Raw genomic sequence first — 57,527 nt, 5'->3', positions numbered from 1 at the left:
CCCGCTGGGCTGCGTAGCGGCCCTAAAATCGTGGGAGCGCTTCGCACTCCAGCGGGAGCAAGCTCCCTCGCCACAGTGACTGTCAGCGATAGATGCCGTTCTTGCCATGCCCGGCCATCGCCCGATTACTGCGCACGCTGATCATCAACTTGATATCGATCCACTCCACGCCCTGCGCCTTGAGCTTGGGCAACTCGCGCTCCAGCACCGCCAGCGTCTGTGGGTAAGGATGCCCGATCATGACTGCCGAACCCTGCTTGTGCGCCAGTTTGATCGCGGTCTGCAGTTGCGTGGTAATCGCCGCCTCGGTGCGTTCGTCATCGAGAAATACATCCCGCGACACATGGGCCAAACCGATCTTCTGCGCCTCGGCGGCGGCGACGGTTTGCGCACTGGTGCGGCTGTCGACGAAGAACTTGTGACGCCGTTGCAACTCACCCATCAGCCAGGCCATCGCTGCCGGTTGTGCGGTCATGCGGCTGCCCATGTGGTTGTTGATGCCGGCGGTGCAGGGCACGGCTTCAAATGCCGCGTCCAGGCGCTTGCCCAGTTCTTCGATGGACAGCTCCGGGTGCCAGGCGAATGGGCCGGTGGCCGGGTCCATGGGCATGTGCAGGATCACGATCTTGCCAGCCTTGTGGGCCTCACGGGCAAATTCGGCGGCGTGGGGCGTGTCCGGCATGATGGCGGCGGTCACCGGGCCGGGTAGCGCAAGCACGCGACGATCCCGAGGCAGGTTTTGCCCCAGGTCGTCGATGATAAGCGTCAGGTAGGCTTTGTGTGGTTCGCTGGCAGTGGCCGCTTGAGCGACCCCTGCCAGGCTGCACAGCACAGCGAAGATCAGGGCAAGACGCATGATCAACGGCTGCGGGTGATGCTCAAGCCCTTGAGCAGGCTGAGCGCCTGGGCCAGTTGGTAGTCATCGTCCTGCGGCATCGGCTTGGCCTTGGCGCGGCTGCCGGTTGGCTGGTCGGCACCGCCGTTGCCATTGCCCAGGTGGCCTTGCAGGTCGGCCTCTTTGTAGTATTCGCCATCGATCTCGTTGGTGATCTTGGCGCGGCGTACTTCGATGTCCGGCACAATGCCCTGGGCCTGGATCGAGCGGCCGTTCGGCGTGTAATACAGCGCCGTGGTGATCTTCAGTGCACGGTCGTTGTTCAGCGGCAATACGGTCTGCACCGAGCCTTTGCCGAAGCTGGTGGTGCCCATCAGCACACCGCGCTTGAGGTCTTGCAGGGCGCCGGCGACGATTTCCGAGGCCGAGGCGCTGCCGCCGTTGATCAATACCGCCAGTGGCACGTTCTCGCTGAGGTCGTTGCCGGTGGCCGAGAAGCGCAACTCGGAGTTGGCGATACGGCCCTTGGTGTAGACGATCAGGCCCTTGGTGACGAAGTGGTCGACCACCTCGACCGCCGACTGCAACACGCCGCCTGGGTTGTTGCGCAGGTCAAGCACGATGCCGTTGAGCTTCTTGCCGTTGTCCTTGCGCAGCTTGGCCAGGGCCTTGGCCACTTCGTCGCCGGTCTTGACCTGGAACTGGGTGATACGGATATAGCCGTAGCCCGACTCCAGCAGCTGGCTTTTCACGCTCTTGACCGTGATGGTCGCACGGGCCAGGGTCACGTCAAACGGGTTGCCGCCGTCGCGTACCAGGGTCAGGGTGATCTTCTGGCCGAGCTTGCCGCGCATCTTGTCGACGGCTTCGGTCATGGTCTGGCCACGGGTCGGCTGGCCGTTGATCTTCACGATCAGGTCGCCGGCCTGGATGCCGGCCTTGGACGCCGGGGTGTCGTCGATAGGCGAGACCACTTTTATCTGGCCGTCTTCGGAGCCCACTTCGATGCCCAGGCCGCCGAACTCACCGCTGGTGCTTTCCTGCAGCTCGGCGAAATCTTCCGGGCCCAGGTAAGCGGAGTGCGGGTCGAGGTTGCTGAGCATGCCCTTGATGGCATTTTCCAGCAGGGCCTTGTCGTCTACGGGTTCGACATACGCTGCCTTGATCCGGTCCATGACCTCGGCAAAGGTGCGCAGCTCGTCCAGCGGCAATGGCGCCTTGGTCGTCGCAGCCATGGCAGGTGCAGCCGGTGCGGCCTGGTCGGCAAAAGCCAGAGGCGCGCCGATCACCAGGGCGATCGTCAGGGCCAGCGAAGTGAGGCGGGACAAATGCAGCATGTCGAACGAACTCCTAATGTAGATGCGACCCTATCCTTGGGACCGGCACCATTGTGCAGGGTCGCTCGGGCGGCCCTGCTGACGAATAGCGAAGTACAGCGCCGGGGTGTCCTGGCCGCCACTGTTACCGACAGTGGAGATGGATTCACCGGCTTTTACAACATCACCTGCCGACTTGAGTAGTGTCTGATTGTGGCCGTAAAGGCTCAAATAGCCATTACCGTGGTCAAGAATCACCAGCAAGCCGGCGCCCCGCAACCAATCGGCGAACACCACGCGCCCACCGTGCACCGCGTGGACCTGGCTGCCGGCAGAGGCGCTGATCATCACGCCATCCCACTTGGCGCGGGTGTCATCGCCACGGGTTTCCCCAAAGCGTGCCAGTAATCGACCATCAACCGGCCATGGAAGTTTGCCTCGTGCTGAAGCAAAAGGGCCGCCGAACGACTCGCCGCTGCTGGAAACCAACGGGCCAGGCGCTGCACGCGCCGGTTTGCGCGGGGCCGGAGCGTCGGTGGTGGCAGCCAGTTCGGCCTCACGCTGACGCTTTTTTTCGGCTTCCTGCTGGGCGATCAGCGCTTTTTGCCGCGCTTCTTCGGCCTCGCGTGCCTGGCGGGCCAGGGTTTCTTCAATGGTCTTGAGGACTTTGGCCAGGTCGGCCTGGTCTTGCTCGCGGGCCTGCAACTTGGCGTCGCGGGCTTTTACGTCGCTGTTGAGCTTGGCCAGGGCCTGCTGGCGTTCCTTGCGTACTTTATCGAGCTGGTCGCGCTGGGTGTCGAGGGCAGTTTTCTGGTCGAGAAGCTGCGATTGCTGGTCGGCGATTTCCTGTTCGACATTGGCCAATTGGCGCAGGGTTTCGTTAAACCCCTTCAATTGCGCCAGGCGCGCCTGGCTCAGGTAGTCGTAATAGGTGAGGGTACGGGCGAATTTTTCCGGGTTCTGCTGGTTGAGCAGCAGCTTGAGGTACTCCTGGCGGCCGCTCTGGTACGCGGCACGGGCCTGGATCGCGATCAGGCGTTGCTGTTCAACGCGTGCGCTCTGGAGTTTTTTTTTCTCAGCGTCGAGTCGCTCCAGTTCCGACTCGCTCTTCTTTAGTTCTTTTTGCAGCTCCTGGACCTGCTTCTCCAGCTTGCCCATTTCGGTTTCCGTGCCGCGCAGGTCTTTCTGCACTCCGGATTTTTCTTCCTGGAGCTTGCCGAGCAGCTTTTTCAGCTCGGTAATGTCCTGACGCGTAGCGTCCAACTGTTGTTGGGTTTGTGCGCGCTCATCGGCAAACGCCGGTTGGAGCAGGCAGACAAGAGCAAGGGTTATCAAGGCGCGAAGCATAGAGGCGGGCGACACCAGGGGAAAAGGACGGCCTAGTATGCCCGCCAAGCGCTGCAAAAAAAACGCCCAATTGGGGCTGGTGGGCAAGATAGGTGCCGAGTGGTGCTGGTATGGCAAAAAGATATCTCTCAAAGCGCCGCAAACCAATGTGGGAGCGGGCTTGCCCGCGATTGCGGTGGGTCAGCGACATAGATGTCGACTGATTAGCCGCAATCGCGGGCAAGCCCGCTCCCACACTGTTTTGTGGCGTACTTTGGATCAGACCAGGATCGAGGTCCCGGTCATCTCCTTCGGCTGCTCCAGCCCCATCAGCTTGAGCATGGTCGGCGCCACATCCGCCAGCACGCCACCTTCACGCACTTTCAGGTCACGTTTGCCGACATAGATGAACGGTACCGGTTCGGTGGTGTGCGCGGTGTGCGCCTGGCCGGTGGATTCGTCGGACATCTGTTCGCAGTTGCCGTGGTCGGCGGTGATCAGCGCTTCGCCGCCGACTTTTTCCAGCGCGTCGACGATGCGGCCAACACATTTATCCAGGCATTCCACGGCCTTGACCGCCGCTTCCAGGTTGCCGCTGTGGCCAACCATGTCGCCGTTGGCGTAGTTGACGACGATCACGTCATAACGCTGGTGATCAATGGCGTCGACGATCTTGTCGGTGACTTCCGGTGCGCTCATTTCCGGCTGCAAGTCGTAGGTAGCGACTTTTGGCGACGGGATCAGGATGCGCTCTTCGCCGGGGAACGGCTCCTCGCGGCCACCGGAGAAGAAGAACGTCACGTGGGCGTATTTCTCGGTTTCGGCGATGCGCAGTTGGGTCTTGCCGTTCTTGGCCAGGTAGTCGCCCAGCACGTTCTCCAGGCTGCCCGGGGCGAACGCCGACGGGGCCGGGATGTTGGCGGCGTATTGGGTGAGCATGACGAACTCGACCTTCGGCTGGCGCGCGCGTTCGAAGTCCTTGAAGCCTTCATCGACGAACACATGGCTCAGTTCACGGGCGCGGTCGGCGCGGAAGTTCATGAACACCACGGCGTCGCCGTCTTCGACTTTCACCGGCTCGCCGATGGTGGTGGCTTTGACGAATTCATCGCTTTCACCGCGGGCGTAGGCCGCGTCCAGACCTTCCTGGGCGGTGGCCGCGTTGAATTCGGCCTGGCCGTCGACGATCAGGTTGTAGGCCTGGGCGACACGGTCCCAGCGGTTGTCGCGGTCCATGGCGAAGTAACGGCCCACCAGGCTGGCGATACGGCCCTTGCCCAGGGCGGCGAAGGTGGTATCCAGCAGTTCGATGGAGGATTGCGCGCTTTTAGGTGGCGTGTCGCGGCCGTCGAGGAAGGCGTGCAGATAGATTTTGTCAGCGCCGCGCTTGAACGCCAGTTCGGCCATGGCGACCAAGTGATCCTGATGGCTGTGTACGCCGCCGTCCGACAACAGGCCCATGAAGTGCACGGCCTTGCCGGCGGCAACGGCTTTATCGACCGCCGCGCAGATGGTCGGGTTCTCGAAGAACTCGCCATCGCGGATCGCCTTGGTGACACGAGTGAAGTCCTGGTACACCACTCGTCCGGCACCTAGGTTCATGTGGCCGACTTCCGAGTTGCCCATCTGGCCGTCCGGCAGGCCCACGTCCATGCCGGAACCTGAGATCAGGCCGTTGGGCACGGTGGCGGTCAGGCGGTCCAGTACCGGCTTGTTGGCCGAGTACACCGCGTTGTCGTGGTGGCTTTCACTGTGTCCGAAGCCATCGAGAATTATCAGGACCAAAGGTTTAGGCGTGGTAGTCATAGATCCTCTCGCGGCGCTAATAAAGGAAGACAATTGAAAAGGGAGTGGCAGTTTAAAGCGAAGTTCCAACCACGTCACCGCTTTACGGGGGTTGGCCCCCCCTGGCGGCTGTGTATACTTACCGCCATTTTAACGCCCTGGAACCTCCTTGATGGTTGATCACCTGATTGCATTTGCCACTGCCCACTACCTGCTTGTGGGCGCCTTCGTCATCCTGCTGGCGCTGCTGATCGCTCACGAACTGAGCCGCGGTGGTCGCAGCCTGAGCACGTCGGAGCTGACCGCGCTGGTCAACAAGGATGAGGCCGTCGTCGTCGATATTCGCCCGGCCAAGGATTATGCCGCCGGCCATATCGTTGGCGCCCTGAACATTCCCCAGGACAAGCTGATTGCGCGTCTGGGCGAACTGGAAAAGCACAAGGCCAAGACCATCATCCTGGTCGATGCCCAGGGCCAGCACTCCGGCACCCACGCCCGTGAGATGCTCAAGTCCGGCTTCACCGCCGCCAAGCTGTCGGGTGGTATCAGCAGTTGGCGTGGCGATAACCTGCCGTTGGTGAAGTGATATGAGCCAGGTTGTCGTGTATTCCAGCGATTGGTGCCCTTACTGCATGCGGGCCAAGGCCTTGCTTGAGAAAAAGGGTGTTGCCTTTGAAGAGATCAAGGTCGATGGCAAGCCCCAGGTGCGCGCCGAAATGGCCCAGAAGGCTGGCCGCACGTCGGTCCCGCAGATCTGGATCGGCACCCGGCATATCGGTGGTTGCGACGACCTGTTCGCTCTGGAGCGCGCCGGTAAACTTGATGCGCTGCTGTCCGCCTGACGCCTAAACCCTCAAGAACCCAAAATAAAGAAGGATCTGCGATGACTGATCAACAGAACACCGAAGCAGCAGAAGCTCAAGGCCCACAGTTCTCGCTGCAGCGGATCTACGTGCGTGACCTGTCGTTCGAAGCGCCGAAAAGCCCGGCCATCTTCCGTCAGGAGTGGACCCCAAGCGTTGCGCTGGACCTGAACACCCGTCAGAAATCCCTGGAAGGTGACTTCCACGAAGTCGTGCTGACCCTGTCGGTCACCGTCAAGAATGGTGAAGAAGTCGCTTTCATCGCTGAAGTGCAACAGGCCGGTATCTTCCTGATCCAGGGCCTGGACGAAGCGTCCATGAGCCACACCCTGGGTGCGTTCTGCCCGAACATCCTGTTCCCGTATGCCCGTGAGACCCTGGACAGCCTGGTCACCCGTGGTTCGTTCCCGGCCCTGATGCTGGCCCCGGTGAACTTCGATGCCCTGTACGCCCAAGAGCTGCAGCGCATGCAACAGGAAGGCGCGCCAACCGTTCAGTAATTTGCTGAGCGATGCCGTTCTAAAATGTGGGAGCGGGCTTGTGTGGGAGCTGGCTTGCCTGCGATAGCATCACTGCGGTGTGACTGACACACCGAGGTGCCTGCATCGCGGGCAAGCCCGGCTCCCACACAAGCCCGCTCCCACATTTGTTATGCGGTGTTATTTAAAGCCCAGTTGGCGCCAGCCTTCATAGACGGCAACGGCTACGGTGTTCGACAGGTTCAGGCTGCGGCAGCCTTCACGCATCGGCAAGCGCAGGCGATGGCCATCGGGCAATGCGTCAAGCACCTCGGCCGGCAGGCCTCGGCTCTCCGGGCCGAACAGGAACGCGTCGCCCTCGGCAAAGTTGGCATCATGAAACGGCCGCGAGCCCTTGGTGGTGAACGCGAACAGCCGTGGGTGGCCCAGGCTCTCCAGGCAACTGGCGAGGTCGGCATGGCGCTTGAGGGTGGCGTACTCGTGGTAGTCCAGCCCGGCACGGCGCAGGCGCTTGTCGTCCATGTCAAAGCCCAACGGCTCGATCAAATGCAGGTGGCAGCCACTGTTGGCGCACAGCCTGATAACGTTGCCGGTATTCGGCGGAATTTCTGGTTGAAAAAGGATGACGTGAAACATGCACGGCTCCGAAGGCAAAGATGCGCTGCATTCTACCCCCGAAGACGACCCGAGACCGAAGCTATTGCCGAGGGTGTTGGGCTCATTGGCGATTGTCGGCTTGATGATTGGCTTGATGATCGGTCGCTTGACCACCCCAGAGCCGCTGGAGCTGCAACAGGTAGAACCTGCGGCGGATGGTTTGGTGGTGTGGTTCAACAACGAACCCAAGCTGCACGGCGAGCATATCGACGGCACCGTGGCGTTGCTGTTTGACGCCCAAGGCAAGGCAGCCAGCGGGCAGCTCAAGGTCAATGACAAGGACGTGAATTGGCGCATACGCAAGACCGATGCTGGCTTGCTGCTGAACCTGGTGGCGGCCCGGCCGTTGCGTGGGGAGTGGAGCGGTGCAGAGGTCGATGGCCGCTGGCGGCTGGAGATCCATCTCCAAGAGCAATAAAAGAGGGAGTTCCCGGCCTGCCTGTACCAGGGCTCCCAAAACGGGGTGAAGCCTGAGGCTTCGGTGTTAAAGAGGGGATTCTCGGCCTGCCTGTACCAAGGTCCCCGAAACTGGGTAGTACTGGGGTTATTGCAGGGGGCGTGCCAAAACTTGCAATTGCTGCTGGAAAAAAATGCCAAAAAGCGCAAAGCCCCGGAATACGGGGCTTTGTTTGTTTCTACTGCCAAGAAATTTGTAGCGAAAGCGATATGCGAGTTTTCTGGTCTGTGCTCAATGCCGGTTCATCGTGCATTGAAGCGGTGCACAGTCTGCAGGCATTGCACAAAACCAATGTGGGAGCTGGCTTGCCTGCGAGGGCGGTGTGTCAGCCCTCTATCGGGTGACTGACACACCGCCATCGCGGGCAAGCCCGGCTCCCACACTAGACCTTCAGCGGTCTTGGGGTTCAGGCCTCGTCACCCTCATCATCATCCCCACCGTCCACCTTCATCCCCAATTCCTTGATCTTGCGGGTCAGGGTATTGCGCCCCCAACCCAGCAGCACGGCCGCATCGCGACGACGGCCGGCAGTGTGCTTCAGGGCGGTCTCGATCATGATCCGCTCGAACGCCGGCACCGCGCTGTCCAGCAGGTTCGACTGGCCGCGTGCCAGGGCCTGGTCCGCCCATTGGCGCAGCGCCTGTTCCCAGTTGGTCACGGGGGCCGAGTCCTGCGGCAGGCTCAGCAGCTCCGGTGGCAGGTCGCTGATGTGCACTTCACGCCCGGAGGCCATCACGGTGATCCAGCGGCAGGTGTTCTCCAGCTGGCGCACGTTGCCGGGCCATGGCAGGTTCTTGAGGTATTCCTCGGTCTCGCTTTTGAGCAGCTTGGGCTCGACGGCCAGCTCCAGGGCGGCGCGGCTGAGGAAGTGGCGGGCGAGGGTGGGGATATCTTCGCGACGGTCCGACATGCGCGGGATGTGGATGCGGATCACGTTGAGGCGGTGGAACAAGTCCTCACGGAATTTACCCGCATGCACCAGTGTTTCCAGGTTCTGGTGGGTGGCCGCGATGATGCGCACATCCACCTTCACCGGCGTATGCCCGCCCACACGGTAGAACTCGCCGTCAGCCAGTACGCGCAGCAAGCGAGTCTGGGTATCGGCCGGCATGTCGCCGATCTCATCGAGGAACAGCGTGCCGCCGTCCGCCTGTTCAAAGCGCCCGCGACGCAGGTTGGCTGCGCCGGTGAACGCGCCTTTCTCATGGCCGAACAGCTCGGACTCCATCAAATCCTTGGGGATCGCCGCCATGTTCAGCGCGATAAACGGCGACGCCGCCCGTGGACTGTGGCGGTGCAGGGCGTGGGCCACCAGTTCTTTACCGGTCCCCGATTCGCCGTTGATCAGCACAGTGATGTTGGAGTGGCTCAAGCGCCCGATGGCGCGAAACACTTCCTGCATCGCCGGCGCTTCCCCGATGATTTCCGGGGTGCGGGTCAGGGTCGGCGGCGCTTCCTGGTTCTGTTGTTCCTGGGCGTGCTGGTTGGCGCGCTTGACCAGCGCCACCGCTTCATCCACATCGAATGGCTTGGGCAGGTATTCAAAGGCGCCGCCCTGGTAGGACGCGACAGCGCTGTCCAGGTCCGAGTGGGCGGTCATGATGATCACCGGCAGGCGCGGGTGCTGCTCGCGAATGCGCGCCAGCAAGTCCAGGCCACTGGCGCCAGGCATGCGGATATCGGAAATGATCACGTCCGGCTGCTGACGTGCCAGGCGGCTCATCACCCCATCGGCGCTGTCGAAGCTCTGGGTGGTCATGCCTTCTTGTTGCAAGGCTTTCTCGAGGACCCAGCGGATAGAACGGTCGTCATCGACGATCCAGACAGTTTCACTACGGCTCATGTCGTGGGGGCTCCTTGTTCCAATGGCAGGAAGATCGAGAACGTGGTGTGGCCAGGGTGGCTCTCACATTCGATCAGGCCCTGGTGCTGGCTGATGATGTTCTGGGTGATGGCCAGGCCCAGCCCGGTACCGTCCGGGCGGCCGCTGACCATGGGAAAGAAGATGGTTTCCTGCAGCTCCGCAGGAATGCCGGGGCCGTTGTCGATGATCTCCACCTTGGTCACCAGGCGGTGGCGCACATGGCCGATGGTGAACTGGCGCAGGGCGCGGGTGCGCAGGCTGATGCGGCCCAGGCGTAGCTCATTCTGGCTGCTGATGGCCTGCATGGCGTTGCGCACGATGTTGAGCACCGCCTGGATCATCTGTTCGCGGTCGATCAACACGTCGGGAATACTTGGGTCGTAGTCGCGCACCAAGGTGATGCAGCCTTGGCTTTCGGCCTCGACCAATTGGCAGACGCGCTCCAGCACCTCATGCACGTTGGTCATTGCCAGGGACGGCAGCTTGTTGGAGCCCAGCATGCGGTCCACCAGGTTACGCAGGCGGTCGGCTTCTTCGATGATGACGTTGGTGTAGTCCTTGAGGTGCTCGTCCGGCAGCTCGCGGGACAACAACTGTGCCGCGCCGCGAATACCGCCCAGCGGGTTTTTGATCTCATGGGCGAGGCCGCGCACCAGCATCTTGCTGGTTTCCTGCTTGGACAGCTGCGCTTCCTCCTTGGTGATGCGCAGCAGGCGGTCGCGGGGGTGGACTTCGAGCAGCAGCAGGGTCGCGCCATTGCTCAGGATCGGGGTCACGGCGTAGTCGACGGTCAACGTTTGCCCGGTGAGCGCGGTGAGCATCGCTTCGCGCTTGGTGAACGGGTGTGCCTGCTCCACGGCCTGGCGCAACGAACTCAAGGCTTCGGCCGACTCGGTGAACAATTCGCTGATGAACTGCCCATGGCTGCGCTGGCCGCTGATGGCCAGGAGCATCTCCGCCGCCGGGTTCATGTACTCAAGGCGCAGGTCGGCATTGAGCAGGATGGTCGCGGTGGTCAGGTTGTCGAGTAACAAACGGTGCAGTGCATCGCTGATGGTCATCGGGACCTCTTTTGGAGCAAGGCGTGGGCTTGAGGCACACGCTGATACAAGGAAAATGCAAAAACCAAACCAAGGCTCCGAAAAGAAGCGCTAATGCCCTGAAATAAGGGTTTCAGGCGCGAAACTGTGGCGTTCTGCCAGCCTCAACGGGAAGTTTCGAACCAAAATGGGCTGGGCAATTGAGAAGGGTGCAGGCTATCGCACCAATATAGTGCGGTTTTGTGAAGGTTGTTCAGCAACTGAAGATTTAAGGCGAATCGCAGTCAGTGTGGAGCTGGCTTGCCTGCGATAGCGGTGGTGCATTCAACACCGCTATCGCAGGCAAGCCAGCTCCCACATTTTTAATTGGATTTGCAGTCCTTTTAATCTTTATAGATGCAAAGCTCGGCGGTGGCGCGGATCATCGCCAGTTGGCGCAGCGGATCATTCAGCGGTTCGTGCACGGCCTCGGCCAGCCATTGCGGGCACTGCGGGTCGGTGCGCTGTGGAGTGAAGTCGGCCAGCTGCTGCAGCAGCCTTTTTTGCAGCTCGTCCAGTCGAGGGCGGATCTGCTGGACCAGGTCCGGGCGCGGGTCGTCGGGCGCTTTGCCCTGGAACTGCCAATCGGACAGATGGGTGTATTGCACCAGTTTGTTGGCTTCGATCTGGGCGGCGAAGAACTGCTCGGCAGCGGCCGGGTCCAGCTTGTAGCTCGGCGCCTGGGCAGTGACGCTGGCGATCACCTCTTGCTCGCGCTTCTTGTCCTCCACGGGCTTGTGGCTGTCCCACTTGCTCAGTGCTACCTGGTCGGCAATCTCCAGGCGTTCGGCGATGCTGTTGAGCAAGGGTTCGAGCGTAGGCGGCGCAGCGCTCGCACTGGCACTGATGAACAGCAGGGCAAATACAAGTCGATATCTCAAAGGTGATCTCCTGTGGGAGCGGGCTTGCCCGCGATGGCGGTGTGTCAGTGATACAGCAGGTGGCCGGCAGTGCGCTATCGCAGGCAAGCCAGCTCCCACACTTTGATTGGGTTTGCAGAGCTGGCGTAGCGTAACGCCCAGGCAAAAAAAAGACCTCCCGAAGGAGGTCTTTCTCATCACGCTACCTCAAGCAGCGCTACCGGATTAGCAGCTGTAGTACAGCTCGTATTCCAGTGGGTGTACGAAGGTGCGTACTTTGATTTCTTCTTCGCTTTTCAGGGCGATGTAAGCGTCGATGAAGTCGTCGCTGAAAACGCCGCCTTTGGTCAGGAACGCACGGCCCTTGTCCAGCTCTTCCAGGGCTTCTTTCAGGCTGCCGCACACTTGTGGGATCTCTTTGGCCTCTTCAGGCGGCAGGTCGTACAAGTTTTTGTCGGCGGCGTCGCCAGGGTGGATCTTGTTCTGGATACCGTCCAGGCCGGCCATCATCAAAGCGGCGAAGGCCAGGTAAGGGTTGGCAGCCGGGTCTGGGAAGCGCGCTTCGATACGACGGCCTTTAGGGCTGTTGACGTAAGGAATACGGATCGAAGCGGAGCGGTTGCGTGCCGAGTAGGCCAGCATCACCGGCGCTTCAAAACCTGGGACCAGACGCTTGTAGGAGTTGGTCGACGGGTTGGTGAAGCCGTTCAGGGCCTTGCCGTGCTTGATGATGCCGCCGATGAAGTACAGAGCGGTGTCGGACAGGCCGGCATAGCCTTCGCCGGCGAAGGTGTTCTTGCCGTCTTTGGAAATCGATACGTGAACGTGCATGCCCGAGCCGTTATCGCCGTACAGCGGCTTAGGCATGAAGGTAGCGGTGCGGCCATAGGCATCGGCAACGTTGTGCACGCAGTATTTCAGGGTTTGAACTTCGTCAGCCTTCTTCACCAGCGTGTTGAATTTCACGCCGATTTCGTTCTGGCCGGCAGTCGCCACTTCGTGGTGGTGAACTTCAACGGTCTGGCCCATTTCTTCCAGTGCGTTGCACATGGAAGTACGGATTTCATGGTCGAAGTCGAACGGTGGTACTGGGAAGTAGCCGCCTTTCACGCCTGGACGGTGGCCTTTGTTGCCGCCTTCCACGTCCTGGTCGGACATCCACGAGCCTTGCTCGGAGAAAATCTTGAACATGGAGCCGGAGATGTCGGATTTGAACTTCACCGAGTCGAAGATGAAGAACTCTGGCTCAGGGCCGAAGAATGCGGTGTCGCCGATACCGGTGGACTTCAGGTATTCCTCGGCACGGTGGGCGATGGCGCGTGGGTCGCGGTCATAGCCTTGCATGGTCGAAGGCTCGATGATGTCGCACACCAGGATCAGGGTCGGCTCTTCGGTGAATGGGTCGAGTACGGCGGTGCTGTCGTCTGGCAGCAGGATCATGTCGGAGGCTTCGATGCCTTTCCAGCCTGCGATGGAGGAACCGTCGAACATCTTGCCGACTTCGAAGAAGTCATCTTCCAGCGCATCGCGAGCCGGCATGGTCACGTGGTGCTGAGTGCCTTTTGTGTCCGTGAAGCGCAGATCAATCCATTTAACGTCATGATCTTTGATGAGTTGAACCGACTTCGACATGGTGTCCTCCGGGTGGCTTCGGGCTTGGGGTAGTGGAGTTAGCCCTTAGAATTTGGGTGATGCCGGCGCGGATACTCCGCCAAGGCAACCTGCCTCACAAGAGAGCAAATTGCATGCCAGTGCGCCAACATGGCCGTTTTGCCTCAAAATGGCCCCTATAACGGTGCAATCGGCAAAAACGGCATAAGTCGCGCACTGCAATGTAGCGTTTATTTGTGCAAATGACCCGTTTTGGTGCATTGCGTATGCAATGCATATTAACTGGTTAAACCTTGAGCGATTTCCGCTATAATCCGCGCCCCCCTTTTTCAGCAGGCCCGGCGCGCGCTGTTTCCATGAAATTAATCGTTAAAGTCTTCCCCGAGATCACCATCAAAAGCCGACCGGTACGGACGCGTTTCATCCGTCAGTTGGCCAAGAACATCCGTGCCGTGCTCCGTGACCTGGACCCGGCTGTGGTGGTGAACGGCGTGTGGGACAACCTCGAGCTGGAAACCCGCATTACCGACGCCAAAGCCTTGAAGGACATGACCGAGCGCCTGAGCTGCATGCCGGGCATCGCGCATTTCCTGCAGGTGGATGAGTACCCGCTGGGCGACTTCGACGACATCACCGAAAAGTGCAAGCAGCACTACGGTAGTGCGCTTGAAGGTAAGATTTTTTCGGTGCGCTGCAAGCGTGCCGGCAAGCATCCGTTCAGCTCCATGGACGTCGAGAAATACGTCGGCAGCAAGCTGCGTCGCGAGTGCGGTGCCGCTGGAATTTCCCTGAAAGCGCCACAAATTGAAGTGCGCATGGAAATTCGCGACCAACGGTTGTTCGTGATCCACAGCCAGCACAACAGCATCGGCGGCTACCCGCTGGGTGCCCTGGAACAGACCCTGGTATTGATGTCCGGCGGTTTCGATTCCACGGTTGCGGCCTACCAGATCATGCGTCGCGGCCTGATGAGCCACTTCTGCTTCTTCAACCTGGGCGGGCGTGCACATGAATTGGGCGTGATGGAAGTTGCGCACTTTATCTGGAAGAAATACGGCAGCTCCCAACGCGTGCTATTTGTAAGCGTACCGTTCGAGGAAGTGCTGGGCGAAATTCTCGGCAAAGTCGATAACAGTCATATGGGCGTAGTATTGAAGCGTATGATGTTGCGCGCTGCGTCCCGAATCGCCGATCAATTGCAGATCGACGCCCTGGTGACCGGCGAAGCGATTTCCCAGGTTTCCAGCCAGACGCTGCCTAACCTGTCGATCATTGACTGCGTGACCGAGAAGCTGGTGCTACGCCCGCTGATCGCCAGCCACAAGCAGGACATCATCGACCTGGCAGAGCAAATCGGCACCGCAGACTTTGCCAAGCATATGCCTGAATACTGCGGGGTCATTTCGGTGAACCCCAAGACCCACGCCAAGCGTCACCGCGTGGAGCATGAAGAGAAAGAATTCGACATGGCGATTCTGGAGCGTGCGCTCGAGAACGCCAAGCTGGTGCCAATCGATCGAGTGATCGACGAATTGGGCCAGGATGTGCAGATCGAAGAAGTCAGCGAAGCCCTGGCGGGCCAGATCGTCGTCGACATCCGTCATCCGGATGCCGCCGAAGACGAGCCGCTGGAAATCGCTGGCATCGACGTGCAAACGCTGCCGTTCTACGCACTGAACGCGCGTTTCAAGGAACTGGATAACAGCCGTCAGTACCTGTTGTATTGCGACAAAGGCGTGATGAGTCGCCTGCATGCCCACCATTTGCTCAGTGAGGGGCATGCCAATGTGCGCGTTTATCGACCGAGCTAAGAGCCCGGGGCTGTTTGCCTGTGGCCTGCGTCACCGGCCCCCCGACTCTGCCGTCAAGCTGTAACGGCAAGGCCTGACTCTACTGTTAATCGCTGCCACGACCTGTCAGCACACCGAATCCTCTGATCGAGATACACAAGTGATCGAAAATCTACGTAACATCGCCATCATTGCTCACGTTGACCATGGTAAAACCACCCTGGTAGACAAACTCCTGCGTCAATCCGGCACCCTGGAGCGCAACGAGCTCAACGACGAGCGCGTGATGGACTCCAACGACCAGGAAAAAGAGCGCGGTATTACCATCCTGGCAAAAAACACCGCTATCAACTGGAACGGCTACCACATCAACATCGTGGATACCCCGGGCCACGCCGACTTCGGCGGCGAAGTAGAGCGCGTAATGTCGATGGTTGACTCCGTTCTGCTGCTGGTTGACGCTCAAGACGGCCCTATGCCGCAAACCCGTTTCGTGACCAAGAAGGCTTTCGAAGCCGGCCTGCGTCCGATCGTGTGCATCAACAAGGTTGACCGTCCAGGCGCACGTCCGGACTGGGTTCTGGACCAGATCTTCGACCTGTTCGACAACCTGGGTGCCACCGAAGAACAGCTGGACTTCCAAGTCATCTACGCTTCGGCCCTGAACGGTATTGCTGGTCTTGACCACACCGACATGGCTGAAGACATGACTCCGCTGTACCAGTCGATCGTCGACAACGTACCAGCACCGAAAGTCGACCGTGAAGGCCCGTTCCAGATGCAAATCTCGGCACTGGACTACAACAGCTTCCTGGGTGTTATCGGCGTTGGCCGTATCGCTCGTGGTAGCGTCAAGCCGAACACCCCGGTTGTCGCTATCGGCGCTGACGGCAAGAAGCGTAACGGTCGTATCCTGAAGCTGATGGGTCACCACGGCCTGCACCGCATCGACGTTGAAGAAGCTTTCGCTGGCGACATCGTATGCGTGAGCGGTATGGACTCGCTGTTCATCTCCGACACCCTGTGCCAGCCGGACAACGTCGAGGCGATGAAGCCTCTGACCGTTGACGAGCCAACCGTTTCCATGACCTTCCAGGTAAACGACTCGCCTTTCTGCGGTAAAGAAGGCAAGTTCGTGACCTCCCGTAACATCAAGGAGCGTCTGGACAAGGAGCTGCTGTACAACGTTGCTCTGCGCGTTGAAGAAGGCGACTCGGCTGACAAGTTCAAGGTCTCCGGCCGTGGTGAGCTGCACCTCTCGGTACTGATCGAAACCATGCGTCGCGAAGGCTTCGAAATGGGTGTTGGTCGTCCGGAAGTGATCATCCGTCAGGTTGACGGCGTGAAGCAGGAACCGTTCGAAAACGTCACCATCGACACCCCGGAAGAGTCCCAGGGCAAGGTCATGGAAGAGATGGGCCTGCGTAAGGGTGACCTGACCAACATGGTGCCGGATGGCAAAGGCCGTGTGCGTCTGGAATACAACATCCCTGCTCGTGGTCTGATCGGTTTCCGTAACCAGTTCCTGACCCTGACCAACGGTGCTGGCATCCTGACCTCGATCTTCGATCGCTACGACACCATGAAGTCCGGCGACATGTCCGGCCGTCAGAACGGTGTTCTGGTATCGGTAGAAACCGGCAAGGCGCTGACCTACTCCCTGGAAACCCTCCAGGCGCGTGGCAAGCTGTTCGTTGAACACGGTCAAGAGATCTACAACGGCCAGATCGTTGGTCTGAACAGCCGCGACAACGACATGGGCGTGAACCCAACCAAAGGCAAGAAGCTCGACAACATGCGTGCTTCGGGCAAAGACGAAACCATCGCTCTGGTTCCACCTGTTCGCTTCACCCTGGAACAGGCCCTGGAATTCATCCAGGACGACGAGCTGTGCGAAGTCACGCCTAAGTCGATCCGCCTGCGTAAGAAGATCCTGGACGAAGGCGAGCGTACCCGCGCTGCCAAGAAAGCCAAGAACTGAGTTAACTCAGGCTGAATGAAAAACGCCCCCGGTCGAAAGGCCGGGGGCGTTTTTTTATGCCTGCAGTTTGTGTGTTGTGATCGTGTGATCGTTCCCACGCTCCGCCTGGGAACGCCGCTTGGGACGCTCCGCGTCCTGCTTTCAAGAGCGGACGCAGAGCGTCCACAGCTGCATTCCCACGCAGAGCGTGGGAACGATCAAAAACTTAGAACTTGTCGAGGGTCTTGAAGTTAGTCTCGCGCACCACTTCCTTGGGCTTATACGCGCAATACCCCGGCCGCGGCCCGATTTTCGGGTGGTTGCGGCACGTATCCGGGCGCTTGTCATAAATAGTGCAAAAGCGCGTCTTACGATCCAGGTACAGGCAGTCGTTGTTGCTCATGCGCTGCAGGGTAAAAATTTCGGACTTGTTGTTGTACCGCTCGACGATGCCTTCTTTCTGCAAACGCTTGGCGATGTTCTTCGGCGGATCGCCGCGCTCGAACTCATCGACGATGCCAATGCGGATCAGGTCCTTGATCTTCACCTCCACCGGCAGCGTGCAGCAGCTGGACACGCAGCCGCCGCACATATGGGCGGAATATTTCTGCCAGGTCTCTAGACGGTCGAGTTCCGCGGCGGCGATCAGTTGAGGCTTCATCAAGGTTCCAAGGTGGGGCGTTATCCGGGCGCGCGATCATACCGGGATTGGTGGTTTTTTGAACAATATTTTGCAGGTTTCAGCTCAAAGGTTTAGCCACGGTCTGATCGGGCACGACCCCTGCATCAAATTCAGCCCATGGCGAATGAGTTAAAAAACTGCCGAACCAGCACGTCTACCGTCTGTCAGACCGACTAGGCTCTAGCAACTCCTTCAATCTCGCCCGAGGTCGCACCGATGTCTCAGGAACCGCTTGCACGAGAAGCAGAGGTAGCCGCATTCCGCGATGCTGTCTTGACCAAACTCACCTACGCGGTGGGCAAGGACCCGGATCACGCCTTCGACCATGATTGGTTCGAAGCCATTGCGCTGGCCGCCCGCGACCAGATGGTCGATCACTGGATGGACCACACGCGACGTATTTATCGCAAAGGCCAGAAGCGCGTTTATTACCTGTCCCTGGAATTTCTCATTGGCCGGTTGCTCTACGACAGCCTGAGCAACCTGGGTGTGCTGGAGATCGCTCGCGAAGCGCTGTCGGAGCTGGGCGTGGATCTGGAACGCATCCGCCTGCTGGAGCCCGACGCGGCGCTCGGCAACGGTGGCCTGGGCCGGCTGGCGGCGTGCTTTATGGAAAGCATGTCGACCCTCGGCATTGCTGGCCACGGCTATGGCATTCGTTATGAACACGGCCTGTTCCGCCAGGCCATTGTCGACGGTTGGCAGCAGGAACAGACCGAACGCTGGCTGGATTTCGGTAACCCTTGGGAATTCGAGCGCGCCGAAGTGATTTACCCGATTGGCTTTGGCGGCAGCGTCGAAACCGTTGCGGACGCCTCCGGCAAGATGATCCAGGTATGGTCGCCCAACGAAACCGTACGTGCTGTTGCCTATGACACGCCGGTCGTCGGTTGGCGCGGCGCCAGCGTCAACACCCTGCGCCTATGGCGTGCGCGGGCTGTAGAAGACCTGCATCTGGAGCGCTTCAACGCCGGTGACCACTTGGGCGCCGTCGCCGAGGTGGCCCGTGCCGAAAGCATCTCCCGAGTGCTTTACCCGGCCGACAGCACCGAAGCAGGGCAGGAGCTGCGCCTGCGCCAGGAATATTTCTTCGTCTCCGCGTCCCTGCAGGATTTGCTGCGCCGCCACAAGAACATGCACGGTTCGGTGCTCAGCCTGGGCGAGCATGCCGCCATCCAGCTCAACGACACCCACCCGTCCATCGCCGTGGCCGAGTTGATGCGCCAACTGGTCGACCTGCACGATGTACCCTGGGAAGCCGCGTGGGATGTCACCGTCGAGACCCTCTCGTACACCAACCACACCTTGCTGCCCGAGGCCCTGGAAACCTGGCCTGTCGGTTTGATGGAACGCATGCTGCCCCGGCACATGCAGATCATCTACCTGATCAACGCCCAGCATATCGACTCGCTGCGTGCCAAAGGTATCCACGATTTCGACGTCTTGCGCGCTGTGTCGCTGATCGAAGAAGACAACGGCCGCCGCGTGCGCATGGGCAACCTGGCGTTCCTGGGCTCCCATAGCGTCAACGGCGTGTCCGGTTTGCATACCCAACTGATGCGCAGCACGGTGTTCTCCGAACTGCACAAGCTCTACCCCGAACGCATCAATAACAAAACCAACGGCATTACCTTCCGTCGCTGGCTGTACCAGGCCAACCCAAAACTGACCGATATGTTGGTGGAAGCGCTGGGCCCGGATATTCTCGATCAGCCCGAACAGCGCCTGATCGAGTTGGAACCCTTTGCCGAGAAACCGGCCTTCCGCAAAGCGTTCGCTGAACAGCGCCTGCACAGCAAGCGCGCACTGGCGCAGATCATCCATGAGCGCCTGGGCATTGCGATCAACCCGGCGGCGATGTTCGACGTGCAGGTCAAGCGCATCCACGAATACAAGCGCCAACTGCTCAACCTGCTGCACACCGTGGCGCTGTACCAGGCGATCCGTGCCGAGCCGGGCATCGATTGGGTGCCGCGGGTGAAAATCTTCGCGGGTAAGGCAGCGGCCAGTTATCACCAGGCCAAGCTGATCATCAAGCTGACCAACGACATCGCCCGCACCGTCAACAACGACCCGACCGTACGCGGCCTGCTCAAGGTGGTGTTCCTGCCCAACTACAACGTCAGCCTGGCGGAAAGCATCATTCCGGCAGCGGATTTGTCGGAGCAGATTTCCACGGCCGGCTTCGAAGCGTCGGGTACCAGCAACATGAAGTTCGGCCTCAACGGCGCGCTGACCATTGGCACCATGGACGGCGCCAACGTGGAGATGCACGAGCGGGTCGGCGCCGAGCACATGTTTATCTTTGGCCTCAGCGCCCAGCAGGTAGAAGCCCGCAAGCACGCCGGCGAGTTCAGCGCCGGGCCGGACATCGCCGCGTCCCATCGCTTGAACGACGTGCTGCAAGCGATCCGTGGTGGGGTATTTTCGCCGGATGACCCGGGCCGCTATGTGGGCCTGATCGATGGGCTGATCGACTACGACCGCTTCCTGGTGTGTGCCGACTTTGACGCCTACTGGGACGCCCAGGCGCGGGTCGAGGCGCATTGGCACGACTCCAAGGCCTGGTGGCGCTCGGCGGTGCTCAACACGGCGCGCATGGGCTGGTTCAGCTCGGACCGCACCATCCGCGAATACGCCACCGAGATCTGGAAAGCCCTCGACTAACTGATACCCCTGTAGGAGCGAGCTTGCTCGCGAAGAGCTCCAACGATAACGCGTGCTTGCTGAATGAACGCGGCGCGTGTGAGTTTTTCGCGAGCAAGCTCGCTCCTACAGAGGGCTATTGCGTTGGGTCGTGAACTCTATTGGCGTTAAATCCTCTGATTAGAGGAAATCAGCCCCGACTCGCGCTAAACTGCGCGGGTTTTTAGCCCCCCATTCTCCGGAGCCGTCCATGTCCCGCGTTACCTTGAGTCGCTATTTGATCGAGCAGACCCGCAGCAACAACACGCCTGCCGATCTGCGCTTCCTTATCGAAGTGGTGGCGCGTGCTTGCAAGGAAATCAGCCACGCCGTTTCCAAAGGCGCACTGGGCGGTGTCCTGGGCAGCATGGGCACTGAAAACGTGCAGGGCGAAGTGCAGAAGAAACTGGACGTTCTGTCCAACGAAATCCTGCTCGAAGCCAACGAATGGGGCGGCCACCTGGCCGGCATGGCGTCCGAAGAAATGGACAATGCCTACCAGATCCCAGGCAAATACCCGAAAGGCGCATACCTGCTGGTATTCGACCCACTGGACGGTTCGTCCAACATCGATATCAACGCACCGGTCGGCACCATCTTCTCGGTACTGCGTTGCCCCAACGAATACCTGAGCCAGAACGAAGCCCTGAACGAAAAGGCCTTCCTGCAGCCAGGCACCGAGCAGGTTGCTGCCGGCTATGCGATCTACGGCCCACAGACCATGCTGGTGCTGACCCTGGGCGACGGCGTCAAGGGCTTCACCCTGGACCGTGAAATGGGCAGCTTCGTGCTGACCCACGAAGACATTTCGATTCCTGCTTCTACCCAGGAATTTGCCATCAACATGTCCAACCAGCGCCACTGGGAAGAACCGGTGAAGCGCTACGTCAACGAGCTGATGGAAGGCGAAGAAGGCCCGCTGAAGAAGAACTTCAACATGCGCTGGGTGGCCGCGATGGTTGCCGACGTACACCGCATCCTGACCCGTGGTGGGCTGTTCATGTACCCACGCGACAGCCGCGAGCCGTCCAAGCCAGGCAAGCTGCGCCTGATGTACGAAGCCAACCCGATGTCGTTTTTGGTTGAACAGGCAGGCGGTGCGTCCACCGACGGCCACCAGCGCATCCTCGACATTCAGCCCGAAGGCCTGCACCAGCGTGTGGCGGTATTCCTGGGTTCGAAGGAAGAAGTTGAGCGCGTGACGGCCTATCACAAGAAGTAAGCCGTAACGAGCGGTGAGCCGCTGTATTGTGAGATGGATCACCGTTAAAGAAGCCCCGAAACGTTTCAGCGTTTTCGGGGCTTTTTTGTTTTCGCTCGTCGGGAACCAGACACCCCTTTTCCCTTCTAAGCTTCTGGCAGATACCCCAGCTGCTTTGTCTCTCCAGGAGCTTTTCCATGTCTATACGCCGTCTCGCCCTGCTGGCTTTTTGCGTGCTCTTAGCCGCTTGCAGCAAGGTCACCCAAGAAAACTACCAAAAGCTCTCGGCCGGCATGGCCAAGGCCGAGGTGGAGTCGTTGCTGGGCAAGCCAACCGATTGTTCCGGCGCACTGGGCATGTCCAGCTGCACCTGGGGCGATAAAAACAGCTTTATCAGCGTGCAGTACGCCGGTGACAAAGTTCTGATGTTTTCCGGGCAAGGCCTGAAGTAAACCGGGGCGCGAGCCTGCGGGAGAAGAAGAATGATGCGTTTTGTTTTGTTCCTTTGCGCCAGCCTGTTTTTGGCGGGCTGCGCCAGCCATTCTGGCGATGATCTGCAACCCAAGACTACGAGCAACGTCAACCTCAAGCGTTACCAGGGCACCTGGTATGAGTTGGCCCGGTTGCCGATGTACTTCCAGCGCAACTGTGCGCAATCCGAAGCCCGCTACACCTTGCTGCCTGATGGTGACATGTCGGTTTTCAACCGCTGCCTGACGCCTGAGTGGGAGTGGCAAGAGGCCAAAGGCACGGCAACGCCGCAGGTGCCAGGCAAGACCGACAAACTGTGGGTGGAATTCAATAACTGGTTTACATCGCTGTTGCCGGGCGTTGCCAAGGGCGACTACTGGGTGCTGTATGTCAGCGATGACTACAAGACCGCCATCGTCGGCAGCCCGAGCCGTCGCTATATGTGGATCCTGTCGCGCACGCCGACGGTGAGTGCCGATACCCGCGAAGACCTGCTGAGCAGGGCGCGACAGCAAGGCTATGACACCACGCGGTTGATCTGGCGCACGTCGGATAAGCAGATGGCGAAGACGTCTCAGTAATTTGCGGCCCCTCAATCAAATGTGGGAGCTGGCTTGCCTGCGATAGCATCAACCCGGTGTAACTGAAGCGCCGAGGTGTCTGTATCGCAGGCAAGCCAGCTCCCACAGTTGTTATGGGTTGGTCGTCAGTTCAGCAAGTCCTTCAGGACCTGGGTGAATGCCCGACTGCTGTCTTCTTCGCCAGCATGATGCCCATCTCGCACCACCCATTTGCCATTGACCAGTACATCGCGCACTTGCCGATCACCACCGGCAAATAGCCAGCGGTTGAGAATTCCATCCTCACTGGCCGTCGCCAAGTACGGGTCGCTACCGTCCAGCACTATCCAGTCCGCACGCTTGCCCACTTGCAGTCGACCAATCGGCTGGCCCAGCGCTTGTGCGCCACCGTCCAGCGCAGCATCGAACAGCGTGCGACCCACCATCGGCTGATCGCTGCGATACAGGCGGTTGCGCCGTTGATCGCGCAGGCGCTGGCCGTATTCCAGCCAACGCAGTTCTTCCACCACGCTCAGTGACAGATGGCTGTCGGAACCGATGCCCATGCGGCCGCCCTGAGCGAGGAAGTCCACCGCCGGAAAAATCCCATCGCCCAGGTTGGCTTCGGTGGTCAGGCACAAACCGGCAATCGCTCGGCTGTTGGCCATGCGCGTGACTTCGTCGGCATCGGCATGGGTGGCATGCACCAGGCACCAGCGATCATCCACCTCGACATTGTCATACAGCCACTGCAACGGGCGCTTACCGCTCCAGGCCAGGCAGTCGTCGACTTCTTTTTGCTGTTCGGCGATGTGGATATGCACGGGGCAGTTTTTGTCACTGGCGCCCAGCACGGTATGGATTTGTTCGGGGGTTACGGCGCGCAGGGAGTGGAAGCACAGGCCCAGTAGCTGCGCCGGTTGTGCCGCCAGAATGGGCTGCAGGCGTGCTTGCAGGTCCAGGTAGTGTTCCGTGCTGTTGATAAACCGTCGCTGGCCTTCATTCGGCGCTTGGCCACCAAAACCCGCGTGGGTGTAGAGCACCGGCAGCAAGGTCAGGCCGATCCCGCTGCTGGCGGCCGCCTGGCTGATCTGGCGGGACAGCTCCGTACGGTCGGCATAGGGCTGGCCGCTGAGATCGTGGTGCACGTAATGAAACTCGGCTACCGAGGTGTAGCCGGCCTTGAGCATTTCGATATACAGCTGACGGGCGATGACCTGTAACTGCTCGGGGTTGATCTTGCCGACCATGCGGTACATCAAGTCGCGCCAGGTCCAGAAACTGTCGTTGGGGTTGCCGGCCACTTCGGCCAAGCCCGCCATGGCGCGTTGGAAGGCATGGGAGTGCAGGTTCGGCATGCCCGCCAACACCGGGCCCCTGAGCCGTTCCGCGCCTTCTGCACTGGCATTGGGCTCAACCTTTGTCAGCAGGCCATCGGCGCCGACTTCAAGACGTACATCATTGGCCCATCCATTAGGCAGCAGTGCGCGTTCGGCAAAGAAAGCGGACATGATCAAGGCACCCCGGTCGTGTGTTTATTTGTATATACATATACAGACGTTTGCCTGCTCGGTAAACTCCGGCAATCTATGCATCTTTTTCCCCTGCAAGGATTCCCTGTGCCGACTCCGCCCGCCAACTCTTCGCTGGCTGCCCACATGGACGAAAGTCCGGCGCCCTTGTATGCCCGCGTCAAACAGATGATCAGCCAGCAGATCCTCAACGGCAACTGGCCGCCCCATTACCGCGTGCCGTCGGAAAGCGAGCTGGTCAGCGAGTTGGGCTTCAGCCGCATGACCATCAACCGTGCCCTGCGCGAGCTGACCGCCGAAGGCTTGTTGGTGCGTATGCAGGGTGTGGGTACGTTTGTTGCCGAGCCGAAAAGCCAGTCGGCCCTGTTTGAAGTGCACAACATCGCCGATGAAATCGCCTCCCGCGGGCATCGGCACACTTGCCAGGTCATCACCCTGGGCGAAGAAGCTGCTGGTTCCGAGCGCGCCGTCGCCTTGGAAATGCGCGAAGGCGGGCGGGTGTTCCACTCGTTGATCGTGCATTACGAGAACGACATTCCTGTGCAAATCGAAGACCGTTTCGTCAACGCTCTGGTCGCGCCGGAATACCTGCAGCAGGACTTCACCCAGCAAACCCCGTATGCCTATTTGAACCAGGTCGCGCCGTTGACTGAGGGTGAGCATGTGGTTGAGGCGATTCTCGCCGATGCCGCCGAGTGCAAGTTGTTGCAGATCGAGCCGAGCGAGCCGTGCCTGTTGATTCGCCGACGCACCTGGTCGGGTCGCCAGCCGGTGACTGCGGCGCGGTTGATCCACCCCGGTTCCCGTCACAGCCTCGAAGGACGCTTCAGTAAATGAGTGAGATCAACGTCTGGCGCGCCGCCGACTACGTGCGCATGCCGTGGAAGAACGGCGGCGGCAGTACCGAAGAAATCAGTCGCGACGCCGGCACCGGCCTGGATGGATTTGGCTGGCGTTTGTCGATTGCCGATATCGCCGAGTCGGGTGGGTTCTCCACCTTCGCCGGTTACCAGCGCGTGATTACGGTGATCAAAGGCGCCGGCATGGTGCTGACCGTAGACGGTGAGGAGCAGCGCGGGTTGTTACCGTTGCAGCCGTTCGCGTTCAAGGGCGAAAGCCAGGTGTCATGCCGTTTGATCACCGGGTCGATCCGCGACTTCAATCTGATCTATTCGCCCGAGCGTTACCATGCACGCTTGCAGTGGATGGATGGCGTGCAGCGGTTTTTCAGCACGGCGCAGACGCTGTTGGTGTTCAGCGTGGCGGATGAAGTGAAGGTGCTGGGCGAGAAGCTCGGCCACCATGATTGCCTGCAAGTGGACGGTAATACGGGCCTGCTGGATATCTCGGTCAGCGGCCGCAGCTGCGTAGTCGAACTGACCGCACGCGATTAAAAACTGTGGGAGCTGGCTTGCCTGCGATAGCGGTATATCAGTAGCTGATGCGCTGACTGACACACCGCTATCGCAGGCAAGCCAGCTCCCACCTTTGTTTTTGCATTGTTCACAAAATCTGTTTCCACTCCGCGCACCAATTTGTTACCGAATGCCCCAGCGTGACGCAAAGCTTCGCTGCCGTGACAAATTCCCCGCGCTGCAACAAACCTCCGTAAGAAATTTCATCAAGCTTTGAAGCCTTGATTTACAAGGCTCGCACGCCCCGTGAAAAAAATCCCAACCACTCCTGGCTAAAGTTGGCCGCTCGATTGCATATGCTTGTACATACAAGTAAAGATGTGTGCGTAAGACTTCGCACCATCCATGTTCGCGCATCGATCGCCGAGGAGTCCTAGCTGTGACCAAGCCTACAAAATACCGTGACGTCGAAATCCGCGCCGCCCGCGGTAACAAGCTCACCGCCAAAAGCTGGCTGACCGAAGCGCCGCTGCGCATGCTGATGAACAACCTCGACCCGCAAGTGGCCGAGAACCCCAAAGAACTGGTGGTGTACGGCGGTATCGGCCGTGCGGCGCGCAACTGGGAGTGCTACGACCAGATCGTCGAGAGCCTCACCAATCTGAACGACGACGAAACCCTGCTGGTGCAATCCGGTAAGCCGGTCGGCGTGTTCAAGACCCACAGCGACGCCCCGCGCGTGCTGATTGCCAACTCCAACCTGGTACCGCACTGGGCCAGTTGGGAGCATTTCAACGAACTGGATGCCAAGGGCCTGGCCATGTACGGCCAGATGACCGCCGGCAGCTGGATCTACATCGGCAGCCAGGGCATCGTTCAAGGCACCTACGAAACCTTCGTGGAAGCCGGCCGCCAGCATTACAACAGCGACCTGACCGGCCGTTGGGTGCTCACCGCCGGCCTCGGCGGCATGGGCGGCGCGCAGCCACTGGCCGCGACCCTGGCCGGCGCCTGCTCGCTGAACATCGAGTGCCAGCAAGTCAGCATCGACTTCCGCCTGAACAGCCGCTACGTCGACGAGCAGGCCACCGACCTCGACGACGCCCTGGCGCGTATCGCCAAGTACACCAAGGAAGGCAAGGCCATCTCCATCGCCCTGCTGGGCAACGCCGCCGAGATCCTGCCGGAACTGGTCAAGCGCGGCGTGCGCCCGGACATGGTCACCGACCAGACCAGTGCCCACGACCCACTCAACGGCTACCTGCCGGCCGGCTGGACCTGGGACGAATACCGCGCTCGCGCCAAGACCGAGCCGGCCGCCGTGATCAAGGCCGCCAAGCAGTCGATGGCCGTCCACGTCAAAGCCATGCTCGAATTCCAGAAGCAAGGCATCCCGACCTTCGACTACGGCAACAACATCCGCCAGATGGCCCAGGAAGAGGGCGTGGAAAACGCGTTCGACTTCCCAGGTTTCGTACCGGCTTACATCCGCCCACTGTTCTGCCGTGGCATCGGCCCGTTCCGTTGGGCGGCGCTGTCCGGCGACCCGCAAGACATCTACAAGACCGACGCCAAAGTCAAAGAACTGATCCCGGACGATGCCCACCTGCACAACTGGCTGGACATGGCCCGCGAGCGCATCAGCTTCCAGGGCCTGCCGGCACGTATCTGCTGGGTCGGCCTGGGCCAGCGTGCCAAGTTGGGCCTGGCGTTCAACGAAATGGTGCGCAGCGGCGAGCTGTCCGCGCCGGTCGTGATCGGCCGTGATCACCTGGACTCCGGCTCGGTCGCCAGCCCGAACCGCGAAACCGAAGCCATGCAGGACGGCTCCGACGCTGTGTCCGACTGGCCACTGCTCAACGCCTTGCTCAACACCGCGAGCGGCGCCACCTGGGTCTCGCTGCACCATGGTGGCGGCGTGGGCATGGGCTTCTCCCAGCACTCGGGGATGGTGATTGTGTGCGACGGTACTGACGAAGCGGCCGAGCGGATTGCCCGCGTGCTGCACAACGACCCGGCGACCGGGGTGATGCGTCATGCGGATGCGGGTTACCAGATCGCTGTCGACTGCGCCAAGGAACAAGGCCTGAACCTGCCGATGATCAAGTAACTCAATGTGGGGTGGGCTTGTGTGGCGAGCAAGCTTGCTTGCGCTGGGGTGCGAAGCAGCCCCAAAAAGCCGGCTCCAGCTTCGCTGTCGAACGGGAGCAAGCTCCCTCGCCACAGCAAGCCAGCTCCCACAGAAGAGCAAGATGCATACAAAACAATCCATCAGAGGTTGAACAACATGGCTGCAAACGACACCACCCCGTTGATCGAGAAACGTTCGATCGACTACATCCCGGAAGCGGAAAGACATGGTCGTCTATTCAGTCAATTCACCCTGTGGATGGGTGCCAACCTGCAGATCACTGCGATTGTCACCGGGGCGTTGGCCGTGGTGCTGGGCGGTGATGTGTTCTGGTCGTTGATCGGCTTGCTCATCGGTCAACTGATCGGCGGTGGCGTCATGGCGCTGCATGCGGCGCAAGGGCCCAAGCTTGGCCTGCCGCAGATGATTTCCAGCCGGGTGCAGTTCGGCGTGTATGGGGCGGCCATTCCGATTGTGCTGGTGTGCTTGATGTACCTGGGTTTCACCGCCACCGGTACCGTGCTGTCGGGCCAGGCGCTGGGCCAGTTGTTCGGGGTCAGCGACAGCGTCGGCATCCTGATCTTCGCCAGTGTCATCGTGCTGGTCACGGTGCTGGGTTACCGAGTGATCCACTTCATCGGCCGGGTTGCCAGCCTGATTGGCGTGGTTGCCTTTGTGTACCTGTTCAGCCGCCTGATGAGCCAGACCGACGTTGGCGCGCTCCTGCAGATCCGCCACTTCAGCTGGAGCAGTTTTCTGCTGGCCGTGTCGCTGGCGGCCTCCTGGCAGATTGCGTTCGGCCCTTACGTGGCGGATTACTCGCGTTACCTGCCGAGCCACACGTCATCGGTTAAAACCTTTCTCGCTGCTGGCGCAGGTTCGGTCATCGGGGCCCAAGTGGCGATGGTCCTCGGCGTGTTTGCCGCGGCCATGTCCAACGGGCAGTTTGCCGGTCACGAGGTGGCGTACATCGTTGGCTTGAGCGGCACGGGGGCCACCGCTGCGTTGCTGTATTTCAGCATCGCGTTCGGCAAGGTCACCATCTCGACGCTCAATTCCTACGGCAGCTTCATGTGCATCGCCACTATCATCAGCGGCTTTCGTGGGCGTCTGGAGGTCACGCGTCTGCAGCGTCTGGTGTTCGTGTTGATGATCGTCGGCACGGCCACGCTGATCGCGTTGCTCGGCCAGCATTCGTTCCTCGGTGCATTCAAGTCGTTCATCCTGTTCCTGTTGGCGTTCTTTACGCCCTGGAGCGCGATCAACCTGGTGGATTACTACTGCATCACCCGCGAGCGTTATGACGTGCCGGCGCTGGCCGACCCGAACGGTCGCTACGGCCGCTGGAACCTGCTGGGCATCAGCGTCTATGTGTTCGGCGTACTGGTGCAGTTGCCGTTCATCTCCACCAAGTTCTACACCGGCCCCCTGGTGGCCGCGCTGGGTGATGTGGATATCTCCTGGATCATCGGCCTGGTACTGCCGGCGGCCCTGTATTACGTGTGTGCGAAAAAATGGCACGGCACGGTACCCGATCACCTGATCCTGCCAAAAGAGCAGGGCGCTTCACCCATAACAAACGAGCTGGCTGCACAAGCCTGATGGGACGTGGACAGGGCAGGACGCCTACTGACTGCCGTAATCCATTTCAAGATTGGGAGCGTCACAACAATGACTATGAATAAGACCTTGCTGGCTACTTTGTTCGCGGCTGGCTTGCTGGCAAGTGCCGGCGCCCAGGCGGCCGGTTGGTGCGAGTCGGGTAAACCGGTGAAATTCGCCGGCCTGAATTGGGAAAGCGGCATGTTGCTCACCGACATCCTGCAAACCGTGCTCGAAAAAGGCTACGACTGCAAAACCGACAGCTTGCCGGGCAATTCCATCACCATGGAAAACGCCCTGGGCAGCAACGACATCCAAGTGTTCGCCGAGGAGTGGGTAGGCCGCAGCGAGGTCTGGAACAAAGCTGAGAAGGCCGGCAAAGTCGTGGGCGTCGGGGCTCCGGTGGTCGGCGCGGTCGAAGGTTGGTACGTGCCGCGCTATGTGATCGAAGGCGACGCCAAGCGCAAGCTGGAAGCCAAGGCCCCGGACCTGAAAAGCATCGCCGACCTGGCCAAATACGCCTCGGTGTTCAAGGACCAGGAAGAGCCGTCCAAAGGCCGCTTCTACAACTGCCCGGCCGGCTGGACCTGCGAGCTGGACAACAGCGAAATGCTCAAGAGCTACGGCCTGGAAAGCACCTACACCAACTTCCGCCCGGGCACCGGCCCGGCGCTGGATGCGGCGGTGCTGTCGAGCTACAAGCGCGGCGAGCCGATCCTGTTCTACTACTGGTCACCCACACCGCTGATGGGCCAGGTCGACCTGGTCAAGTTGGAAGAGAAGCCCGGCGTGGACAAAACCGTGAGCATCAAGGTCGGCCTCTCCAAGACTTTCCACGAACAAGCCCCGGAGCTGGTGGCCGTGCTGGAAAAGGTCAACCTGCCCATCGACCTGCTGAACCAGAACCTGGGCCGCATGGCCAAGGAGCGGATCGAGTCGCCGAAACTGGCGAAAATATTCCTCAAGGAACATCCTGAAGTCTGGCACGCCTGGGTGAGCGAAGACGCAGCCAAGAAAATCGACGCGGCCTTGTAGGTCAAGTGTGCACGGCTACCCTCAAGGGTGGCCGGGCGGCTGGCCACAACCCACTGGATCGAGAGCACGATATGTTTCCTGAGAGCTTTACCTTTTCCATCGCCGACTGGGTCAACGGTTGGGTGGACGCACTGGTCACCAACTACGGCGATGTGTTCCGGCACATCTCCGATACGCTGCTGTGGGCCATCGTCAACCTGGAAGGCCTGCTGCGCGCAGCGCCCTGGTGGCTGATGCTGGCCATCGTCGGGGGCATCGCCTGGCACGCCACACGCAAGGTGGTGACCACGGCGGTGATCGTCGGTTTGCTGTTCCTGGTGGGCGCCGTTGGCCTGTGGGACAAGCTGATGCAAACCCTGGCATTGATGATGGTGGCCACGGTGATTTCGGTGTTGATCGGCATCCCCCTGGGTATCTTGTCGGCGCGCAGTAATCGCCTGCGTTCGGTGCTGATGCCGCTGCTGGACATCATGCAAACCATGCCCAGCTTCGTGTACCTGATCCCGGTGCTGATGCTGTTCGGCCTGGGCAAGGTCCCGGCGATTTTCGCTACGGTGATCTACGCCGCGCCGCCGCTGATTCGCCTGACAGACCTGGGTATTCGCCAGGTCGATGGCGAAGTCATGGAAGCCATCAACGCCTTCGGCGCCAACCGCTGGCAGCAACTGTTCGGCGTGCAATTGCCGCTGGCGTTGCCGAGCATCATGGCCGGGATTAACCAGACCACCATGATGGCGCTGTCGATGGTGGTGATCGCCTCGATGATCGGTGCCCGTGGCTTGGGTGAAGACGTGCTCGTCGGCATCCAGACCCTCAACGTCGGCCGCGGCCTTGAAGCCGGGCTGGCGATCGTGATTCTCGCAGTGGTCATCGACCGCATTACCCAGGCTTATGGCCGCCCACGGCATGAGGCGAGCAAATGACGACTGTCAGCAAAATCGAAGTCAAAAACGTCTTCAAAATTTTCGGCGCACGCGCCAAGGATGCGCTGGCCATGGTCGGCCAGGGCAAGACCAAGGACCAGGTACTGGCCGAGACCGGTTGCGTGGTCGGCGTCAATGACCTGTCCCTGAGCATCGGCACCGGTGAGATCTTTGTGATCATGGGCTTGTCGGGTTCGGGCAAATCCACCCTGGTGCGCCACTTCAACCGCCTGATCGACCCCACCAGCGGCGCGATCCTGGTGGATGGCGAAGACATCCTGCAACTGGACATGGAAGCCCTGCGCCAATTCCGTCGGCACAAGATCAGCATGGTGTTCCAGAGCTTCGGCCTGCTGCCGCACAAGAGCGTGCTCGACAACGTTGCCTACGGCCTGAAAGTGCGTGGCGAAACCAAGCAAGTCTGCGCCGAACGTGCGTTGCACTGGATCGAAACCGTGGGCCTCAAAGGCTACGAAAACAAATACCCCCACCAGCTGTCCGGTGGCATGCGCCAGCGCGTGGGCCTGGCCCGCGCCTTGGCGGCCGACACCGACATCATCCTGATGGACGAAGCCTTCAGCGCCCTCGACCCGTTGATCCGCGCCGAGATGCAGGACCAATTGCTCGAACTGCAAAAGACCCTGCACAAGACCATCGTGTTCATCACCCACGATCTCGACGAGGCCGTGCGCATCGGCAACCGCATTGCGATCCTCAAGGACGGCAAGCTGATCCAGGTCGGCACGCCGCGAGAGATTCTGCACTCGCCGGCGGATGAGTATGTGGACCGCTTTGTTCAGCGGCGGGCGGCGGTGGTCTGATCCGGGCTTGAACGTTCTCACGCTCCGCGTGGGAACGCATTTCGTGACGCTCCGCGTCACTTGGGGGGACGCAGAGCGTCCCAGGCGGCGTACCCACGCAGAGCGTGGGAACGATCAATGCTGCCTAAGAATTGAAGAAGGTATGAAGATGTCCCAGGCAACCAAAATCATCATCGCCGACACCCCCATGCGCTGGCAGGACGTCACCGCCGTCGCCCGCCACGGCGCCATGCTCGAACTGTCGGGCCACGCCTGGGCGCGTATCGACAATGCCCAGGCCATCGTGCAGCGCATCGTCGCCAGCGGCGAGCGTGCCTATGGTGTCAACACCGGCCTGGGCGCGTTGTGCAACGTCTCGCTCAAGACCGAGCAACTGAGCCAACTGTCGCGCAATACGCTGTTGAGCCACGCCTGCGGCGTCGGCCCGGTGCTCAGCGATGAGCAAACCCGTGCGATCATCTGCGCGGCGATCATCAACTACAGCCACGGCAAATCCGGCCTGCATCCGCAGGTGGTGCACGCGCTGCTGGCGCTGCTCAACCACGGCATCACCCCGCAAGTACCGTCCCAAGGCTCGGTGGGGTATCTGACCCACATGGCCCATATCGGCGTGGCCCTGCTGGGCGTTGGTAATGTGAGTTATCGCGGCCAGATCGTCACGGCGCAACACGCGTTGCAGGCTGAAGGCTTGCAGCCGGTGGTGCTCGGCGCCAAAGACGGCCTGTGCCTGGTCAATGGCACGCCGTGCATGACCGGCCTGAGCTGCCTGGCCCTGGCCGACGCGCATCACTTGCTGCAGTGGGCCGACGTGATCGGTGCCATGAGCTTCGAAGCCCAGCGCGGCCAGATTGACGCCTTTGACGAAGCCATCATCGCCCTCAAGCCGCACCCGGGCATGCAGCACGTAGGTATCAACCTGCGTGCCCTGCTCGACGGCAGTGAGGTGATTGCCAGCAGCAAAGGTATTCGCACCCAGGACGCCTTGAGCATTCGCTCGATTCCGCAGATTCACGGCGCGGCCCGCGACCAGGTAGAACACGCCACGCGCCAGATCGAGACCGAACTCAACAGCGCCACCGACAACCCGCTGGTGCTGGGCACGCCGGATAATTACCGCGTGGTGTCCCAGGCCAACCCTCACGGGCAGTCCGTCGCGTTGGCGGCCGACATGCTCGCCATCGCCATGGCCGAGATCGGTTCGGTGGCCGAGCGTCGCCTGGATCGCCTGGTCAACCCGCATGTCAGCGGCCTGCCAGCCTTCCTGGTGAGCAACCCGGGCGTCAACTCCGGAATGATGATCGTGCAGTACGTCGCCGCGTCCTTGTGCGGGCAGAACCGCCAGTTGGCGCAACCGGCGGTGCTCGACAATTTCGTCACCTCGGGCCTGCAGGAAGACCACTTGAGCATGGGCACCAACGCCGCGCTCAAGTTGCACCAGGTGCTGGCCAACGTCACCCAGATTCTTGCTATCGAGTACCTGCTGGCGGCCCAGGCTTTCGAGTTTCTCAAGGACCAGCGCTTCGGCGCCGGTACCGACCGCGCCTGGCGTTTGCTGCGCGAAGTGGTCCCTGCTTATGAACAGGACCGCTGGCTGGCGCCGGATATTGCCGCCGCTGCCCAATTGCTTAAAGACACTGCTTTACCGAATTTGCACTGAACACCTAAGAACAATTCACAAGGAGTATGAATGTGACTGCGCTAAACCTGATTCCAGGCCAACTGAGCCTCGCCCAACTGCGTGCCATCTACCAGCAGCCAGTAACCCTCAGCCTGGATGACAGCGCCTCGGCCCAGATCGAAGCCAGCGTTGCCTGCGTGGAGCAGATTCTCGCCGAGAACCGCACCGCCTATGGCATCAACACCGGTTTTGGCCTGTTGGCCTCGACCCGCATCGCCAGCGAAGACCTGGAAAACCTCCAGCGTTCCCTGGTCCTGTCCCACGCCGCCGGCGTCGGTGAGCCGATCAGCGATGCACTGGTGCGACTGGTCATGGTGCTCAAGGTCAACAGCCTGAGCCGTGGCTTCTCCGGGATTCGTCGCCAGGTGATCGACGCGCTGATCGCGCTGATCAACGCCGAGGTGTACCCGCACATTCCGCTCAAGGGGTCAGTGGGTGCTTCCGGTGACCTGGCGCCGCTGGCGCACATGTCCCTGGTACTGCTTGGCGAAGGCAAGGCGCGTTACAAGGGCGAATGGCTGGAAGCCACCGAGGCACTGAAAATCGCCGGCCTCACGCCGCTGACCCTGGCCGCCAAAGAAGGCCTGGCGCTGCTCAACGGCACCCAGGTGTCCACGGCCTATGCCCTGCGTGGCCTGTTCGAAGGCGAAGACCTGTTCGCCGCTGCCCTCGCTTGCGGCGGCCTCACTGTGGAAGCGGTACTGGGTTCGCGTTCGCCGTTCGATGCGCGTATTCATGCGGCGCGTGGCCAGCGTGGCCAGATCGACTCGGCAGCGGCCTATCGTGACCTGCTCGGTGAGAGCAGCCAGGTGTCCCAATCGCACCAGAACTGCGACAAGGTGCAAGACCCGTATTCCCTGCGTTGCCAGCCGCAGGTCATGGGTGCATGCCTGACTCAATTGCGCCAGGCCGCCGAGGTGCTGGTGGTAGAAGCCAACGCAGTGTCGGATAACCCGTTGGTCTTTGCCGCCGAAGGCGATGTGATTTCCGGTGGCAACTTCCACGCCGAACCCGTGGCCATGGTCGCCGATAACATGGCGCTGGCCATTGCCGAAATCGGCTCCCTGAGCGAGCGCCGGATCTCGTTGATGATGGACAAGCACATGTCGCAACTGCCGCCGTTTCTGGTGGGCAATGGCGGGGTGAACTCCGGCTTCATGATCGCCCAGGTGACCGCTGCCGCGCTCGCCAGCGAGAACAAGGCGCTGGCCCATCCCCATAGCGTCGACAGCTTGCCGACTTCGGCCAACCAGGAAGACCACGTGTCCATGGCCCCGGCTGCGGGCAAGCGTTTGTGGGAAATGGCCGAGAACACCCGGGGCATCCTCGCGGTGGAATGGCTCGCGGCGTGCCAGGGCCTGGACCTGCGCGACGGCCTGAAGACCTCGCCCAAGCTGGAAAAAGCCCGTGGCATCCTGCGCGACAAGGTGGCGTTCTATGACAAGGACCGCTTCTTCGCCCCGGACATCAACGCCGCCAGCGAACTGCTCGCCAGCCGCTGCCTGAATGAGCTGGTGCCGGCCAAGTTGCTGCCAAGCCTCTGACCGGGACTCGGTCTGTGCCTGATCATTCCCACGCTCCGCGTGGGAATGCATCCTGTGACGCTCTGCGTCACCGCTCTAAAAGCGGACGCGGAGCGTCCAGGTCGGAGTTCCCACGCCGAGCGTGGGAACGATCTTCTCCTCATAAGAATAATTAGGGACGAGAAATGCACCAGCCAGAAAAAGGTTTGAAACGCGGGCTCAACGCCCGACATATTCGCTTCATGGCCCTCGGTTCCGCGATCGGCACCGGGCTGTTCTATGGCTCTGCCTCCGCCATCCAGATGGCCGGTCCTGCCGTGCTGCTGGCCTACCTGATCGGCGGCGCTGCTGTATTCATGGTGATGCGCGCCCTCGGTGAGATGGCCGTGCACAACCCGGTGTCTGGCTCCTTCGGCCACTACGCCAGCACCTACCTGGGGCCCATGGCCGGGTTTATCCTTGGCTGGACCTACGCCTTTGAAATGATCATCGTCTGCCTCGCCGACGTCACCGCGTTCGGCATCTACATGGGCTTCTGGTTTCCCGAAGTGGCCCGTTGGGTCTGGGTGCTGGGCATCGTATTCCTGATCGGCGGCCTGAACCTGTGCAACGTCAAAGTCTTTGGCGAGATGGAGTTCTGGCTGTCGTTGCTCAAGGTCGGTGCCATTGTGGCGATGATCCTCGGCGGTTTTGGCATCATGCTGTTTGGTATTCACTCGGCAGGCGAAACCCAGGCCAGTGGCTTGAGCAATCTGTGGGCCCACGGCGGCTTCATGCCCAACGGCATCGGTGGGCTGATCGCCTCGTTTGCGGTGGTGATGTTTGCCTTTGGTGGCATCGAAATCATCGGCATCACCGCCGGTGAAGCCAAGGACCCACAGCGGGTGATCCCCAAGGCGATCAACGCGGTGCCGCTGCGTATCCTGCTGTTCTACGTGCTCACCCTGTTCGTGTTGATGGCCATCTACCCGTGGCCGCAGATCGGCAGCCAGGGCAGCCCGTTCGTGCAGATCTTCAGCAACCTGGGGATTGGCTCGGCGGCGACCATTCTCAACATCGTGGTGATCTCGGCGGCGGTGTCGGCGATCAACAGCGACATTTTCGGCGCCGGGCGCATGATGTACGGCCTGGCTCAACAAGGGCAGGCGCCCAAGGGCTTCGCGCAATTGTCCAAACAAGGCGTGCCATGGATGACCGTGGTGGTCATGGGCGCCGCCTTGCTCGGCGGTGTGGTGCTCAACTACCTGATCCCGGAAAGCGTGTTCTTGCTGATCGCCTCGATTGCCACCTTCGCCACCGTGTGGGTATGGCTGATGATCCTGTTTACCCAGGTCGCCATGCGCCGCTCGATGACCAAGGCGCAGATCGCCGAACTGAAATTCCCGGTGCCGTTCTGGCCTTATGCGCCGGCGGCGGCCATTGTGTTCATGCTGTTTGTGTTTGGTGTACTCGGTTACTTCCCGGATACCCAGGCGGCGTTAATGGTAGGCGCCGTGTGGATCGTGCTGCTGATCATCGCCTACTGGCTGTGGGTCAAGCCTGCCGCCGGGCAAACGGCCAAGGTCGATTACGACCCGGTTTTGTCTCATCGATAACTTAGGGAGGCGTTGATGAAAACGCTTTGGCAACACTGCCACGTCGCAACCATGGCCAACGGCAAATACTCGATCATCGAGGATGCCGCCATGGTGACTGCCGGCTCGCTCATCGAGTGGGTCGGCCCCCGCAGCCAGGCGCCAACCGCGGATTACGCCCAGGTGCATGACCTGCAAGGCGCGTGGGTCACTCCCGGGCTGATCGATTGCCACACCCATACGGTGTTCGGTGGCAATCGCAGCGGCGAATTCGAGCAGCGCCTCGAAGGTGTCAGCTACGCCGAGATCGCGGCCAAGGGCGGCGGCATTGCCAGCACTGTGCGCGCAACCCGTGCGGCGAGCGAAGATGAGCTGTTCTTGTGCGCTGAAAAGCGCCTGCGCAGTTTGCTGCGTGACGGCGTGACCACGGTGGAGATCAAGTCCGGCTACGGCCTGGACCTGGCCAACGAACGCAAGATGCTGCGCGTGGCTCGGCGCCTGGGTGAAGCGCTGCCGGTCAGCGTGCGCGCCACCTGCCTGGCCGCCCACGCGTTGCCGCCGGAGTACAAGGACCGCGCCGACGATTACATCGAGCACATCTGCAGCCAGATGCTGCCGGCCCTGGCCGCCGAGGGGTTGGTGGATGCGGTCGATGCCTTCTGTGAATACCTGGCATTTTCCCCCGAGCAGGTTGAGCGGGTATTCAAGGTCGCCCAGCAACTTGGCTTGCCGGTGAAGCTGCACGCCGAGCAACTCTCGTCGTTGCATGGCTCAAGCCTGGCGGCGCGCTACCACGCGTTGTCGGCCGACCACCTGGAATTCATGACTGAAGAAGACGCCATCGCCATGGCTGCGGCCGGTACCGTCGCCGTGCTATTGCCGGGCGCGTTCTACTTCCTGCGTGAAACCCAGTTGCCGCCCATGGACGCCCTGCGCAAACACGGCGTGAAGATCGCCATCGCCAGCGACCTCAACCCCGGCACTTCACCGGCGCTGTCGGTGCGGCTGATGCTGAACATGGCCTGCACCCTGTTCCGCATGACCCCGGAAGAAGCCCTGGCCGGCGCCACGCAACACGCGGCCACCGCGTTGGGCCTGGGCGATACCCATGGTTCCCTGGAAGTGGGCAAGGTCGCGGATTTTGTCGCCTGGCAGATCGATCGCCCCGCCGACCTGGCCTACTGGCTGGGTGGCGAACTGGATAAACGCGTCGTGCGCCACGGCGTCGACGTCACTGTTTGAGAGGATGCAGTTGTGGATAAGGTTCTGACATTCAAACAAGGCCGCGTGCCGCTGCTGATCAGCATGCCCCACGCCGGCCTGCGGCTCACCCCTGCGGTCGAGGCCGGGTTGATCCCCGAGGCGCAAAGCCTGCCGGATACCGATTGGCATATCCCGCTGTTGTATGACTTTGCCGAAGAGCTGGGCGCCAGCACCCTGGCGGCGGAGTACTCGCGGTTTGTCATCGACCTCAACCGGCCCTCCGACAACGCGCCGCTGTATGCCGGTGCTACTACCGGCTTGTACCCAGAGACGCTGTTCGATGGCGTGCCGTTGTTCCGTGAAGGGCAAACGCCCTCCGACGAAGAGCGGGCCAGCTACCTGCAAAAAATCTGGGGGCCGTACCACCGCCAACTGCAAGAAGAACTGGCACGCCTCAAGGCCGAGTTCGGTTATGCGTTGCTGTTCGATGCGCACTCGATCCGCTCGTTGATCCCGCACCTGTTTGACGGCAAATTGCCGGACTTCAATTTGGGTACCTTCAACGGCGCTGCGTGCGACCCGCAGCTGGCCAGCCAGCTGGAAGCCATCTGCGCTCAGCATCCGCAATATACCCATGTGCTGAACGGGCGCTTCAAGGGCGGCCATATCACCCGTCACTACGGCAACCCGGCGCAGGATATTCATGCGGTGCAGCTGGAGTTGTGCCAGAGCACCTATATGGAGGAGTTCGAGCCGTTCCGTTATCGCCATGATTTGGCCGAGCCGACGCAGGTGGTGTTGAGGCAGTTGCTGGAAGGGCTGTTGGCTTGGGGGCAGAAGCACTACCGGTAATTGTTGGTGCTGCTGCAATAGCTTTCGCGAGCAAGCCCGCTTGACCGCGCTCTATCATGAGAATGCGCTCGAGATGTGGGAGCTGGCTTGCCTGCGACAACGGGGGTTCAGCAACACTTTTATCAACTGACACACCGCCATCCCGGCAAAGGGCTGGCCCACGGTTGTTTGCGGGCACGCGGCCAGGTGCCGGAGGTGGATCGGCTGTATGACTATCTGCTTGGTTACCTGAGGCGCGAACTGCTGACACAGGTCTAAGTGCTCAAGGACATGCTCATTGCACAATTCGGGTTTATGATGCCAGACGGCAAAATAATAGACGTCCCCCCAGGGATGAACCCGACACCCTACGGAGCACGCAATGCAGACTTGGTACCCGCAGATCAAACCCTACGCCCGGCACGATCTGGCTGTCGATGACACCCACACCCTGTACGTCGATGAAAGTGGCTCCCCCGAAGGCTTGCCTGTCGTGTTCATCCATGGAGGCCCCGGCTCCGGTTGCGACGCCCAGAGCCGCTGCTATTTCGACCCGAACCTCTACCATATTGTCACCTTCGACCAGCGTGGCTGCGGCCGCTCTACGCCAAGGGCCAGTCTCGAGAACAACACCACCTGGGATCTGGTCGCCGACCTTGAGCGCATCCGCGAGCATCTGGGCATCGACAAATGGGTGCTGTTCGGCGGCTCCTGGGGGTCGACCCTGGCCCTGGCCTACGCGCAAACCCACCCCGAGCGCGTGCATGGCCTGATCGTGCGCGGCATCTTCCTCGCCCGCCCGCAGGATATTCGCTGGTTCTACCAGGAGGGCGCGAGCCGCCTGTTCCCGGACTACTGGCAGGATTATGTGGCACCCATCCCGGTGGAAGAGCGCCACGATATGATTGCCGCTTACCACAAGCGCCTGACCGGCAACGACCAGATCGCCCAGATGCATGCGGCCAAAGCCTGGTCGGGCTGGGAAGGCCGTATGTTGGGCCTGTGCCCGAGCCCGCAGCATGTGGAACGGTTTTCCGAGCCGCAGCGCGCCTTGTCCATCGCACGTATCGAATGCCATTACTTCACCAACAACTCCTTCCTGGAACCCAACCAGCTGATTCGCGACATGCACAAGATCGCCCATCTGCCTGGCGTCATCATCCATGGCCGCTACGATATGATCTGCACGCTGGATAACGCTTGGGAGCTGCATCAGGCCTGGCCCAACAGCGAGTTGCAGGTGATTCGCGAAGCAGGGCACGCGGCGTCCGAGCCGGGCATCACCGACGCACTGGTGCGTGCGACCGGCGAAATGGCCCGGCGCCTGCTCGACCTGCCGCCTGAAGAAGCATGAAGGGCTTGTTGCAGCGGGTGCGTGGCGCCCGGGTTGAGGTCGCAGGGGAGGTGATAGGCTCGATTGACCAGGGTTTGCTGGTGCTGGTGGCCGTCGAGCCTTCAGATACGCCCGAAAGCGCCGACAAACTGCTGCACAAGCTGCTTAACTATCGGGTGTTCAGTGACGAGGAGGGCAAGATGAACCTGTCCCTCAAGGACATCGGCGGCGGTTTGCTGCTGGTGTCGCAGTTCACCCTGGCGGCGGATACCAAAAGCGGGCTACGGCCCAGCTTCTCCACAGCGGCTCCTCCGGCCCTGGGAGCGGCGCTTTTTGAGCACTTGTTGTTACAAGCGCAACAATTGCATGGCAAGGTGGCGTCGGGGCGTTTTGGCGCGGATATGCAGGTGCACTTGGTCAATGATGGCCCTGTGACCTTCCTCTTACAGACATGAATGTATGAAAAACGACGTTAATGCCTAAAAACGCAGGGTTTCGCTACAAATACTTCACTGTCCCTGATGCGTTGTCTCGCGGGCTACTAGATAATCGCGCGCTACGGGGATCAGCGTTGTTTGGTCCATTTTTGACTTAGGTAGAGCCTTGTCCGACAACCGCATGGGGAATCATTTCGCCCCAGAGGAGTCGGAACATTGCTCGCCAACCTGGCATATAGATAGCTGGCCGTTGGTTTTTTGATCTGTTTTCGGCGAGGGTTGCTCGTGATTGTTAGTCCCTGTAATGCACCAAAATTGTCTGCCAAACGGTTACGAAACGCACTGGTGACGGGCTCTGCCCTGTTTTGCCTGTTCGGCGCGGGTCAACTGTGGGCGTTCAGTCTGGATGATGTGTCGGCCAAGGCAAAAGAGCTGGCTGGGCAGAAATACGAAGCTCCGCGCAGCAATTTGCCGAACGAATTCCGCGAAATGAAATTCGCTGACTACCAGAAGATTCGTTTCCGCAATGAAAAAGCCGAGTGGGCCGATCAGAACACCCCGTTCAAGCTGTCCTTCTATCACCAGGGGATGCATTTCGACACCCCGGTGAAAATCAACGAAGTCACCGCCGACAGCGTGCATGAAATCAAGTACGACCCGACGCGTTTCGATTTCGGCGACGTGAAATTTGATCCTAAAGCCACCGAACAGCTGGGTTACGCCGGTTTCCGTGTGCTTTTCCCGATCAACAAGGCCGACAAGCAAGACGAAATCATGACCATGCTCGGCGCCAGCTATTTCCGCGTCGTGGGCAAGGATCAGGTGTACGGCTTGTCTGCCCGTGGCATGGCGATCGACACCGCGTTGCCGTCTGGCGAAGAATTCCCGCGTTTCACCGAGTTCTGGATCGAGCGTCCAAAGCCGGGTGACAAGCACCTGGTGATTTTCGCGCTGCTGGATTCGCCACGCGCCACTGGCGCTTATCGCCTGATCCTGCGTCCTGGCACCGACACCGTAGTGGACGTCAAATCCCAGATGTTCCTGCGTGACAAGGTCAGCAAGCTGGGCGTTGCGCCGTTGACCTCGATGTTCCTGTTCGGCGCCAACCAGCCGTCCAAGGTCCTCAACTACCGCCGCGAGCTCCACGATTCCAGCGGCCTGTCGATTCACGCCGGCAATGGCGAGTGGATCTGGCGTCCGCTGAACAACCCTAAACACCTGTCGGTCAGCAACTTCAGCGTCGAGAACCCGCGTGGGTTCGGCCTGCTGCAACGTGGCCGCAACTTCAGCCACTACGAAGACCTGGACGACAACTACGACAAGCGCCCAAGCGCCTGGATCGAGCCTGAAGGTGACTGGGGCAAAGGCTCTGTCGACCTGGTCGAGATCCCGACCGCCGATGAAACCAACGACAACATCGTGGCGTTCTGGAGCCCGGCCGAACTGCCGGAAGTCGGCAAGCCGCTGGACGTGGCCTACCGCCTGCACTGGACACTGGACGACGCGGCCTTCCATTCGCCGGACAGTGCCTGGGTCAAGCAGACCCTGCGCTCCACGGGTGATGTGAAGCAATCGAACCTGATCCGTCAGCCGGATGGCAGCGTGGCCTACCTGGTGGACTTCGAGGGCCCGTCCCTGAAGAAACTGCTGCCGGACGCCCCGGTGCGTAGCCAGGTGAGTGTGGGTGATAACGCTGAACTGGTTGAAAACAGCGTGCGCTACAACGAACACACCAAAGGCTGGCGCCTGACCCTGCGTATGAAGATCAAGGACGCAAGCAAGCCGACCGAAATGCGTGCGGCACTGGTGCAGGATATCGTGCAGCCTGAGGCTGAGTCGGTTTCCAACCATGTGCTCAAGGCCGATAAAGTCTTGGCCAAGCAGCATGAGAAACAGGCCAAGAAAGACGCCAAGGACAAGGAAGCCAAACAGCCTGAGGCTGCCCCAGCCACGCCGGAGCCGATCAAGACCGAGCAAGTCCTGACCGAAACCTGGAGCTATCAGTTGCCTGCCGATGAGTAATTCTCAAGTCAAGCCAGAGACTCTGTCCGAGTACCTGGCGCATCTACCCATGACGGCTGAGCAGCGCGCCGAGCTGGCGGGCTGCAAGTCCTTCAGCGAGCTGCACGAACGTCTGTCGTCCAAGACCTTCGACGCACCGACCGACGCTGCCCAAGCGTCGGTTGGCCGCCGCTTGACCCTCAACAGCGCCGAAGAGCTGCAAGACGCCGAGATGCTGGCGCTCGATGCCAGCGGTCGTGTGTGCCTCAAGGCCACGCCGCCGATCCGTCGGACCAAAGTGGTGCCCGAGCCTTGGCGCACCAACATCCTGGTGCGCGGTTGGCGCCGGATGACCGGGCGCACCAACCCGCCCAAGCCACCGAAAGACGAGCGGGTGCTGCCGGCTGCGCGCTGGCGTACCGTGGGCTCGATCCGTCGTTACATCCTGTTGGTGCTGATGCTGGGCCAGACCATCGTGGCCGGCTGGTACATGAAAGGCATCATGCCGTACCAAGGCTGGTCGCTGGTCGACTTCGACGAGATCCGCAACCAGACCCTGCTGCAAACCGCTACCCAGGTACTGCCTTACGCGCTGCAAACCAGCATCCTGATCATGTTCGGGATTCTTTTCTGCTGGGTGTCGGCCGGTTTCTGGACTGCGCTCATGGGCTTCCTGGAGCTGCTGACCGGTCACGATAAATATCGTATCTCCGGTAAAAGTGCCGGTGACGAGCCGATTCCAAAGGATGCGCGCACCGCCCTGGTGATGCCGATCTGTAACGAAGACGTGCCGCGTGTATTCGCCGGTTTGCGTGCGACATTCGAATCGGTGGCCGCAACCGGTGACCTGGACCGCTTCGATTTCTTCGTGCTCAGCGACAGTAACGACGCCGACATCTGCATCGCCGAACAGCAAGCCTGGCTCGACGTATGCCGCGAAGCGGGTGGTTTCGGCAAGATCTTCTATCGCCGTCGTCGCCGTCGCGTAAAGCGCAAGAGCGGCAACCTCGACGACTTCTGCCGTCGTTGGGGCGGTGACTACAAGTACATGGTCGTTCTTGACGCTGACTCTGTGATGAGCGGCGAGTGCCTGACCAGCCTGGTGCGCCTGATGGAAGCCACGCCGGATGCCGGGATTATCCAGACCGCGCCGCGTGCGTCGGGCATGGATACCCTGTATGCGCGGATGCAGCAGTTCGCCACCCGCGTCTACGGCCCGCTGTTTACCGCCGGCCTGCACTTCTGGCAGTTGGGTGAATCCCACTACTGGGGCCACAACGCCATTATCCGTATGAAGCCGTTTATCGAGCACTGCGCCTTGGCGCCGCTGCCCGGTAAAGGCGCGTTTGCCGGTGCGATCCTCTCCCACGACTTCGTTGAAGCCGCGCTGATGCGCCGTGCCGGCTGGGGCGTGTGGATTGCCTACGACCTGCCGGGCAGCTACGAAGAACTGCCGCCGAACCTGCTGGACGAACTCAAGCGTGACCGTCGCTGGTGCCACGGTAACCTGATGAACTTCCGCCTGTTCCTGGTCAAAGGCATGCACCCGGTGCACCGTGCGGTGTTCCTCACCGGCGTGATGTCCTACCTGTCGGCGCCGTTGTGGTTCTTCTTCCTGGTGTTGTCCACGGCCTTGCTGGCGGTGAACACCCTGATGGAACCGCAATACTTCATGGCGCCGCGCCAGTTGTACCCGCTGTGGCCACAATGGCACCCGGACAAGGCGGTGGCGCTGTTCTCCACCACCATCGTGCTGTTGTTCCTGCCTAAACTGCTCAGCATCATCTTGATCTGGGCCAAGGGCGCCAAAGAGTTCGGTGGCAAGTTCAAGGTGACCCTGTCGATGCTGCTGGAGATGTTGTTCTCCATGCTGCTGGCGCCGGTGCGGATGATCTTCCACACCCGTTTCGTCCTCGCCGCCTTCCTCGGCTGGGCCGCAACCTGGAACTCGCCGCAACGTGACGATGACTCCACGCCATGGAGCGAAGCGGTCAAGCGTCATGGTCCGCAAACCCTGCTGGGCTTCCTGTGGGCCCTGCTGGTGGTGTGGCTGAACCCGAGCTTCCTGTGGTGGTTGGTGCCGATCGTCGGTTCGCTGATGCTGTCGATCCCGGTGTCGGTGATTTCCAGCCGGGTCAAGCTGGGCCTCAAGTCCCGCGACGAGAGCCTGTTCCTGATCCCTGAGGAATACAATCCGCCGCAAGCCTTGCTCTCGACCGAGAAGTACACCCACGAAAACCGTTGGCACGCCCTCAACGACGGCTTTGTGCGTTCGGTGGTAGACCCGCAGCAGAACGCCCTGGCCTGCGCCTTGGCGACCTCGCGGCACCGTGAGGCCGAGCCCATCGAGTACCTGCGCATGGAACGGGTTCGCCACGCGTTGAAAGTCGGCCCGGCCGGCCTCAACAACAGCGAACGCCTAGCCTTGCTCAGCGACCCGGTGGCCCTGGCTCGCCTGCATGAGCAGGTGTGGAGCGAAGGCCACGCCGAGTGGCTAGGCGCTTGGCGTGCCTCGATCAAGGCCGATCCGCACGCGCCGTTGCTGCCCCTGCAACCACAGTCGTCCCAGGCCCAACCGGCCTGATTCAGGCACCCCCGAAGGCTCACTTCGGGGGTGTTTCAAACGTTGGTCCTACAGCGTTTTTCGCTTCTTCCTTTTTGTCGCTAACTCCTTGTTATTTCGAAACAAAAGACCTTTGATCGAGGCGTATTGCCGTGCCCGCGGCTGGGTTAGGATCGCCCCCCAAATTGGACTCGCCACGGGGGCATTCATGATCAAAAGGTATTGTTTGGCATTGCTGATGGGCTTTTTCCTGGGGGGGCACGCAGGCTTGCTTTACGCGGGCGCGCTGGACAACGCTGTGCGCCGTGGCGTGCTTAAGGTCGGTACAACCCCCAATAACGTCCCTTTCGAAATGCTCGATAAGCAGGGGCGCATCGTCGGCTTTGAAATTGACTTGCTCCATACCATGAGCCGCGCACTTGGCGTAGAGCTTGAATTGGTGGCAGTGCCTTACACGGATCTGTTGCCGGGGCTGACGACGAACAAGTTTGATCTGATTGGCAGCGGCATGACGGTCACTCAAGAGCGCAACCTCAAACTCAACTTCAGTGACTCGTTTGTCGTGGTGGGCCAGACGGTGCTGCTGCACCCACGCATGGCCGGGAAGGTCTCCAGTATTGAAGAACTGGACGACGCCAGTTACCGCGTGGTTACCACCCAAGGCACCACCGGTGAAGCCGCAGCACAGCGCTTTCTTGTATCTGCGCGGCTCAGCAGTGTGCCCAACCCGGAAGAAGGCGTGCGGCAGGTCGTTGAAGGCAAGGCCGATGCTTTTATCCATGATGCGCCCTACAACCTGATCGCGATGAGTCGGCCACAGAACAGTACATTGTTGGCACTTGAGCAACCCTTCACCTTTGAGCCCTTGGCGTTCGGCCTGAAAAAAGGCGATTACGACAGCCTCAATTGGATCAACCATTTTCTCAACCAGATCGCCCAGGACGGCACCTACGATCGCCTGCATGACAAGTGGTTCAGGGATACGGCCTGGATAGCCGAGATCGACTGATCGTCATAACTGCTTACACATCAATCCCTGATCGAGAGGCCGCGCTGAAGCGTCTGCGCCTGTGTTTGGCCGGGTCGCTGTCAGGGTTTTCCGACACACGCCGATAACATTTACCGGTGAAACCTTTGTGGCGGACAACGAGTGGGTTAGGATCGCACCCCGAAATGGCGCAGCCCTCTTGTGCGCCAACCTTATAAGAATCGTTCAGGGGTCTTGATGATGAAAAAGTATCTTTCGATGCTGATGCTCGGCGTCACCGCGCTGGTCGCTGCCACTGCGGCCCAGGCCGGCGCCATTGATGAGGCGGTCAAGCGCGGCACGTTGAAAGTTGGCATGGACCCCACCTACATGCCGTTCGAAATGACCGACAAGCGCGGTGAAATCATCGGTTTCGAAGTCGACATCCTCAAGGCTATGGCCAAGTCCATGGGCGTCAAGCTGGAGCTGGTGTCCACCGGTTACGACGGCATCATCCCGGCCTTCCTGACCGGCAAGTTCGATATGATCGGCAGCGGCATGACCCTGACCCAGGAACGCAACCTGCGCCTGAATTTCAGCGAACCCTTCATCGTGGTCGGCCAGACGTTGCTGATCCGCAAGGAGCTGGAAGGCACCATCAAGTCCTACAAAGACCTGAACGACGAGAAATACCGCCTGACCTCCAAGCTCGGCACCACCGGTGAGATGGTCGCCAAGAAGCTGATCTCCAAGGCCAAGTACCACGGCTACGACAACGAGCAGGAAGGCGTGCTCGACGTGGTCAACGGCAAGGCTGACGCGTTCGTCTACGACGCACCGTACAACGTGGTGGCCGAGAAGAAAGTCGGTAACGGCAAACTGGTGTTTCTGGAAGAACCCTTCACCTTTGAGCCCCTGGCGTTCGGTTTGAAGAAAGGCGATTACGACAGCATCAACTTCATCAACAACTTCCTGCACCAGATCCGTAACGACGGCACCTACGATCGCATCCATGACAAGTGGTTCAAGAGCTCCGAGTGGCTCAAGGACATGGAATAAGGCCTGACACCGAGTTGCCTGTATCGCAGGCAAGCCAGCTCCCACATTTGACTGTATTCACACATCAACCTGTGGGGGCGGGCTTGCCCGCGATGGCGGCCTATCAGGCGACACCTATGCGGAAAGTGAAATGAAACAGAAAAAAGCCCAATGGCCCTGGCACCTGCTGACGGTGGTCGTGCTGGTCGGCCTGGCGGGTGCCTTGTACTACGCTACGTCGTTGATGTCTTACGAATGGCGCTGGAATCGCGTCCCCCAATACTTCGCCTATCAAGCCGAGACCTCCCAGCGCGCCGCGGATATTTCCACCGTGGTCGAGTTGGTGCGCAAAGGCGATACGGCCGAAGTCACCCTGCGCAACGACGCCGGAGTCGAGCAAAAGCTCACAGTCGCCGATAACAGCCTGCAAGTGGCGCGCGGCGACGATGTGGCTGAAGGCGATGTGGTCGGCGTGACCCGGCAATGGGCATTGGGACCATTGATGTGGGGCTTGTGGACCACGCTGTGGCTGTCGGTGGTGTCCGGCATCCTGGGTTTGGCGATTGGCTTGGCGACCGGGCTGTGCAGGCTGTCGAAAAATCCCACCTTGCGCGATCTGTCGACAATCTATGTCGAGCTGGTGCGGGGCACGCCGCTGCTGGTGCAGATCTTCATTTTCTATTTCTTTATCGGCACGGTGCTCAACCTGTCCCGGGAGTTTGCCGGGATTGCCGCACTGTCGTTGTTCACGGGTGCCTACGTGGCAGAAATCGTGCGCGCCGGCGTGCAGTCCATCACCCGTGGCCAGGATGAAGCGGCGCGTTCCCTGGGCTTGAGCGCCAGCCAGTCGATGCGCCACGTGGTACTGCCGCAGGCCTTCAAGCGTGTGCTGCCGCCCCTGGCCGGGCAATTTATCAGCCTGGTCAAGGATACGTCTCTGGTGTCGGTGATCGCGATTACCGAGTTGCTCAAGAGCGGCCGCGAAGTGATCACCACCTCGTTCTCGCCGTTTGAAATCCTGTTTTGTGTGGCGGGCTTGTACCTGCTGATCAACCTGCCGCTGTCGAAGATGGCCAGCCGGCTTGAGCGGAGGCTTGCCCAAAGTGATTGAAGTACGCGATCTGGTAAAAGTCTTCGATACCCGTGGGCAACTGGTGCGCGCGGTGGATCACGTCACCACCCAAGTGGCCAAGGGCGAGGTGCTGGTGGTGATCGGACCTTCGGGTTCCGGCAAGTCCACCTTCTTGCGCTGCCTGAATGGGTTGGAGGCGTTCGATTCGGGTTCGGTGAGCATCGACGGCCTGCAACTGGCCGACCCTAAGACCGACGTGAATGCCTACCGCCGTGAAGTCGGCATGGTGTTCCAGCACTTCAACCTGTTCCCCCACATGACCGTGCTGGAAAACCTGTGCCTGGCGCAAAAGGTCGTGCGCAAGCGCGGCAAGCAAGAGCGCGAGGCCAAGGCCCTGGCGCTGTTGGAAAAGGTCGGTATTGCGCAGAAGGCCCATGAGTTTCCATCGCGCCTGTCTGGCGGCCAGCAGCAGCGAGTCGCCATTGCCCGAGCCCTGGCTATGGAGCCCAAGGTGATGCTGTTTGACGAGCCCACCTCGGCCCTCGACCCGGAAATGGTCGGTGAAGTGCTCGACGTGATGAAGACCCTGGCCCTGGAAGGCATGACCATGGTGTGCGTCACCCACGAGATGGGCTTTGCCCGGGAAGTGGCAGACCGGGTGTTGTTTTTCGATCACGGCAAACTGCTGGAAGACGCCGCCCCGGCCGAGTTCTTCAATGCGCCAAAAGACCCGCGTGCCCAGGCCTTCCTGCGCCAAGTCCTGTAGAAATATTTGCCTCTGTGGCGAGCGAGCTTGCTCGCGCTGGAGTGCGAAGCGCTCCCAAGATTTTGGGGCCGCTGCGCAGCCCAGCGGGAGCAAGCTCCCTCGCCACAGGTCAAAGCTTGAATTTGTCGACCAGCGTCTGCAAGTCCAGGCTCAACCTTGTCAACTGAACACTCGCGGCCGCCGTTTCCTCGCTGGCGGCGGCGGTTTGTTCCGACACGTCCCGCACCTTCAACACACTGCGGTTGATCTCCTCGGCCACAGCGCTTTGCTGTTCCGCTGCGGCGGCGATCTGCGGGTTCATTTCCTGGATGATCGACACCGTGCGGGCAATGGCGCTCAGAGCGTCGCCGGCGTCGCGGGTCAGGGCGACGCTGTTGTCGGTCAGGTTGCGGCTGCTGTCCATGATATCCGCCACCTGCTGGGTGCCGTTATGCAGGCCGAGGATCAGCCCTTCGATCTCCTCGGCCGATTCCTGAGTGCGTTGGGCCAGGCTGCGCACTTCGTCGGCGACCACCGCAAAGCCTTGGCCGGCAGTGCCCGCACGTGCCGCTTCAATGGCGGCGTTCAGGGCCAGCAGGTTGGTCTGCTGAGAAACAGACTTGATCACGTCCAGCACACTGGCGATCTTCTGGCTCTCCTGTTGCAGCTCGAGCATCGCACGGCCTGACAGCGCCATTTCACTGGCCAGGTTGCCAATCTGCTCCACGGCCTGGGTGACCACCTGCTCACCGGCGCCGGCCTGATGGTCGGCTTCTTGGGCCGCCACCGAGGCGCGTTCGGCGTGGCGCGCCACTTCCTGGGCAGTGGCGAGCATTTCATTCATTGCCGTCGCCACCTGGTCGGTTTCATCTTTCTGCTCGTTGAGCCCGCTGCGGGTCTGCTCGGTGACGGTGGATAACTGCGTGGCCGCTCCGGCGATCTGCCGGGCACTGTCACCGATATTACTGATCAGGCTACGCAGGCTGCGGGTCATTTGCCCGATGCTTTGCTGCAACTGGCCGAGTTCGTCGTGACGGTCGACCGCCATGTCATGGCTGAGGTCGCCCTCGGCAACACGGTGGGCGGCGCCGAGAATTTCTCGCAGTGGCGCCGCAATCTGCCGGGCGATCCACCAGGCGGCCAGCGTGCCCAGTGCCAGGGCGGCCACTGTCACGCTGATCAGCAACGCACGGGTTTGGTCCGCCTCGTTGTTGCGCCTGGCATTCTGGCTCTGGCTCAGCAGATTGCTCTTGTCCCGCAGCTCGTTGAGTTGCTGTTCGAGGCTGTTTTGCACGGTTTCGGTATCGAGCTGGGCTTGCTCGAGCTTTAGCAGTTGTTCACGGTAGTTGGCCAAATCGGTCTTGAGCAGCGTCGAGTCCACCGGGAGCGCGGTGACGGAAGCCAGCGCGGCCTGCAGTTCATCAAGCGACTGGTCGAACGCATCGGCGTAGGCCTTTAAGGTAACGGCCGCCCAGGCGGGGCTCTGCGCTCGATCTTCGGCTTGCTCCATGGCCTGGCGCAGGTTCTCGATGGCGTCGAGGGCCTTCTCGTCATTTTGATCGGGCAAGTCACTGGCCAGTTGAGCGAGGGTGTCACTGGCCTGCAGGGCGGACTTCTTGAGCGCTGGACGGATCTGCTCGCGCGCGGCCAGCAACGGTGGCAACTGTACGAGCGCGGCTTTCGAGCCCGACACCAACAGAGCCGCTTCTTCCAGCCATTGTCGGTCGGTGGCGGCTCGCAAGCGGCTCGAAAGGCCGGTCAGATACTGGTCGATCTGTTCAATCCTTTGGTTCATCTTGTCCAGGCTGTTGCTGTCCATCAGCGTGCGGTACACGATGCGGTCGGCGCGCATGGCCTCGGCTTCGACAGCCAGATGGCCCAGGACCGTCAGGCTGTCGGATCGGTAAAGCACGGCGCTCAAGGCTTGCCAGCCGGTGGCTGCGATCAGGAAACTGAGGATCAGCACTTGGCCAAAACCCAGGGCTAGCTTGAGGCGGACGCTGGCATTGACCAGCATGCGGGTCAGCCGAAGAAACATGGTGAACCTCCGAATCAGAGAAAGCGTTTCGCGACACATGAAACGCTAATTCGATTCGGGACCGTGGAGGGCTGATAACTGTGTAGGAGATTTCACAAGTTGCGGCGGCTTTGGTAAGCCGCCGTGTAGGGTAATTCAGACTCGGAAGCGCCCGACGAGGGTCTGCAGGTAGATCCCCAGGCGCGCCAGTTCGGCACTGGAGGACGCAGTTTCTTCGCTGGCCGACGAGGTTTGCTCGGAGATGTCGCGCACATTCAGCACGCTGCGGTTGATCTCTTCAGCCACGGCGCTTTGCTGCTCGGCGGCGGTGGCGATCTGTGAGTTCATGGCCTGGATGGTCGAGACGGTACGGGTGATATTGCCCAGCGCGTGGCCGGCCCGGCGCGTCAGCTCAACACTGCTCTCGGTCAGCCCGCGGCTGTTGTCCATGATGGTTGCCACCTGCTGGGTACCACTTTGCAGGCCGACGATCAGCTCTTCGATCTCTTCAGTGGACTTCTGCGTGCGCTGGGCCAGGCTGCGCACCTCGTCGGCCACCACGGCAAAGCCGCGCCCGGCCTCACCGGCACGCGCCGCCTCAATGGCGGCGTTAAGGGCCAGCAGGTTGGTTTGCTGGGCCACGGATTTGATCACGTCGAGCACACTGCCGATCTTGTCGCTTTCGCGCTTGAGTTCACCCATGGCCACCGTGGAATTACCCACTTCGGTGGCCAGGCGCTCGATCTGGGCGATGGCTTCACCCACCACCTGGTCGCCTTCACGGGCTTGCTGGTCGGCAGCCACGGCGGCTTCCGAGGCCTCTTCGGCATTGCGCGCCACTTCCTGCACGGTGGCCGCCATTTCGTTCATGGCGGTGGCCACCTGGTCGGTCTCGACTTTCTGGCTGTTGACCCCGGCGCTGGTTTGTTCGGTCACGGCTGACAACTGCTCAGCGGCGCTGGCGATCTGGGTGACCCCGTCGCTGATCCCGCCGATCAACTCGCGCAGGCCCACGGTCATGCTTTGCATGGCACGCTGCAATTGACCCAGTTCGTCCTGGCGGCCCGATTCCAGGTTGTGGCTCAGATCGCCGGAGGCAACACGCTCGGCGACTTCGAGGGTCTGGTTCAGCGGGATGACGATCTGGCGGGTGATGGCCCAGGCCGCGAAGACGCCGACGATCAGCGCCAGTACGGTGGCAAGCAGCAACAGGTATTTGGCCTGCGCGGCATCTGCGTCACGCACGGCGGTCTGGGAGACGGTGAGTTTTTCACTGTGGCCCAACAGGATGTCGCCTTGGGCGATCATGGTTTTCAGCGCTGCTGCGCTGGCGACCTGGGAATCGCGATACTGGCTGACGGCGGCGCGGTAGGCTTGCAGTGAAGCCCCGGCTTCTTGCAGGTTGGCCTGGTATTGCGCAGGCAACTGGCCTTGCAGTTCGGTGATTTTTTTCAGGGCGTTGTCGATGGCATCCAGGGCCGGTTGCTCGGCTTCGACCTTGCCGCTGTAGGTGTAGCCGCGTACCTGGAAGCGCGATTGCTGGATCAGCTTGCTCTGCTCGACCACGCTGTTGAACTGGGCGACGCTGTCACCTTGCAGCAGGGCTTTTTCGATTTCGTTGATCTTGGCGACGGCATTGTCGGCGGTGTCTCCGAGCTTGCTGCGGGCGCCCTCACGTTTGAGGCCCGCCTGGACCATGGCGGCGAAGGCCTTTTTGTATTGGTTCAAGGCTTCCTGCTGTTGCTCGACCAGGGCTTTGTCGTCAGGTTGCTCGATCAGCTCGGCGGCGGTCTTCAGGCTGCTGTCGAGGTGGGCGAGCAGGCCGTCGACCTTGTCCGTGCCTTGCTCGCCACGGCGCATATCGAAGTCCAGGCGTGCCAGGCGCAGGTCTTTGGTCAGGCCATTGAGGCTGGAAATGAAGCCCAGCTTGTCGCCGCGACTGATCACATCCCCCAGGCCGGTCCAGCCGGTAAAGGTGATCAACAGCGTCAGGAGCAACACCAGGCCAAAGCCCACGCTCAGCTTGCGGTTGACGCTTACATTCCCCAACTTCTCGGCTAACCAACGATACATGCTGCGAACTCCCCTGGAACAAGGCTTGGACTTATTCAAAGGCTATCGGCAACGCACGGGGATACTTGATCGTTCCCACGCTCTGGTGATCGTTCCCACGCTCTGGTGATCGTTCCCACGCTCTGCGTGGGAATGAATGGCGTGACGCTCTGCGTCACAAGGGCGGACGCAGAGCGTCCTGAGCGGCATTCCCACGCAGAGCATGGGAACGATCAGACGGGGGGTTAGAACAGGCGGGCGAGCAGGGCCGTTACGGCGGTTTCGACGCGTAAAATACGTGCACCCAGTTGCACCGGCTGTAAACCAGCCTTGGCCAGCAGGTCCACTTCATAGGGAATCCAGCCGCCTTCCGGGCCGATCGCGAGGGTCACCGGTTCCTCGAGGGCTCGGGGGCAGGCCGGGTAATCGCCCGGATGGCCGATCAGGCCCAAGGTGCCAGCCGCCATGGCCGGCAGACGATCTTCCACAAACGGCTTGAAGCGTTTCTCGATAATGATCTCGGGCAGCACCGTGTCCCGCGCTTGTTCCAGGCCGAGAATCAGTTGCTCGCGCACCGCTTCCGGCTCCAGGAACGGGGTTTGCCAGAAGCTTTTTTCCACGCGGTAGCTGTTGACCAGTACCACCTTGGGCACGCCCATGGCCGCCACGGTTTGCAGCACCCGGCGCAGCATCTTCGGGCGGGGCAGGGCCAGCAGCAAGGTCAGGGGTAGTTTGCTCGGTGGCGGTTGGTCGAAGCTCACTTGCAGTTCGGCTTCAGTGGCTTCCAGGCGCAGCAGTTGGGCATTGCCCATCAGCCCGCCAATGCGGCCCACACGCAGGGTGTCACCGACGGCGGCGCGGTGAACCTCCTGCATATGCACCAGGCGACGATCACGCAGCACTACGCGGTCGGCCGCGATAAAGTCGGCCTCTTCGAGCAGCAGCAGGTTCACGGCTGGGTCGCTGGCGGTTGGTCGTCGTCGGCAGGCGCGTCATCCGGGTGTTCGCCACGCTTGCTGATCAGGCCGCTGAACAGGATGCCCACCTCGAACAGCATCCACATCGGCACGGCCAGCAAGGTCTGGGAGAAGATGTCCGGTGGCGTGAGGATCATGCCGACCACGAAGCAGCCGATGATCACGTACGGGCGGATCTTTTTCAGGTACTTGACGTCGACCACGCCGATCCACACCAGCAACACTACCGCTACCGGAATTTCGAATGCCACGCCAAAGGCGAAGAACAGCGTCATCACGAAATCGAGGTAGCTGGTGATATCGGTCATCATCTCCACGCCGGCCGGGGTGGCGGCAGCGAAGAACTTGAAGATCAGCGGGAACACCAGGAAGTAGGCGAAGGCCATGCCGGTGTAGAAGAGCAAGATGCTCGACACCAGCAATGGCACAGCGATGCGCTTCTCGTGCTTGTACAGGCCCGGCGCGATAAAGCCCCAGATCTGATGCAGGATCACCGGGATCGCCAGGAACAGCGAGACCATCATGGTCAGCTTCAAGGGGGTCAGGAACGGCGACGATACATCGGTGGCGATCATCGTCGCGCCGGCCGGCAGGTACTGGCGCAGAGGCGTCGAGACGAAGGTGTAGATCTGCTGGGTAAAGGCGAACAGCCCGGCAAAGATGATGAAGATCGCCGCCACGCAACGCAGCAGGCGGGTTCGCAACTCGGTGAGGTGCGAGACCAGCGGCATGTGCTGGTCGTTTTCCGGTTTATCAGCGCTCATGGGGCTCGCGGCGGCAATGTAGGGTCATGGGGCGCGGGCGACGCGACGGGCGTCGGCGCAGGCGTCGGTGGGGCGGGCGCTGCCGGTGTGGCGTCGGCCACAGGGGCTGGCGCGATGCTGTGCTCGGCCACCGGCGTTACCGGCTTGGCCGGCTCTTGCACCGGGGAAAGAATCTTGCGGGCTTCCTGCTCCAACGAGAGGATGTGCTCGTTGTGCAATTGCCGACGGATTTCGTCGGCACCGATTTCCCGTTCAACTTCCTGTTTGATCGCGTTGAAACTGCGCTTGAGGCGCCCGATCCACAAGCCGGCGGTGCGTGCGGCACCGGGCAGGCGTTCCGGCCCCAGTACCAGCAGGGCCACCAGGCCGACGAGCAGCAGTTCAGAGAAGCTGATACCAAACATTAGTCAGTGCTCACGAGTCTTTGCGGGTCGGCTCTTGGACCTTTTCAGCCTGCACGTCGAAGGTACGGCGCTCGGTGATCGGCTGGGTGGCCTGCGGGTGAACAGGCTGGGCCGGTGGCACCGGGTTGGCGCTTGGCTCGGCCGGCTTTTCATCATCGTTCATGGCTTTGCGAAAGCCCTTGATCGACTCGCCCACATCGGTGCCCAGGTTCTTGAGCTTCTTGGTGCCGAACACCAATACCACCACCACCAGAATGACGATCCAGTGTTTCCAGTCAAAAATGCCCATGCTTCAAATCCTCAAGTCTCAGTTATTCAGGCGGACGGGCGCGAGGCCTTCTCGGCGTGCCCGGACAAGCCGAAGCGACGGTCCAGTTCATCCAGCACGGCCTGTGGGTGCTGCCCCAGTTGGGCGAGCATCACCAGGCTATGGAACCACAAGTCTGCGGTCTCATAGATTACATCGCTGTAATCACCGCTGATTTGCGCGTCCTTGGCCGCAATGATGGTCTCGACGGATTCTTCGCCGAGTTTTTCCAGAATCTTGTTCAGGCCCTTGTGGTACAGGCTGGCGACGTAGGAGCTGTCGGCATCCGCGCCTTTGCGGTCTTCCAGCACCTGGGCCACACGGTTCAGGGTATCGCTCATGTTCAGTGTCCTGCTGGGTAGATGGCGTGCGGGTCTTTGAGCACCGGCTCCACAACCTTCCATTCGCCATTCTCGAACACGCGATAGAAGCAACTGTGGCGGCCAGTGTGGCAGGCAATGCCGCCGATCTGCTCGACCTTGAGGATTACCACGTCGGCATCGCAGTCCAGGCGCAGCTCGTGCAGGGTCTGCACGTGCCCGGACTCTTCGCCCTTGCGCCACAGTTTGCCACGCGAACGTGACCAGTAGATGGCGCGCTGCTCGGCGGCGGTGAGGCTCAGGGCCTCGCGGTTCATCCAGGCCATCATCAGCACGCGCCCGGTCTTGTAGTCCTGGGCAATGGCCGGCACCAGGCCGTCACTGTCCCACTTGATCTCATCCAGCCAGTCTTTCATGTTCGGCTCCGGCAATTTGCGACAGTGTATAACCGGATGGGCTATCGACGCACGATCAGATAAACGCCCACGGCGACCATGATGCCCGCTGGCCAGTGGCCTAGTTGGTTCAATGGCCCACCAATCGCCAGCATCACGCCGCCCACCAGGTGCGCGGCGCCGAGCAGGCGCAGGAACCAGTCGTCCTTGCGCTTGCGCCACGGTGGCTCAGGGTCCTTGGCATGGGGCTGGGACATGCGCTCCAGCAGGTCGCGGGTCATGTTGGCCAGGTGCGGCAGTTGCTCGAACTGGCTGTGCAGGTTGCCCAGCATGGTTTTCGGGCTCATGCGCTCGCGCATCCAGCGTTCCAGGAAGGGTTGCGCAGTGTTCCACAAGTCGAGGTCCGGGTAGAGCTGGCGGCCCAGGCCTTCGATGTTCAGCAGGGTCTTCTGCAACAGCACCAGTTGCGGCTGCACTTCCATATTGAAGCGCCGCGCGGTCTGGAACAGGCGCATCAGCACTTGGCCGAACGAAATATCCTTTAACGGTTTTTCGAAGATCGGCTCGCACACGGTGCGGATCGCCGCTTCGAATTCGTTGAGTTTGGTTTCCGCTGGCACCCAACCCGAATCAATGTGCAACTGCGCCACACGGCGATAGTCGCGCTTGAAGAAGGCAAACAGGTTGCGCGCCAGGTAATCCTGGTCTTCCGGGGTGAGGCTGCCGACGATACCGCAGTCGATGGCGATGTACTGCGGGCTCCACGGGTTGACGGTGCTGACGAAGATGTTGCCCGGGTGCATGTCGGCGTGGAAGAAACTGTCGCGGAACACTTGGGTGAAGAAAATCTCCACACCGCGTTCTGCCAACATCTTCATGTCGGTGCGCTGGTCGGCCAGGGTCGCGAGGTCGGTGACCTGCACGCCGTAGATGCGCTCCATCACCAGCACTTTTGGCCGGCACCAGTCCCAATACACCTGCGGCACATACAGCAGTTGCGAGCCTTCGAAGTTGCGTCGCAATTGGCTGGCATTGGCCGCTTCGCGCAGCAGGTCGAGTTCGTCGTAGATGGTTTTTTCGTAGTCGGCGACCACGTCCACCGGGTGCAGCAGGCGCGCATCGGCGGAGAAGCGTTCGGCGGCGCGGGCGAAGATAAACAGCCATGCCAGGTCCTGGCCGATGATCGGCTTGAGGCCTGGGCGAATGACTTTCACCACCACTTCTTCGCCGGTCTTGAGCTGCGCGGCGTGCACTTGCGCCACTGACGCCGAGGCCAGGGGCTCGACGTCGAAGCGGCTGAACACCTCGCTGATCTTATGGCCCAGCTGTTCTTCGATCAGCGCCATCGACTGCTGCGAATCGAACGGCGGCACGCGGTCCTGCAGCAGCATCAGCTCGTCGGCGATGTCTTCGGGCAACAGGTCGCGGCGGGTGGAGAGGATCTGC

Annotated in this window: 49 protein-coding genes and 3 pseudogenes (1 of these 52 cut by a window edge); 31 read left to right on the top strand and 21 right to left on the bottom strand. The window is 60.8% G+C overall.

Annotation, left to right across the window (positions count from 1 at the left end; genetic code table 11):
• Nucleotides 1–82 precede the first annotated feature (82 nt).
• The 4 genes from APH41_RS13875 to gpmI form a co-directional block, all read right to left on the bottom strand.
• Nucleotides 83–856 carry a divergent polysaccharide deacetylase family protein gene (locus tag APH41_RS13875; protein ID WP_054919501.1) on the bottom strand — a complete coding sequence of 258 codons (774 nt, stop codon included), beginning with the start codon at nt 854–856 and terminating at the stop codon, nt 83–85.
• 2 nt (nt 857–858) lie between these two features.
• On the bottom strand, nt 859–2,172 hold the full coding sequence (locus APH41_RS13870; RefSeq protein ID WP_034125537.1) for a S41 family peptidase: 1,314 nt from the start codon (nt 2,170–2,172) through the stop codon (nt 859–861).
• A gap of 30 nt (nt 2,173–2,202) precedes the next feature.
• Entirely contained in the window at nt 2,203–3,498 is a 1,296-nt protein-coding gene (locus APH41_RS13865) for a murein hydrolase activator EnvC (RefSeq protein ID WP_003187792.1), read from the bottom strand.
• Between the two features lie 258 nt (nt 3,499–3,756).
• Nucleotides 3,757–5,283 carry a 2,3-bisphosphoglycerate-independent phosphoglycerate mutase gene (gene gpmI, locus APH41_RS13860; protein WP_054919499.1) on the bottom strand — a complete coding sequence of 509 codons (1,527 nt, stop codon included), beginning with the start codon at nt 5,281–5,283 and terminating at the stop codon, nt 3,757–3,759.
• A 151-nt stretch (nt 5,284–5,434) separates the two neighbouring features.
• On the opposite strand from gpmI, the gene APH41_RS13855 reads away from it, so the two are divergent.
• The 3 genes from APH41_RS13855 to secB are packed head-to-tail and all read left to right on the top strand — an operon-like array spanning nt 5,435 to nt 6,625.
• Nucleotides 5,435–5,848, top strand: a complete 414-nt coding sequence (locus tag APH41_RS13855; RefSeq protein ID WP_032901811.1) for a rhodanese-like domain-containing protein — start codon at nt 5,435–5,437, stop codon at nt 5,846–5,848.
• A gap of 1 nt (nt 5,849) precedes the next feature.
• Nucleotides 5,850–6,104, top strand: a complete 255-nt coding sequence (gene grxC, locus APH41_RS13850) for a glutaredoxin 3 (RefSeq protein ID WP_003171118.1) — start codon at nt 5,850–5,852, stop codon at nt 6,102–6,104.
• A gap of 41 nt (nt 6,105–6,145) precedes the next feature.
• Nucleotides 6,146–6,625, top strand: a complete 480-nt coding sequence (gene secB / locus APH41_RS13845; RefSeq protein ID WP_032894017.1) for a protein-export chaperone SecB — start codon at nt 6,146–6,148, stop codon at nt 6,623–6,625.
• Between the two features lie 159 nt (nt 6,626–6,784).
• Here the strand turns inward: secB and APH41_RS13840 are convergent, their stop codons facing one another.
• A complete protein-coding gene (locus APH41_RS13840; RefSeq protein WP_054919496.1) occupies nt 6,785–7,240 on the bottom strand; it encodes a tRNA (cytidine(34)-2'-O)-methyltransferase in 456 nt (151 codons plus the stop codon).
• On the opposite strand from APH41_RS13840, the gene APH41_RS13835 reads away from it, so the two are divergent.
• Nucleotides 7,239–7,679: a hypothetical protein gene (locus APH41_RS13835; RefSeq protein WP_032894013.1), complete on the top strand. Its 441-nt coding sequence runs from the start codon at nt 7,239–7,241 to the stop codon at nt 7,677–7,679. The genes APH41_RS13840 and APH41_RS13835 overlap by 2 nt on opposite strands.
• A 445-nt stretch (nt 7,680–8,124) precedes the next feature.
• Here APH41_RS13835 and ntrC read toward each other — a convergent pair whose 3' ends face one another.
• The 4 genes from ntrC to glnA form a co-directional block, all read right to left on the bottom strand.
• Complete coding sequence (ntrC, locus tag APH41_RS13830; RefSeq protein ID WP_003187806.1) at nt 8,125–9,561, bottom strand: nitrogen regulation protein NR(I); 1,437 nt, start codon at nt 9,559–9,561, stop codon at nt 8,125–8,127.
• Nucleotides 9,558–10,643, bottom strand: coding sequence for a nitrogen regulation protein NR(II) (gene glnL, locus APH41_RS13825; protein WP_014716523.1), 1,086 nt, complete (start codon nt 10,641–10,643; stop codon nt 9,558–9,560). The genes ntrC and glnL overlap by 4 nt, the downstream gene beginning before the upstream one ends.
• 362 nt (nt 10,644–11,005) lie before the next feature.
• On the bottom strand, nt 11,006–11,542 hold the full coding sequence (locus APH41_RS13820) for a chorismate mutase (protein ID WP_054919494.1): 537 nt from the start codon (nt 11,540–11,542) through the stop codon (nt 11,006–11,008).
• Nucleotides 11,543–11,746: 204 nt separating this feature from the next.
• Entirely contained in the window at nt 11,747–13,153 is a 1,407-nt protein-coding gene (gene glnA / locus APH41_RS13815; protein ID WP_003187811.1) for a type I glutamate--ammonia ligase, read from the bottom strand.
• Between the two features lie 335 nt (nt 13,154–13,488).
• Here glnA and thiI point away from each other — a divergent pair, with 335 nt between their 5' ends.
• Nucleotides 13,489–14,943, top strand: coding sequence for a tRNA uracil 4-sulfurtransferase ThiI (gene thiI / locus APH41_RS13810; protein WP_034125541.1), 1,455 nt, complete (start codon nt 13,489–13,491; stop codon nt 14,941–14,943).
• A 139-nt stretch (nt 14,944–15,082) separates the two neighbouring features.
• The gene (typA, locus tag APH41_RS13805) at nt 15,083–16,903 is read left to right on the top strand and encodes a translational GTPase TypA (RefSeq protein WP_014716526.1); all 1,821 of its coding nucleotides are present in this window, start codon (nt 15,083–15,085) and stop codon (nt 16,901–16,903) included.
• Nucleotides 16,904–17,108: 205 nt separating this feature from the next.
• On the opposite strand, the gene APH41_RS13800 is transcribed toward typA, so the two are convergent.
• A complete protein-coding gene (locus APH41_RS13800; protein WP_003187815.1) occupies nt 17,109–17,543 on the bottom strand; it encodes a YkgJ family cysteine cluster protein in 435 nt (144 codons plus the stop codon).
• Between the two features lie 237 nt (nt 17,544–17,780).
• Between APH41_RS13800 and APH41_RS13795 the strand changes: the two genes are divergently transcribed.
• The 4 genes from APH41_RS13795 (at nt 17,781) to APH41_RS13780 (ending at nt 22,502) form a co-directional block, all read left to right on the top strand.
• Nucleotides 17,781–20,231, top strand: coding sequence for a glycogen/starch/alpha-glucan phosphorylase (locus tag APH41_RS13795; protein ID WP_034125542.1), 2,451 nt, complete (start codon nt 17,781–17,783; stop codon nt 20,229–20,231).
• Nucleotides 20,232–20,460: 229 nt separating this feature from the next.
• Nucleotides 20,461–21,471 (top strand): class 1 fructose-bisphosphatase, encoded by a 1,011-nt coding sequence (locus tag APH41_RS13790; protein WP_003187818.1) that lies wholly within the window; start codon nt 20,461–20,463, stop codon nt 21,469–21,471.
• A 176-nt stretch (nt 21,472–21,647) separates the two neighbouring features.
• The gene (locus APH41_RS13785) at nt 21,648–21,902 is read left to right on the top strand and encodes a hypothetical protein (RefSeq protein ID WP_003187823.1); all 255 of its coding nucleotides are present in this window, start codon (nt 21,648–21,650) and stop codon (nt 21,900–21,902) included.
• A gap of 30 nt (nt 21,903–21,932) precedes the next feature.
• Nucleotides 21,933–22,502: a lipocalin family protein gene (locus tag APH41_RS13780; protein ID WP_054919491.1), complete on the top strand. Its 570-nt coding sequence runs from the start codon at nt 21,933–21,935 to the stop codon at nt 22,500–22,502.
• A 125-nt stretch (nt 22,503–22,627) separates the two neighbouring features.
• Here APH41_RS13780 and APH41_RS13775 read toward each other — a convergent pair whose 3' ends face one another.
• Nucleotides 22,628–23,992 carry a formimidoylglutamate deiminase gene (locus APH41_RS13775; RefSeq protein ID WP_054919489.1) on the bottom strand — a complete coding sequence of 455 codons (1,365 nt, stop codon included), beginning with the start codon at nt 23,990–23,992 and terminating at the stop codon, nt 22,628–22,630.
• A 147-nt stretch (nt 23,993–24,139) separates the two neighbouring features.
• Between APH41_RS13775 and hutC the strand changes: the two genes are divergently transcribed.
• From hutC to APH41_RS13675, 21 genes and pseudogenes are all read left to right on the top strand, one after another.
• Complete coding sequence (hutC, locus tag APH41_RS13770; RefSeq protein ID WP_230182974.1) at nt 24,140–24,850, top strand: histidine utilization repressor; 711 nt, start codon at nt 24,140–24,142, stop codon at nt 24,848–24,850.
• Nucleotides 24,847–25,407 (top strand): HutD family protein, encoded by a 561-nt coding sequence (locus APH41_RS13765; RefSeq protein ID WP_054919486.1) that lies wholly within the window; start codon nt 24,847–24,849, stop codon nt 25,405–25,407. The genes hutC and APH41_RS13765 overlap by 4 nt, the downstream gene beginning before the upstream one ends.
• A 400-nt stretch (nt 25,408–25,807) precedes the next feature.
• Nucleotides 25,808–27,478, top strand: coding sequence for a urocanate hydratase (gene hutU / locus APH41_RS13760; RefSeq protein WP_054919484.1), 1,671 nt, complete (start codon nt 25,808–25,810; stop codon nt 27,476–27,478).
• 177 nt (nt 27,479–27,655) lie between these two features.
• Nucleotides 27,656–29,101: a cytosine permease gene (locus APH41_RS13755; protein WP_034125547.1), complete on the top strand. Its 1,446-nt coding sequence runs from the start codon at nt 27,656–27,658 to the stop codon at nt 29,099–29,101.
• A 69-nt stretch (nt 29,102–29,170) separates the two neighbouring features.
• Nucleotides 29,171–30,136 (top strand): ABC transporter substrate-binding protein, encoded by a 966-nt coding sequence (locus APH41_RS13750; protein WP_054919482.1) that lies wholly within the window; start codon nt 29,171–29,173, stop codon nt 30,134–30,136.
• Between the two features lie 71 nt (nt 30,137–30,207).
• A complete protein-coding gene (locus tag APH41_RS13745; RefSeq protein ID WP_003187838.1) occupies nt 30,208–31,059 on the top strand; it encodes a proline/glycine betaine ABC transporter permease in 852 nt (283 codons plus the stop codon).
• Nucleotides 31,056–31,880 (top strand): glycine betaine/L-proline ABC transporter ATP-binding protein, encoded by an 825-nt coding sequence (locus tag APH41_RS13740; RefSeq protein ID WP_014716537.1) that lies wholly within the window; start codon nt 31,056–31,058, stop codon nt 31,878–31,880. Before APH41_RS13745 ends, APH41_RS13740 begins: the two co-directional genes overlap by 4 nt.
• 148 nt (nt 31,881–32,028) lie before the next feature.
• Nucleotides 32,029–33,537: a histidine ammonia-lyase gene (gene hutH, locus APH41_RS13735; RefSeq protein WP_054919508.1), complete on the top strand. Its 1,509-nt coding sequence runs from the start codon at nt 32,029–32,031 to the stop codon at nt 33,535–33,537.
• A 26-nt stretch (nt 33,538–33,563) separates the two neighbouring features.
• The gene (gene hutH, locus APH41_RS13730) at nt 33,564–35,102 is read left to right on the top strand and encodes a histidine ammonia-lyase (protein WP_156359051.1); all 1,539 of its coding nucleotides are present in this window, start codon (nt 33,564–33,566) and stop codon (nt 35,100–35,102) included.
• Nucleotides 35,103–35,266: 164 nt separating this feature from the next.
• Complete coding sequence (locus APH41_RS13725; protein WP_054919479.1) at nt 35,267–36,676, top strand: amino acid permease; 1,410 nt, start codon at nt 35,267–35,269, stop codon at nt 36,674–36,676.
• A gap of 15 nt (nt 36,677–36,691) precedes the next feature.
• Nucleotides 36,692–37,897 (top strand): imidazolonepropionase, encoded by a 1,206-nt coding sequence (hutI, locus tag APH41_RS13720; RefSeq protein ID WP_054919477.1) that lies wholly within the window; start codon nt 36,692–36,694, stop codon nt 37,895–37,897.
• 12 nt (nt 37,898–37,909) lie between these two features.
• Nucleotides 37,910–38,710, top strand: a complete 801-nt coding sequence (gene hutG, locus APH41_RS13715) for an N-formylglutamate deformylase (protein ID WP_054897534.1) — start codon at nt 37,910–37,912, stop codon at nt 38,708–38,710.
• A 144-nt stretch (nt 38,711–38,854) separates the two neighbouring features.
• A pseudogene (locus APH41_RS29380) lies at nt 38,855–38,968 on the top strand (alpha/beta hydrolase); the annotation flags it as partial.
• Nucleotides 38,969–39,071: 103 nt separating this feature from the next.
• Nucleotides 39,072–40,043 (top strand): prolyl aminopeptidase, encoded by a 972-nt coding sequence (gene pip, locus APH41_RS13710; protein ID WP_034125552.1) that lies wholly within the window; start codon nt 39,072–39,074, stop codon nt 40,041–40,043.
• Nucleotides 40,040–40,477, top strand: a complete 438-nt coding sequence (gene dtd / locus APH41_RS13705; protein WP_034125553.1) for a D-aminoacyl-tRNA deacylase — start codon at nt 40,040–40,042, stop codon at nt 40,475–40,477. The genes pip and dtd overlap by 4 nt, the downstream gene beginning before the upstream one ends.
• Nucleotides 40,478–40,744: 267 nt before the next feature.
• The gene (locus tag APH41_RS13700; protein WP_034125862.1) at nt 40,745–42,481 is read left to right on the top strand and encodes a glucan biosynthesis protein G; all 1,737 of its coding nucleotides are present in this window, start codon (nt 40,745–40,747) and stop codon (nt 42,479–42,481) included.
• A pseudogene (mdoH, locus tag APH41_RS13695) lies at nt 42,474–45,052 on the top strand (glucans biosynthesis glucosyltransferase MdoH); the annotation flags it as partial. The gene APH41_RS13700 and the pseudogene mdoH, both read left to right, overlap by 8 nt.
• Nucleotides 45,053–45,231: 179 nt before the next feature.
• Nucleotides 45,232–46,032, top strand: coding sequence for a transporter substrate-binding domain-containing protein (locus APH41_RS13690; RefSeq protein WP_034125555.1), 801 nt, complete (start codon nt 45,232–45,234; stop codon nt 46,030–46,032).
• Nucleotides 46,033–46,251: 219 nt separating this feature from the next.
• On the top strand, nt 46,252–47,049 hold the full coding sequence (locus tag APH41_RS13685) for a transporter substrate-binding domain-containing protein (RefSeq protein ID WP_032901820.1): 798 nt from the start codon (nt 46,252–46,254) through the stop codon (nt 47,047–47,049).
• Nucleotides 47,050–47,179: 130 nt separating this feature from the next.
• Entirely contained in the window at nt 47,180–48,139 is a 960-nt protein-coding gene (locus tag APH41_RS13680; RefSeq protein WP_032893984.1) for an amino acid ABC transporter permease, read from the top strand.
• Nucleotides 48,132–48,866 carry an amino acid ABC transporter ATP-binding protein gene (locus APH41_RS13675; RefSeq protein ID WP_034125863.1) on the top strand — a complete coding sequence of 245 codons (735 nt, stop codon included), beginning with the start codon at nt 48,132–48,134 and terminating at the stop codon, nt 48,864–48,866. The genes APH41_RS13680 and APH41_RS13675 overlap by 8 nt, the downstream gene beginning before the upstream one ends.
• Before the next feature lie 109 nt (nt 48,867–48,975).
• Here APH41_RS13675 and APH41_RS13670 read toward each other — a convergent pair whose 3' ends face one another.
• The 10 genes and pseudogenes from APH41_RS13670 to ubiB all read right to left on the bottom strand — a co-directional run.
• Complete coding sequence (locus tag APH41_RS13670; RefSeq protein WP_054919474.1) at nt 48,976–50,883, bottom strand: methyl-accepting chemotaxis protein; 1,908 nt, start codon at nt 50,881–50,883, stop codon at nt 48,976–48,978.
• Between the two features lie 135 nt (nt 50,884–51,018).
• Nucleotides 51,019–51,732 carry a methyl-accepting chemotaxis protein gene (locus APH41_RS29685; RefSeq protein WP_370712509.1) on the bottom strand — a complete coding sequence of 238 codons (714 nt, stop codon included), beginning with the start codon at nt 51,730–51,732 and terminating at the stop codon, nt 51,019–51,021.
• 144 nt (nt 51,733–51,876) lie between these two features.
• Nucleotides 51,877–52,935 (bottom strand): annotated as a pseudogene (locus APH41_RS29680) (methyl-accepting chemotaxis protein); the annotation flags it as partial.
• A gap of 224 nt (nt 52,936–53,159) precedes the next feature.
• Nucleotides 53,160–53,867, bottom strand: a complete 708-nt coding sequence (locus APH41_RS13660; protein ID WP_054897530.1) for a 16S rRNA (uracil(1498)-N(3))-methyltransferase — start codon at nt 53,865–53,867, stop codon at nt 53,160–53,162.
• Complete coding sequence (gene tatC / locus APH41_RS13655) at nt 53,864–54,655, bottom strand: twin-arginine translocase subunit TatC (RefSeq protein ID WP_034125559.1); 792 nt, start codon at nt 54,653–54,655, stop codon at nt 53,864–53,866. Before tatC ends, APH41_RS13660 begins: the two co-directional genes overlap by 4 nt.
• Entirely contained in the window at nt 54,652–55,059 is a 408-nt protein-coding gene (gene tatB, locus APH41_RS13650) for a Sec-independent protein translocase protein TatB (RefSeq protein WP_054897529.1), read from the bottom strand. Before tatB ends, tatC begins: the two co-directional genes overlap by 4 nt.
• 10 nt (nt 55,060–55,069) lie before the next feature.
• Entirely contained in the window at nt 55,070–55,348 is a 279-nt protein-coding gene (locus tag APH41_RS13645; protein WP_003187877.1) for a twin-arginine translocase TatA/TatE family subunit, read from the bottom strand.
• A 26-nt stretch (nt 55,349–55,374) separates the two neighbouring features.
• Complete coding sequence (locus APH41_RS13640) at nt 55,375–55,707, bottom strand: phosphoribosyl-ATP diphosphatase (protein WP_003187881.1); 333 nt, start codon at nt 55,705–55,707, stop codon at nt 55,375–55,377.
• 2 nt (nt 55,708–55,709) lie between these two features.
• Nucleotides 55,710–56,102 carry a phosphoribosyl-AMP cyclohydrolase gene (gene hisI, locus APH41_RS13635; protein ID WP_003187884.1) on the bottom strand — a complete coding sequence of 131 codons (393 nt, stop codon included), beginning with the start codon at nt 56,100–56,102 and terminating at the stop codon, nt 55,710–55,712.
• Nucleotides 56,103–56,143: 41 nt separating this feature from the next.
• Nucleotides 56,144–57,527, bottom strand: the 3' portion of a protein-coding gene (ubiB, locus tag APH41_RS13630; protein ID WP_054919469.1) for a ubiquinone biosynthesis regulatory protein kinase UbiB. Its footprint extends 221 nt past the window's final position; the window shows 1,384 of its 1,605 coding nt (coding positions 222–1,605); its start codon lies off the right edge, out of view — the gene reads right to left on this strand; the stop codon is at nt 56,144–56,146.

It is taken from the genome of Pseudomonas sp. NBRC 111138, from assembly GCF_001320835.1.
Lineage (GTDB): Bacteria > Pseudomonadota > Gammaproteobacteria > Pseudomonadales > Pseudomonadaceae > Aquipseudomonas > Aquipseudomonas paracarnis.
This window is presented reverse-complemented; position numbering and strand designations above follow the sequence as displayed.

Coding starts and splice junctions, on each gene's coding strand:
- APH41_RS13740 (WP_014716537.1), top strand. CDS start 31,056: ATGACGACTGTCAGCAAAATCGAAGTCAAAAACGTCTTCAAAATTTTC.
- APH41_RS13795 (WP_034125542.1), top strand. CDS start 17,781: ATGTCTCAGGAACCGCTTGCACGAGAAGCAGAGGTAGCCGCATTCCGC.
- hutH (WP_156359051.1), top strand. CDS start 33,564: ATGAATGTGACTGCGCTAAACCTGATTCCAGGCCAACTGAGCCTCGCC.
- APH41_RS13875 (WP_054919501.1), bottom strand. CDS start 856: ATGCGTCTTGCCCTGATCTTCGCTGTGCTGTGCAGCCTGGCAGGGGTC.
- APH41_RS13680 (WP_032893984.1), top strand. CDS start 47,180: ATGAAACAGAAAAAAGCCCAATGGCCCTGGCACCTGCTGACGGTGGTC.
- tatC (WP_034125559.1), bottom strand. CDS start 54,655: ATGAGCGCTGATAAACCGGAAAACGACCAGCACATGCCGCTGGTCTCG.
- APH41_RS13800 (WP_003187815.1), bottom strand. CDS start 17,543: ATGAAGCCTCAACTGATCGCCGCCGCGGAACTCGACCGTCTAGAGACC.
- APH41_RS13755 (WP_034125547.1), top strand. CDS start 27,656: ATGGCTGCAAACGACACCACCCCGTTGATCGAGAAACGTTCGATCGAC.
- tatB (WP_054897529.1), bottom strand. CDS start 55,059: ATGTTTGGTATCAGCTTCTCTGAACTGCTGCTCGTCGGCCTGGTGGCC.
- APH41_RS13670 (WP_054919474.1), bottom strand. CDS start 50,883: ATGTTTCTTCGGCTGACCCGCATGCTGGTCAATGCCAGCGTCCGCCTC.
- APH41_RS13750 (WP_054919482.1), top strand. CDS start 29,171: ATGACTATGAATAAGACCTTGCTGGCTACTTTGTTCGCGGCTGGCTTG.
- APH41_RS29685 (WP_370712509.1), bottom strand. CDS start 51,732: ATGAACGAAATGGCGGCCACCGTGCAGGAAGTGGCGCGCAATGCCGAA.
- grxC (WP_003171118.1), top strand. CDS start 5,850: ATGAGCCAGGTTGTCGTGTATTCCAGCGATTGGTGCCCTTACTGCATG.
- APH41_RS13725 (WP_054919479.1), top strand. CDS start 35,267: ATGCACCAGCCAGAAAAAGGTTTGAAACGCGGGCTCAACGCCCGACAT.
- gpmI (WP_054919499.1), bottom strand. CDS start 5,283: ATGACTACCACGCCTAAACCTTTGGTCCTGATAATTCTCGATGGCTTC.
- APH41_RS13775 (WP_054919489.1), bottom strand. CDS start 23,992: ATGTCCGCTTTCTTTGCCGAACGCGCACTGCTGCCTAATGGATGGGCC.
- APH41_RS13780 (WP_054919491.1), top strand. CDS start 21,933: ATGATGCGTTTTGTTTTGTTCCTTTGCGCCAGCCTGTTTTTGGCGGGC.
- APH41_RS13790 (WP_003187818.1), top strand. CDS start 20,461: ATGTCCCGCGTTACCTTGAGTCGCTATTTGATCGAGCAGACCCGCAGC.
- APH41_RS13640 (WP_003187881.1), bottom strand. CDS start 55,707: ATGAGCGATACCCTGAACCGTGTGGCCCAGGTGCTGGAAGACCGCAAA.
- APH41_RS13840 (WP_054919496.1), bottom strand. CDS start 7,240: ATGTTTCACGTCATCCTTTTTCAACCAGAAATTCCGCCGAATACCGGC.
- APH41_RS13855 (WP_032901811.1), top strand. CDS start 5,435: ATGGTTGATCACCTGATTGCATTTGCCACTGCCCACTACCTGCTTGTG.
- APH41_RS13645 (WP_003187877.1), bottom strand. CDS start 55,348: ATGGGCATTTTTGACTGGAAACACTGGATCGTCATTCTGGTGGTGGTG.
- hutI (WP_054919477.1), top strand. CDS start 36,692: ATGAAAACGCTTTGGCAACACTGCCACGTCGCAACCATGGCCAACGGC.
- APH41_RS13785 (WP_003187823.1), top strand. CDS start 21,648: ATGTCTATACGCCGTCTCGCCCTGCTGGCTTTTTGCGTGCTCTTAGCC.
- thiI (WP_034125541.1), top strand. CDS start 13,489: ATGAAATTAATCGTTAAAGTCTTCCCCGAGATCACCATCAAAAGCCGA.
- secB (WP_032894017.1), top strand. CDS start 6,146: ATGACTGATCAACAGAACACCGAAGCAGCAGAAGCTCAAGGCCCACAG.
- hutC (WP_230182974.1), top strand. CDS start 24,140: ATGGACGAAAGTCCGGCGCCCTTGTATGCCCGCGTCAAACAGATGATC.
- APH41_RS13835 (WP_032894013.1), top strand. CDS start 7,239: ATGCACGGCTCCGAAGGCAAAGATGCGCTGCATTCTACCCCCGAAGAC.
- APH41_RS13870 (WP_034125537.1), bottom strand. CDS start 2,172: ATGCTGCATTTGTCCCGCCTCACTTCGCTGGCCCTGACGATCGCCCTG.
- dtd (WP_034125553.1), top strand. CDS start 40,040: ATGAAGGGCTTGTTGCAGCGGGTGCGTGGCGCCCGGGTTGAGGTCGCA.
- ntrC (WP_003187806.1), bottom strand. CDS start 9,561: ATGAGCCGTAGTGAAACTGTCTGGATCGTCGATGACGACCGTTCTATC.
- hisI (WP_003187884.1), bottom strand. CDS start 56,102: ATGAAAGACTGGCTGGATGAGATCAAGTGGGACAGTGACGGCCTGGTG.
- APH41_RS13765 (WP_054919486.1), top strand. CDS start 24,847: ATGAGTGAGATCAACGTCTGGCGCGCCGCCGACTACGTGCGCATGCCG.
- glnL (WP_014716523.1), bottom strand. CDS start 10,643: ATGACCATCAGCGATGCACTGCACCGTTTGTTACTCGACAACCTGACC.
- pip (WP_034125552.1), top strand. CDS start 39,072: ATGCAGACTTGGTACCCGCAGATCAAACCCTACGCCCGGCACGATCTG.
- APH41_RS13685 (WP_032901820.1), top strand. CDS start 46,252: ATGAAAAAGTATCTTTCGATGCTGATGCTCGGCGTCACCGCGCTGGTC.
- APH41_RS13690 (WP_034125555.1), top strand. CDS start 45,232: ATGATCAAAAGGTATTGTTTGGCATTGCTGATGGGCTTTTTCCTGGGG.
- hutH (WP_054919508.1), top strand. CDS start 32,029: ATGTCCCAGGCAACCAAAATCATCATCGCCGACACCCCCATGCGCTGG.
- glnA (WP_003187811.1), bottom strand. CDS start 13,153: ATGTCGAAGTCGGTTCAACTCATCAAAGATCATGACGTTAAATGGATT.
- APH41_RS13865 (WP_003187792.1), bottom strand. CDS start 3,498: ATGCTTCGCGCCTTGATAACCCTTGCTCTTGTCTGCCTGCTCCAACCG.
- APH41_RS13745 (WP_003187838.1), top strand. CDS start 30,208: ATGTTTCCTGAGAGCTTTACCTTTTCCATCGCCGACTGGGTCAACGGT.